Consider the following 41,517-nt stretch of genomic DNA (forward strand, 5'->3'; position numbering starts at 1 on the left):
AGGGCGTGAGGCCCCCCTCCCAGCCCTCTCGAAAAATAGTTTCACATTCTTCGGAACGTCCGCTCCCGGAATCCGTGCATCCCCTCTGACGGGCTCTTTTCGCCCGTCTCCCCGTCTCCAAGTCTCCAAGTCTCCCCGTCTCCAAGTCTCCAAGTCTCCCAGTCTCCCAGTCTCCGCCGCCGCCTGCCATGAAAACCACACACCGCCTCCTCACCCTCGCCTGCCTGCTCCTCCCCGCTCTCACGGGGCAGGCGGCCAATCAAACCTGGATCGGCGGCTCTTTGATTGATGGGAACTGGTCCTCCGGGGGCAACTGGTCCGGCGGCGCGGCTCCGGGCAGCACTTCGGTCACCAACAGCCCGGACATCGCCACCTTCAATGCCGCCATCGCCAATGGCTGGGGCACCCTCGCGACGCCCATCGTCATTGACTCCACCACGCAGAACATCTTCGGCCTCACCTTCACCGGGGCGGCGGGCAGCTACGTCATCGGCACCACGGGCGGCAATGCGCTGCGGCTGAGCAGCACCGGCACCATCCAGATCGCCAGCGGGCTGACGGCCACGAACGTCATCCAGACCATCAACGCTCCACTGTCGCTCCGGGGCACGACCTACACCTTCCGCAACGACAGCGCCAGTGGCACCGGCGCGGGCAGCGGCACGCTGGTCATCGGCGGTGCCATCTTCGGTGCCACCGGGGCCACCACGCTCACCCTCACGGGGTCGAATACGAACGCGAACACCCTCAGCGGCAGCATCTCCAATGGCACCGCCACCAGCGTGGGGGTGACGAAGACCGAGGCGGGCACCTGGGTGCTCACCGGGGCCAGCACCTACACCGGGGCCACCTCGATCAGCGGCGGCACCCTCACCCTCGCCTTTGGCACCGTCAGCAGCGGCATCATCTCCAGCAGTTCCGCCCTCACGATGAGCGGTGGCACGCTCCAGCTCACCGGCACCGGCACCCAGACCTTCAACGGCCTGACCACCAATACCAACACCGGCAGCCGCATCCTGCTGGGCAGCGCTCAAACCCTCACCCTGGGGGCCTTGACCAGCGCCGGGACCAATTCCGCGCTGAACTTCCACACCGCCGCCGGTGGGGCCAGCGGGGCCACCGTGGGCACGGGCCTCGTCGTGCTCACCGGCCAGACGGCGGGGAATGTCATCAATTCCGGGTTCACCGTCACGGACAGCACCGGCTACGGCCTGGCCACGGTGAATGCCTCGAATCAGGTGATCCGCAAGACGGATACCGCTCTGCTGCCCGCCAGCGGGGCGGTGCTGGGCACGCACTACCAGATCGGCAACAATGCAGGCGGCACCGGTGCGGCTGGCAGCTCCACCCTGGCCATCACCGCCAGCCAGACGGCAGGCAGCATCACCGTGGACACCACCGCCGCCGCAGGCGCTGTTACCCTGGGCAGCGGCGTGCTGCTGGACACCAGCACCTGGAACTTCGGCGGCAGCACCAGCAGCACGAACCCCTGGAGCATCAGTGGCAACACCAGCGGCGCGGGCCTCCGCGCGGCGGGGAACAATGGCGCGATCCAGATCAACAACTTCGCCACCGGCACCATCACCTTCACTGCGCCTATCCTGGCCTTCGGCACGAACCCGGTGACCCTCAAAGGCAGCGGCACCACCGTCTTCGCCGGGGTGAACACCTACACGGGTGCGACCACCATCAACGGAGGCACCCTGCGCTTGACCGACGCGGGGGCGCTAGCGGACACCACAGCGGTGAATGTCTCGGGCGCGGCCGCCATCTTCGACATCTCCGCGATCAGCGCGGCCGGTGAGACGGTTGGCTCTCTGGCGGGCGCGGCAGGCTCCTCGGTGCTGCTGGGGGGCAAGACCCTCACCGCAGGAGGAGACAACACGGACACGACCTTTGCCGGTGTGCTCAGCGGCACAGGCGGCAGCCTGACGAAGGCGGGCACCGGCACGCTGACGCTCACCAGCGCGAGCACCTACACCGGCACCACCACCATCAGCGCGGGCACGCTGCAGCTTGGCTTCCAAGGCACCACGGGTTCGCTGGCCACCACCAGCGCGATCACCAACAACGGCACCCTGGCCTTCAGCCGCATCGACACCGTCACCCAGGGCACCGACTTCGCCACGGTCATCAGCGGCACCGGAGCCGTGACAAAGCTCTTCACCAACACCCTCGTGCTCAATGGCGCGAACACCTACGCCGGCCTCACCACCGTCAGCCAGGGCGTGCTGAACATCCGCCATGCCGAGGCGCTCGGCAGCACCGACGCTGGCACCACCGTCAGCGCCGGCGCGGCCTTGCAGCTCCAGGGCGGCATCTCCGTCGGTGCGGAGGCGCTCTCGCTCAACGGCAACGGCATCAGCACCACCGGGGCACTGCGGAACATCAGCGGGGACAACTCCTACGGCGGGGCTATCACCCTGGCAGGCAACACGCGGATCAACTCCGACGCTGGCCTGCTCACCCTCAGCACCATCACCGGGACCAATCGCGCGCTCACCGTCGGCGGCGCGGGGAACACGACCGTCCAGGGCATCATCAGCACCGGCACCGGCGCGTTGACCAAGGACGGCACCGGCACGCTCACCCTCACCGCAGCCAACACCTACACCGGCAGCACCACCATCAGCGCGGGCACCCTGAGCTTGAGCGGCGCGGGAGCACTGGCGGACACGACAGCGGTGAACGTGTCGGGCGCGGCCGCCATCTTCGACATCTCCGCGATCAGCGCGGCCGGTGAGACGGTTGGCTCTCTGGCTGGCAATGCAGGTTCCTCGGTGGTGCTGGGGGGCAAGAACCTCACCCTCGGAGCCGACACGACCACGACCTTTGTCGGCGTGCTCAGCGGCACAGGCGGCAGCCTGACGAAGGCGGGCACCGGCATCCTCATCCTCACCGGAGCGAACACCTACACCGGCACCACCACCATCAGCGCGGGCACGCTGGGGATTGGCAATGGCACCACCACGGGATCACTTTCCGTCCTCAGCCCGATCACCAACAACGGCACACTGACCTTCGACCGCAGCAACACCGTCACCCAGGGCACGGACTTTGGCCCCGTCATCAGCGGCACGGGAGCCGTGACGAAGAACGGCACCGGCACCCTCGTGCTCAATGGCGCGAACACCTACGCCGGCCTCACCACCGTCAGCGTGGGCGTGCTGAACATCCGCCATGCCGAGGCGCTCGGCACCACCGCAGGCGGCACCACCGTCAGCAGCAGCGGGGCCTTGCAGCTCCAGGGCGGCATTGCCGTCGGTGCGGAGGCGCTCACACTCACTGGCAACGGCATCAGCAGCACCGGAGCGCTGCGGAACCTCAGCGGGGACAACACCTTCGCCGGAGCCATCACCCTGACAGGCAACACGCGGATCAACTCCGACGCCGGCCTGCTCACCCTCAGCAGCATCACCGGGACCAATCGCTTCCTCACCGTCGGCGGCACGGGGAACACGACGATCCAAGGCATCATTGGCACTGGCACCGGCACGCTGACGAAGGACGGCACCGGCACGCTGACCCTCACCGCAGCCAACACCTACACCGGCCTCACCACCATCAGCGCCGGGGCGCTGAACATCCGTCATGCCGATGCACTCGGCACCACCGCAGCAGGCACCAGCATCACCAGCGGCGCGGCCTTGCAGCTCCAGGGTGGCATCACCACTGCGGCGGAGGCGCTCACACTCAATGGCACCGGCGTCAGCAGCACCGGAGCGCTGCGGAACATCAGCGGGGACAACACCTTCGCCGGAGCCATCACCCTGGGCAACGCTACACGGATCAATTCCGACGCCGGCCTGCTCACCCTCAGCAGCAACTTAGCGTCCAGCCAAGCCCTCACCGTCGGCGGTGCGGGGAACACGACGATCCAGGGCATCATCAGCACCGGCACCCCGTTGACGAAGGACGGCAGCGGCACGCTCACCCTCACCGCAGCCAACACCTACACCGGCGGCACGACCATCAGCGCGGGCACCCTGATCTTGAGCGGCGCAGGGGCGCTAGCGGACACGACGGCGGTGAACGTTGCTGGCACGACCGCCATCTTCGACCTCTCGGCGATCAGTGCAGCCGGTGAGACGATTGCCTCTCTGGCGGGCGCGGCAGGTTCCTCGGTGGTGCTGGGGGGCAAGACCCTCACCGCAGGAGGAGCCAATACGAGCACGACCTTCGCCGGTGTGCTCAGCGGCACAGGCGGCAGCCTGACGAAGGCGGGCACCGGCATCCTCAGGCTCAACGGCGCGAGCACCTACACCGGCGCCACCACGATCAGCGCGGGCACGCTGCAGATTGGCAATGGCAGCACCACGGGATCACTTTCCGTCCTCAGCTCGATCACCAACAACGGCACGCTGACCTTCAACCGCAGCGACACCGTCACCCAGGGCAGCGACTTCGCCCCCTTCATCAGCGGCACGGGAGCCGTGACGCAGAACGGCACCGGCACCCTCGTGCTCAATGGCGCGAACACCTACACCGGCCGCACCACGGTCAATGGCGGCACGCTCACGCTCGCCTTTGGCACCGTCAGCAGCGACATCATCTCCAGCAGCTCCGCCCTCACCCTGGGCGGTGGCACGCTCCAGCTCACCGGCAGCGGCAGCCAGACCTTTGCCGGCCTGATCACCACGGCCAGCACCGGCAGCCGCATCCTGCTGGGTAGCGCTCAAACCCTCACCCTGGGAGCCTTGGACGACATCGGGTCCAATTCCGCGCTGAACTTCCACACCGCCGCCGGTGGGGCCAGCGGGGCTACCGTGGGCACCGGCCTCGTCGTGCTCACCGGCCAGACGGCGGGGAATGTCATCAATGGCGGCTTCACCGTCACGGACAGCACCGGCTACGGCCTGGCCACGGTGAATGGCTCCGACCAGGTCATCCGCCTGACCGGTGCCAACCTGCTGCCCGCCAGCGGGGCGGTGGTGGGCACGCCCTACCAGATCGACAACAACAACGGCGGCACCGGTGCGGCTGGCAGCTCCACGCTGGCCATCACCACCAGCCAGGCGGCGGCCAGCATCACCGTGGACACCACCGCCGCCGCAGGCGCGGTCACGCTGGACAGCGGCGCGGTGCTGGACACCAGCACCTGGAACTTCGGCGGCAGCGCCAGCAGCACCAACCCCTGGAGCATCAGCGGCAGCGCGGGGGGGCGGGCCTCCGCGCGGCGGCCACCGGTGAGACGATCCTGATCAACAACTTCGCCGCAGTCACCATCACCTTCACCGCGCCCATCCTGCAAAATGGCGCGACGGCGAACGCGGTGAACCTCGGCGGCACCGGCACCACCGTCTTCGCCGGGGTGAACACCTACAACGGCGCCACCACCGTGCGCGGCGGCACGCTGGAGGTGGCCAGCACCGGTGTCATCAATCATGCAGGCAGCCTGACCGTCGCCTCTGCTCCCGGAGACAGCGCCACCCTGCGGCTGCACACGGGCGGCAGCGTGAGCAACTTCACCGCCACCCTGGCCGACGGCGTAGGCAGCCACGGCACGGCGACTGTCAGCGGCGGCACCTGGACCAGCAGCAGCGGTCTCACCATCGGCTCCAGAGGTACCGGGGTGCTCAACCTCAGCGGCACGGGAGCCATCAGCAACACCAGCGCTAGTCTGGGCGCCAACGCAGGCAGCCTCGGCACGGCGAATGTCAGCGGCGGCACCTGGACCAGCAGCGGCAGTTTCGCCATCGCCGTCGCCGGCACCGGGGTGCTCAATCTCAGCGGCACGGGAGCCGTCAGCAACACCTTGGCCATCGTGGGCAGCGTCGCAGGCAGCCACGGCACGGCGAATGTCAGCGGCGGCACCTGGACCAGCAGCGACAATCTCACGTTCGGTGAAAACGGCACCGGGGTGCTCAACCTCACGGGCGGCACGGTGCATGTCGGGGGCCTAGCAGGCACCGGCACGGTGACGCTGGGCCTCAACGCAGGCAGCGTCGGCACGCTGAACCTCGGCACCGGCGGCACGGTGGGCACGCTCAATGCCGCCACGGTCACGGGCGGCAGCGGCACGGGGGTGGTGAACTTCAACCACAGCGGCAGCTACAGCTTTGCCCCGACCCTCACCGGCACCCTGAGCGTGAACAAGCTCGGCTCCGGCACCACCACGCTCACCGGCACGAACACCTACTCGGGTGCCACGCTGATCAGCGCGGGCACCCTGCAACTCGGCAACGGCGGCACCACCGGAACTCTGGGTGCCACCAGTGCGATCACCAACAACGCCACGCTGATCTTCAACCGCAGCGACACCATCACCCAGGGCTCGGTCATCACCGGCAGTGGTGAGGTGAGGCAGAACGGCACCGGCACGCTCACACTCAGCGGCGCGAACACCTACACCGGCGGCACAGCCATCAGCGCGGGCACGCTCAACCTCACCAACGCCACCGACAGCGCCACCGGCACCGGCGGCCTCCTCCTCGATGCCGGCGCAGTCCTCTCCGGCACCGGCAGCCTCAACGCCGGAACCAACGCCATCACCCTCAATGGCACCCTCACCATCGGCGACACCACGCTCGGCTCCGCCGTGCGCACGGATCTCGAACTCCGCACCACCGGCGGCCCCGGCATCACGCTCGGCAGCACGGGGATTATGCAGTTTGACCTCTTCAGCGGCGCTGGGGCCGGCGACAACACCGCCATCCCCACCGCCAGCGATCTCCTCATCCTCTACGGCGACATCTCGGTGCTCAGCGGTGCCAGCCTGCTCATCAACAACCCCAACAACCTGTCCGCCTGGGCCATCGGCGACCAATGGCGGCTCTGGGACGTGACCAATGCTGGCACCCGCACCGGCAATTTCGCCCTCGCCAACATCCTCGCCCCCGCCCTCAGCGGCAAGGTGTGGAACTTCGACAGTCAGACCGGCGTCCTCAGCATCGTCAGCAACATCCCCGAACCCAGTCGTGCCATGCTGCTCATGCTGGGCCTGTGCGGCATGATGATACGGCGGCGCCGCGCATAAATCGTCCTCGTCCTCGTCCTCCTACTCGAACTCGTCCTCGATTCTGACGCACCGCCCCGAACCAGAAGCTCCGCACCACACGCCCTTTCGCCGCCGCAGATCATAGCAAATCGTCCTCCTACTCGAACTCGTCCTCGTCCTCGATTCTGACGCCATCGCATCGTCCCAGAACTCCCAATCACACCCAAACCTTCATCGTGACTTATCCCGTCATTCCAACTGCCATGACCGAGGACGAGTAGGAGGACGAGTTCGAGGACGATTGTTCACCCCGAGCCATGCTTCAAGTCCAGCACCGCCCCCTCAAACTGCCCGGGCTGATCATCGCACGCCTGCTCGCCTTCATGCCGCGCTGGGGGCGCTGGAGCATCGCCGCCGTGGCGCTGGTGATGCCCGTGCTGGCCTTCACTCATGGTCATGCGTTTAAGCAGGCGGTGAAAGCCGCGTGGTCACGCTGGGACGTGCGCCGTGCCGTGCCGCTGCTGCAAAACGAGCTCACCGCCCAGGAGGGGGTGCATCTCCTGCTCCGTGCCTTGATGCGCTCACCCAACGAACCCGAGGTCATCCGCACCATGGCCCAGCTCACCGATCAGGCCGGCATGCCCTTCCACTCCCGCTTCTTCTACGAGCACCTCGCCCGCCGCAACGCCGCGACGGCGGAGGACAAACTGCGCCACGCCGCTACTCTTGCCCGTTTGCACGATCAGACCGGCGCGCAGATCGCCCTGAGGAAGTTCGCGCAGGACGAGGGCGAATCCCCCGCGCTCTGGCGCACGCAGGCCGAGATCGCCGCTAGCAGCGGTGATTTTGCCAGCGCGCGTGCCGCCTTGAGCAAAGTCCTCGCCCAAGTGCCGCAGGATGCTGCCGCCACGCTCGATCACGCCAAATCCACGGCCTTTTCTCCCGAGGCTGATCAACAGCGGGCCGGGATCGAACAACTGCTCGACCTCTTCGAAAAATCCATGCGCGACTACGACTCCACGCAGCGCACGCACTGCTTCTGGACGCTCTCCGGCATGACCCTCCACGACACGGCGCAGCGCGACCGCTTCGCCGCGCTGATCGACCGCATGCCATGGAAAAAACTCGAGCGCCGCGTCATGCAGCGCCTGCTGCAGGCGTCGCTCAACCCTTCGGAGTCCGAAAAGGACCGCCTCCGCGACTGGTTGCGTGAGATGTTTGTCCGCGAAGCCGACACCGAGGCCGAGGAGCGGCTCTCCATCGCCAAAATGCTCCAGCGGCACGGTCTGCACCTGCTCGTGCTCGAATGGATCACCTTCGATCTCGGTTTGAAGGATACCGCGCTCTGCACCACGCGGCTGGACAGCCTCATCGCCACCCAACTTTGGACTGAGGCTGTGGCCATGGTCAATCATCCCGGCACACCGCTGCCACGCCCGCTCCAGGCCATCATGCAAGCCCACCTCGAACTGCTGACCACGGGTGGCAAGACGCTCAAAAGCGGCGAACTGCTGCAGGAGGCGCTCACAGCCGCCCGCGAGCGCGGCAACCAGGGTGCCTTCGTCGCCATCGCCCACATGGCGGCGCAGTTTGGTCATCATGACATCGCACTGATGGCTTACACCGAGGCCATGGACCCGCGTTTCCCGGTGGCCCTGTTTTTGGCCGGCCCCTTCATCCAGGAGGCGCGCCGCGCCGGAGGCTCTGCCAACATCGTGCTGCAGCAGCTCACCCGGCGCATGCAGGACGAGGCATGGAACCAGGATCTCCTGCGCCAGGTGCGCTACTACCAAGTCCTGTGCGGGGAGCGCCTTGAAGTCGTCGAAGCCGAGGCCGCGCAAAGGTGCAGGGAACAACCGCAGGACGTGTACAGCGCCTTTCTGGTCGCCTTTGCCAGGCTGCGCCTCGGGCAGACGGCGGACCTCAAATCCTGCCTTCCGCTACTCTCCCAGCCGCACGCCTGGACCGAGGGAGAGCGTGCCGCGCTGCATGCCATCTTCCACGCTGCTGCCGACGATGACGCCGCCGATTCCTTCAAGCAAGGCATCGCGCCTGATGCCGCGCTCTATCCTGAAGAACGCCGCTTGCTGGCGGCGGAAAAGGAAGGTGACAGGACTTTCAAAGCCGCCCAAAAGGAGCATTGACCTTCCCCGGCCAAACCGGGAGACTCGGGTTAATTCCAACCAGGGAGGTTAATCATGAACGAACCGCAATCCCGTCGTGAGTTCCTTGCCGATGTCGGCAAAGGCACTCTTCTCGCCACCATCGGCCCCGCGCTGGCCGCCGAATTCGGCATCTCATCTGCTGTCGCTGAAGAAGCGCCGGCGGCGCTCAACTTTGGCGGCATGGAGTCGCTCGTCTGCTTCATGCAGGAGACGCCCGTGTCGAAATTGCAGCCCGCGCTCGCTGCGAAGCTCAAGGACGGCGTGCCGTTGAAGAAACTCGTGGCCGCAGGCGTGCTCGCCAACGCACGCACCTTTGGCGGCGAGGACTACATCGGCTTCCACACGCTGATGGCGCTGCATCCGGCGCTGAAAATGGCTGCGTCGATGCCGGACAAACAGGCCGCGTTGCCGGTGTTCAAGGTTTTGTATCGCAACACCAACCGCATGCAGGAAAATGGCGGTCGTGGCGACGAGGTGCTGCATCCTGTGGCCGCTGGCACGGACAAACCGACTGCGCAGCAGCTTCACGACACGGTGAAACGCAAGGACACCGCCGGCGCGGAGAAAATCTTTGCCACCATGATGCAAAACAGCGCGGACGATGGCTTCAACGCGCTGCTCGAATGCGTGCAGGACAATCCCGAGGTGCATCGCACCGTGCTGCCGTATCGCGCCTGGGATCTGCTCGATCTCGTGGGCCGCGAGCATGCCACCACCATGCTGCGCATGTCGCTGCGCTATTGCCTGAACGCGGAAAAATACCGCCGCCCCGAATGGGACGAGCACAGCAGGGCGCTGACGAAGCTGATCGACGAGAACAAGCTCATGGGACGCGATCCCGGCACGCGCTCGATGGAGGACGGCGTCATGGAGAAGCTCAGCATCACCATCTTCAGCGGCACGCCCGAAACGGCTGCTGGCGCGGTGGCCGCCGCGCTTGCTGAAGGATTCGATCCACATGAAATCGGCGAGGCCATCTCGCTGGCCGCGAATCAACTCGTGCTGCGCGATCATGGTCGTCCGCCGGAATGGGAATCGCCCGGCAAACCGGCTGGCAGCACGCATGGCGACTCTGTCGGCGTGCATGCGAGCGATTCGGTGCATGCGTGGCGTAATCTCTCGCAGGTCAGCAAGGGAAGAAACGTCTTTGCCTGTCTCATCCTCGGCGCGTGGCAGGTCGCGCGGGATCGCACCAGCAGCGGGCAGCGTTTTCTCGAATGGGAGCCGCTGCCCGCGAAGCGCCAGATCAGTGCGTTCACGGATCAGGTGAAACTGCTCGCTGAACTCGACGATAACATCCGTCTGAATCTTCAAGGGCATGCTGCTGGCGTCGTGCATCGCTGCGGCATGCAGGGCATCGCGCCGGAGACCGTGTTTCAGAGCTTGCTGCGCTACGCCGTCAGCGAGGATGGCGCGTTGCATGCGGAGAAATACTTCCAGACCACCTGGGACGAGTTCCATCGCACCCGTCCCGCCTTCCGCTGGCGTCATCTCACCGCGCTCGCCCGCGTCACCGCCAGCGAGTTTGGCCGCCCGGCACCCGGACAGGCCGAGGCGCGGGAACTGCTCAGCGTTGCGTGAAGCGGCAAGAGCGCGAACATGACGAAGAAAAGCAGAAGCCCGAATGACGCATTCGTCATTCGGGCTTCGCTCATTCATTCGTCATTTTTTACCGCGTCTCCTTCGCGTAGGCGGCAAACGCTTCGGCGATCTTCCCGGCTTTCTCGTCGCCTTTGTGGAAGATGAAGCGGTGGCGGAGCTTGATGCGTTCGTCCTGCTTCAATTCCACGGCACCGCTCTCAGTCTGCAGTTTCAACTGCGACAGGCCGAAGGGATTCGCGGTGAACAGGCCATAGGTGCGGGCGTGCCAGGGCGTGGGATGGCGGAAGCTGCTCGGGTGGTTGAGCATCGCGATACCGAGCTGCTCGCCTTCGACCGGGCCGTTGAAGTCACACCATGTCGCACGCTTGCCCCAGGCATCGGCGTCTTTGTTGCCTTCGCTGTTGATGATCTTGCCGCCCTCCTTGGCATCGACGGACATGCTGTGCGGCACACGGATGCTCAGACCGGCGTCTTTGCGGTCGTCCACTTTCACTGTGCCATTGCTCGCGATCAAATCGACATCCACGTCGATCAGGCGCGACTCGCCTTCGACCTTGAACGTCATGCAGCGCTCCTCGGTGATGATGACTTTGCCCTCCTGATCAACATAATCAGAGAGCGCATAGATCACGCCCGTTTTGCCGCCGGTCAGCTCCTTGAATTCGCGATGCTTGATGCGGCCCAGCAGCTTGCGCTGCTCGCTGCCTTTGCCGGTGGTGCCGTACGAGGCCTCTTCCGCCCAGGTGTTGAAGCCGCCGATGTTTTCGTGGCCGAAATTGAGTCCGCGATGGTGCGGGTGGTCCTGCTTTTCGCCTTCGACGTTCTTCATCGGGTAGGAGCGTGTCATCGACTTGCCCGTGGGGCCGTAGATCGGCCAGAGGTAAGGCTTGTTCGCCTGATCGACGACGTATTCGGCGAACACCTGCCCGTCCACCTTCACCAGGGCGCCACCGGTGGCGGTTTTTTCGACGGTGAAGTCAGCGGCGCTGACAAACGCGGTGAGCAAGAGCGTGGCGAGGAGTACGAGTGATTTCATGGTGGTGGCAGAGAACGTGGTGAGATTGAAATGCTTTCGCAGGAGATCAATCGCAGCCGCGGAAGAAGGCCAGCGCATTGCGGGCGGTGTCCGCAGCGACCTGATCGACCGTTTCACCGCGCAGTGTGGCGATGGCGCGTGCGGTGTCGGCCACATAGGCCGGTTCGCAGCGTTTGCCGCGATGCGGCACCGGCGCGAGGTAGGGCGCGTCGGTTTCGATCATGTAACCGTTCGCCGACACCAGACGTGCCGTCTCGGCAATGACACCGGCGTTTTTGAAGCTGACGATGCCGGTGAAGGAGATGAGGTGGCCGCGCTCCAGCAGCGGCCGCGCCTGCTCCAGCGTGCCGGTGTAGCAATGAAACACGCCGCGCAGCCGGTCGCTGAACGGCAGCACGAGCGCGGTCAGATCGTCCCAGCTCTCGCGGTTGTGCAAGATCACGTTCAATTTCGCTTCCGCTGCGAGTTCGAGCTGCGCGGTGAGCACTTGGGCCTGATGCGCCTTCCAATCGTCGAGCGTGAAGCCCGCCGGCGGCGCGTGGAAGTAATCGAGGCCGATCTCGCCGATGGCGCAGACCTTGGGATGCTTGGCCAGTTCGCGCAATTCATCGAGCCAGGCGGTGCCGGAGACTGTGTCCGCATCACAAGGATGAATGCCGACTGCCACGCGCACATCCGGCTCGTGTTCGGCCAGGGAGAGCAGCTTGCGAGCGTTTTCGAGATCGGTGGCCGGTGCGACCATGCGCGTGATGCCCGCTGCGCGTGCGCGCTCCAGCACGGCGGGCAGGTCGTGGTCAAACTGCTTGTTGGCGAGGTGGGTATGCGTGTCAAAAAACATGCCCTGCGCCTTCGCATCTGCGATTCGAGTGTCAAGCGGCACGAAATTGTCCTTTCCACGCGCATGGGATTGGTGATACACCAGCAGCATGATTTTTCGTCTGTTTTTGATTTTACTTGGCCTGCCGCAACTTCTCAACGCTGCGCCGGAGGACTGTTTTGCCATCCATGTGGTTGATGAGACCACCGGGCGCGGTGTGCCGCTGATCACGCTGAAAACGACCAATCACATCGCGCTGACCACCGACAGCGCGGGCTGGATCGCTTTCAACGAGCCAGGTTTGATGAACCGCGTCGTGTATTTCGGAGTGGAGGGACCGGGTTACGCGTTGCCGAAGGATGGTTTCGGTTTTGCCGGAGTGAGACTCACGCCGGTGGCCGGGAAAACAGCGGAGGTGAAGGTGCTGCGCACGACCATCGCCGAGCGACTGTGTCGGCTGACGGGGCAGGGGATTTACCGCGACAGCACGTTGCTGGGCCATGAGGCACCATTGCCGCGGCCGAACTTGTTTGCCGATGTGATGGGGCAGGACTCCGTGCAGGTGGTGCCGTGGAAGGGACGCTATTTTTGGATCTTCGGCGATACGCAGCGCCCAAACTACCCGCTGGGAAATTTTCACTCCACCGCTGCCTGGAGCGATCCGCCGGACAAAGGCGGCCTTGATCCTGAGCACGGCATCCACTTTGAATACATCACCGATGACAATGATGCCGTGGCGAAGATGCTGCCCGTCGATGAACCCGGCGTCGTGTGGTTGTTCGGCATGTGTACGGTGATGGACGCGGCGGATAAGGAGCACCTCCTCGCGCATTACTCGCGCTGGCGTGACCTCGGCAAGCGGCTGGAGCATGGCCTCGCGGAGCTGGATGAAACCACCGAGCGATTCCGCCGTATTGCCGTGCTGGGGGATGAATTCGAGTGGCAGCATCCGCAGCACAACGCTGTGCGCGCTAAAGGCGCGGATGGTGACTGGATCTATTTCGCTGCGCCATTCTGCCAGACGCGCGTGAAGGCGGACTACGAATCCGTGCAAAACACCTCCGCCTATGAGTCGCTGCTGTGGTCAGCGGAGCATGGCGACTACGTCTGGCAAAATTCGCAGAAGCCGACGTCACAGAAAGACGAGGAGAAACTCATCGCCGCCAAAACCATGCCAGCGAGCAAGGCGCGCATGCAGGTCGTCGATGCGCAGACGGGTAAGCCAGTGCATCTGCATGCCGGCAGCGTGCATTGGAACAAGCACCGCGAACGCTGGGTCATGATCGCCGTGCAGGAGGTCGGCGATGTGTCCTATCTCGGCGAAGTCTGGTATCTCGAGTCGAAACAGATCGAAGGCCCGTGGCGCAAGGCGGTGAAAATCGCCACGCATCCGAAGTACAGCTTCTACAATCCCAGCCATCACGCCTTTTTCGACCAGCTCGACGGTCGCGTTATTTTCTTCCAAGGCACCTATGCCGAAACGTTTTCCGGCAATCCCGTCGCCACGCCGCGCTATGACTACAATCAGCTCATGTATCGGCTCGATCTCGATGACGAGCGGCTGAAGGCGGCCAGAGCGGATTAGAATCTTGCCCTTTTTCACGTGGCTCGATAGCCTGCGCGGAAATTCAACCAACCAGCCAACGCCTATGTCCGCCAATCTCGCAGAACTTCTCGGCACGATGATCCTGATCCTCCTTGGCGACGGTGTCGTCGCGAACGTGGTGCTCAAACAGACCAAGGGACACAACGCGGGCTGGATTGTCATCACCGCAGGCTGGGCTTTCGCGGTGGCGGTGGGTGTTTACTGCACGAATGCCATCAGCGGTGCGCATTTGAATCCGGCAGTGACGCTGGGCCTCGCGGCGATTGGGAAATTCGACTGGGCGCTCGTGCCCGGCTACATCGCCGCACAGATGGCCGGCGCATTCCTTGGCGGCGTTCTCGTCTGGCTGGCCTATCTCCCGCATTGGAAAGTGACGGATGATCAAGGAGCCAAACTCGCCGTCTTCAGCACCGGTCCGGCGATCCGCCACACGGTGGGCAATCTGATCTGCGAGATCATCGGCACCGCCGTGCTCGTGCTCGGCGTGCTGGCCATCCTGTCACCCACGAACCTCGTGCCCAACTCCGGTTTCGACAAAGGCTTCGCTCCCGCGCTCGTCGGCCTGCTCGTGTGGTCGATTGGTCTCTCCCTCGGCGGCCCTACCGGCTACGCCATCAATCCCGCCCGTGACCTCGGTCCGCGTCTCGCACACTTCGTGTTGCCGATTCCCGGCAAAGGCAGCTCCGATTGGAGCTACGCCTGGATTCCCGTCGTTGGCCCGATCATCGGCGGCGTCATCGGTGCGCTGGTTTACAAGGCGCTGTGGCCGGTGGTGTGATGCTTGCATGAGAACTTGAACCGTCGCTTTGATCAACTAACCTCATATCAACCCGTTGGAGGATGCAGCATGAACCCGGAGAAATTTGCAGCTCAAATGCGTCAGGCACGCTTGAAGTCGCCCTTGAAAACACGCGCCGAGGCGCTGCGGCAATTCGCCGAGGTGGAGGTCTATTTGCAGCGACACGCCTTGCTGCCGAAATCGAAGCTCTCCGGCTTTAGGCAGAAAGTAGCGGAGGGTTTTGCACCTTCGAAGATCTGACCCGGCCGCCAGATGCCTTTGGTTTCGAGCACGAGGTCTGGTTTCCGAAATCTGGCGGTGAGAATCCGCGTGTGTTGAAGGCCACCTATGCCAATTCGTTCGGGGTGCTGCCGGATGGCTGCGAAGCAACTCCAGTCGGCTACCTTGAACGGCTCCAACTCCAGAATCGTGTCTTTGGTGATGCCATTGAACTGGAAGGCGTGATGGAACCCGGCTTTGCGTTGATTCGAGTCATCACATCACAGCAGGCGATCCAAGGCAGGCCCGCCGAGCTGGATGAAATTGAGATATTCTTCAGCCAGCACGGCTTCAAGCGCTGCTTCTGGCGTGGAAAAAGCGTCTGGTTTCGCCGCCTGGACCGGGTGATCTGCGCCGACACGCACGGCGGCAATGTGCTCGTGACAAAAGGCGGCGACATGGCCGCCATTGATGTTCCCGCCATGCTTGCGCCTGACGATTTTGAGCAACAAGCAACATGAGGCATGTGGCGGACTCCCCAAATCGACTCCGCCGTCGGTGCGCTTTGAGATGATGGGTGCGTGACGAAATCGGCACCACGCGTTGTCTTCACGCGACGCGAGCACTCGACATCCATCTGCGGATGGAATCGCTGCGACGCATGGAATGGCTGGCCTTGGTGGGCAGGGTTTTTCTTGGCGTGCTGTCCTCGCTCGGTCAGATCGCCGCCTTGATGCGCGAACTGGGGCTCGGCCTGCGCAGTGGCGTATGGCGGCTTAAACTCGTGGCGCAGCAGATCGTGGCGATTGGTTATGGCTCGCAGTTGGTCGTGGTGGTGACCGGTGCCTTCACCGGCGCAGTGTTTGCCTTCCAGTCGTATGCGAAGTTCAAGACGTTCGGCATCGAATCGAGCGTCGGGGCGATCGTTTCGGTGGCGCTGTGCCGCGAACTCGGGCCGGTGCTGGCAGGATTGATGGTGTCTGGGCGCGTGGGCGCGTCGATGGCGGCGGACATCGGCACCATGAAAGTCACGGAGCAGATCGACGCGCTGCGCGTCATGGGCGTGCATCCGGTGGACTACCTCGTGCTGCCGCGTTTTCTCGCGATGGTCATTTCCATGCCACTGCTCGTGGCGGAGAGCATTGCGTTTGGCCTGATGGCTTCTTGTGCGCTCATCGTGTACGGTTTTGATGTTCCGAGCGGCTGGTTCTGGCAGCACACCATCGACCACACCGACGTGCTGGACGTGGGCATTGGCATGTTCAAAGGCCTCGTATTCGGCATCATCATCACGCTGGTTAGTTGCCACCAGGGGCTCATCGCCGAGAACGGTGCCGTCGGTGTCGGCCTGGGCACGACTCGCGCCGTGGTGTTCTCATCACTGACGATTCTGATCTCGAACTTCTTCCTCACCATCGCCCTCGACTACGTTTCGCCGATGGGGAGTGGCGGGTGAGAGTGCCGCTTCATAGCTTGGTATTCCGCTGCCGAGTTTAGAGCTTCTTCGGCACCATCCAATCCGAGCCATGCCCTTCCGTTTGCCTTGGCGTATTCCCCAGCTCTTTTCTGCCAGCTATTTGAGCGGCTGTCCACAGTGAGGGCAGGTGGCTACCACGGTAAATGATTTCATCGGGACCATCTTCCCACAATGTCCGCAGGGCCGTCCCTTGCGCTGGGTCATCCAGTAAATTTCTTCGGCGACATAGGCCACGGCCAGGAGCAGTGCCATCACCAATCCGGCAACCCACTTCGGCGACAACTCCGGTGCCGTTTTCATCAAAAGCAGCGCCAGGAGCACCAGCGGAAAGCCGAGGAGGTGCTTCCAAAGTCGATAGTGCTTACTCATCGTCTGCTCAGTTGTGTCGCAATGCGTCGCGGCCCGAAGTTCAGCGGAGGTAGATGAACACGCCGAGCCCAAGTGCCGTTAAAACAGCGCCGGAGGCAGTGATCAGAATCTGGCGTCGCAGCGGGGGTGACGCCTTCCGATACAGGCCCACCGTCATGAAGATCGAATAGAGGCCGATGCCAAGATAGGCCAGCAGGGTAAAGTTGTTTTGGGGAAGCAGGCACGCCATGAGCGTGATGACGGCCAAAAGGAAGTAGTGAAGCATGGGGTCGGGATTCGGTTTTGAAGATCAATCAAGCACGACGGCGATTAGGAGGGTAGATCCAGCCCCGGCAGTCCGTCCACGATCTTCATCGTCTCCAGGGTCACAGGAAAGGGGCGTGCGGCGATTCGTGACAGCCGTGGCTCGGGCAGCATTGGCCGATGAGAGTGGGCGAGGTGCGCTCAGTTTCACTTCGGCGTATGCGGCACCAGCACATCCGGCGATTCATTCGCCTGACGGGCACGCTTGGTCATTTCGCGGGCAAACTGCTCCTGGGAGCGGTGGGCCTTAGCGGCGGTGACGTGGGCGAGGTGCCAGGTGCCGTCGGGTTTGAGGGTGCGGCCACGGGCGGTGTCGGCGAAGTGGGTTTCGAGGATGTGCTGGAGGCGTTTGCGGGCCTCTTTGTCTTCGACGGGCGTGAGGAGTTCGACGCGCTTCGAGAGATTGCGGTTCATGAAGTCGGCGCTGGCGATGAAGACGGCGGGCTTACCACCCTGGCGGAACCAGAAGACGCGGGCGTGCTCCAGATAGCGGTCGATGATGCTGACGACGCTGATGTTTTCGCTGATGCCTTTGATGCCGGGGCGCAGGCAGCAGATGCCGCGCACATTGAGGCGGATCTTCACACCGGCCTGCGAGGCGTCGTAGAGCGCCTCGATCATCTGGCGGTCTTCGAGGGCGTTCATCTTGAGCATGATCTCGGCGGCGTCGCCCTGGCGGGCGCGTTCGGTTTCGCTGCGGATCATGGAGAGCAGGCGCTCGCGCAGGCCGTAGGGGGCCATGCTGAGCTTGTTGAAATGCACGAAGCGTGAGCGGCCGGTGACGGTGTTGAAGAAGGTGGAGGCATCAGCGCCGAGTTCCGCACGGCAGGTGAGCAGGCTGATGTCGGTGTAGAGCTTGGCGGTGGCTTCGTTGTAGTTGCCGGTGCCAAAGTGCATGTAGCGCGTCATGTGGCCGGATTCGCGGCGCATGACGAGGCATACTTTGGCATGTGTCTTCAAACCGGCGACGCCATAGATGATTTGGGCACCCGCATTGATGAGATCGGCGGCACGTTCGAGATTGCGTGCTTCATCGAAGCGGGCTTTCAGCTCCACGAGCACGGTGACGTGCTTGCCAGCCTGTGCGGCACGAATCAACGCGGAGATGATGCGGCTGTTCTTCGCGGTGCGGTAGAGGATCTGTTTGATCGCGATGACGTTGGGATCGGCGGCGGCTTCTTCGACGAGGGCGAGAATGGGGTCGAAGCTCTCGAAGGGGTGATGCAGGAGGATGTCACCGCGTTTGATGGCGTCAAAGATGCTCTCGCCGGGCGTTATGGCGGTGCTGAGATGGCTGTCCCAAGATTCGACCTTCAACTCATCAAAACCGGAGATGCTGGCGAGCTGGAAAAAGGCGCGGAGATCGAGTTCTCCCGGAACTTCATACAACTGCGCGGTGCGTGCGCCGCACAGGTCGCGAATGATGCGCGTATGCTCGCGTGAGGCGCCGGCTTCGATCTCGATGCGGATGGCAGGGCTTTTGAGGCGCGCTTCGAGCACTTCAGCCATTTCGCTGGCAAGGTCGAATGCGCTCTCGTCATCGACGGTGATGTCGGTGTTGCGGCTGACGCGAAATCGCGCTGGCGCGGAGACTTTTTCGGAAGGGAAGAATTCGCCAATGAAGAGTGTGACCACGTCTTCGAGGTTCACATAAAGGTGCTGGCCGCCCTCGGGGTCAGGAACCGCCACATGACGCGGCAGATTGGCCGGCAGCGGCAGCAGGACGTGGCGCTTGTCATCGCCGCTCACGGTGCAGAGCAGCACGATGTTTAGCGCCGGAATGGCCGCACGGGCACCCGCGTCATCGATCACCACGGGTGAAAGCACCGGGGAGATATGCTCGGCAAAGTACTCGCGCAGTTGCGTGCGCTGCACGGGGGTGAGGTTGTCGATGGGAAGACGACGGATGCCTTTTTCGTGCAACAACGGCACCAACTGCTGCTGCAGGATGTCATACTGCCGTGCGATGAATAGCGCGGCCTGCTGGTGAATCTGCTCCCACTGCTGGGTGGGCGTGAGGCCGGCGCTGTCACGCGCGCGCAGGCCCTGCTCACGCAACAACTGCAAACCGCCGACGCGGACCATGAAAAATTCATCCAGGTTCGAGGCGGTAATGGCGAGGAACTTCACGCGTTCGAGCACGGGCAGCGTGCTGCGCGCGGCTTCGTCGAGCACACGGGAGTTGAACGCGAGCCAGCTGAGTTCGCGGTTGATGAAATGCTCCTCGGTCAGGCGCAGCTTCGGCGGTTCGGGCGGTTGTTCAGGATTTGGCGAGGGTGATTTCATAACCGTAGATTTCACGGAAGAGGTCGCACTTCGAGTTGATGGCGATCTGCTCGACGGTGGTGTCATCCACGCCCTGGGTGAGGACGTTGAGGCGTGCGCCGTCGGGGCGGAGCTGGATGGATTTGATGCGTTGCGCGTGGCTGCGGTCGAGTGAATCGGCCAGACGCAGCAGGGCGGTGAGCTTGAGCACGATCATGCGCTCTTCACGCGTGAGGTCGGAGAAGCTCGGGTGATTGGGCTCGGGATTGTAGCGGCGATGGTAGCGTGCGAGCAGCGCGACCATGACGCGGTCCTGCGTGCTGAGGCCGAAGATTTCAGAGTTCAGCAGAATGTAGAGGCTGTGCTTGTGATGCTCACGCGGGCTGATGAACATGCCGACTTCATGCAGCGTGGCGGCGATGCGGAGGACGAGTTCGTATTTGGAGTCGAGATTGTGAAGATGCTGCAACTCACGAAAAAGCTGCTGGGAGAAATGGGCGACGTGATCGGCGTGCTTGCGGTCGGTTTTGTAGCGCACACCGATTTCGGACGCGGCCTGCATGACTTCCTCCTGGAAGATCGCGGTGCGTGAGCCGGAGGTCATCAAGTCGAGCATGAGTTCGAGCTGGAAGTCTCCTTCCGGAACCCAAATCGCGTCATCGCCGAAGCGGCGTGCGAGCGCGAGGTTCGTCTGCAATGCGGGAACGATGCCTTCGCCGCCGGTGTAGTGAACATGGAGCTCACGCACGAGTTCATCGGGCGTCAGGCGCGCGAGTTTGTCGGTGAAGGTGGAAAGATCGTCCTCGCGCACGAGGTGCGCGCCATGGCGTGCTTTGCCGAGACGTGGGGCGATGCTTTGAATCTCCGCGCCGATGGCGACGTGATGGTCGATCTTCACACCGGAGTAATCCTGCGCGAGATGATCGACGACGCCGCGAATGTGTTCTTCGAGATGCAGCATCTGCTGCTGCGTTTCATCATCGGGCGTGGCGACGGCTTCGCGTGCGCGGAAGATGCCGAGGCGATAATTGCTGTAGGCGGCAAGGCGGCCCTGCTGGAAGTAAATCGCGCGCGTGTTGCCGGGGCCGATGTGAGTGACGAAGGTGTTGCCTTTGGCGAGCGTGGGGTTCTTCAGCAGCATGCGCTGCGCGATTTGATAGACCAGACGCGTCATGTTGCCGTCGTCGATGAGGCTGGGTGTGACGCCGCTGTGAACCTGAAGGCGGTTGAGGAAAATCTCGTGGTTCGAGGCCTCGGCGAGAATGTTCGAGGTGAACAAGCGCAACTGCGAAGGCGGGATGCCGTACTCGCGCATCGTTTGAAGATAATCGCGCAGGATGGCGGCCGCTTGATCGACGGTGCTGCGGGTGATGCTGCCGGAGCGGAAGGTGTCGCGTGCGACGGGCAGCGGCTTGTCGAGGCTCTCGATGCGGATGAACTGGCCGCTGGCATCCTTGCGCCCGATGACGAGGGAAACGGACGCGGCACCGACGTAGATGACGGCGTGTTCCGGCGGTGGAGCCATCGCTGCTGCTGGAAGTGGGTCGCTCATGCGTGGTTACTTCTTCTCATTGCGCAACCATGCCACGGCGCCGGCGGCAACGGCCTGACCACCGAGCTTGGCGAGCGAGTAGCGAATGCCTTTGGCGAGTTCGGGGATGGCGTAACGTTCGACCTCTTCCTTGAGCAGGTTCAGGTAAAGACCGGGCAGTTCTTCCACCAAACCACCACCGAGTGTGATGCGGTCAGGAGCGAGCAGATTAACGACGGTGGCGACGCCCATGCCGAGATAGCGGATGGAATTGCGGAACATGATCATCGCCGCGTCATCGCCACTGCGGAAGGCATTGGCGAGCGCCTTGCTGCGGATGCTGCGGAGCGCACCTTCGGTCTTTTTATCGAGTTCCGGCATCTGACCGCGATAGCATGCCAAACCGGCCTGCGACGCGAGCGCAAGGCGGCTGGTGAGATCTTCGAGTGCAACAACACCGAACACCGGACTGCCGATGTGCGTGCCGGGAAGGAGCAGATTGCCAAGTTCCATGGCGGAAATGGCGCGGCCCATGACGAGCTGGCCGTTATAGACAAAACCGGAGCCAACGCCTGTGCCAGGGAACACTCCGAGCAGCGAACGTGCGCCTTTGCCAGCACCCAGCACATACTCGCCATACGTTCCTGCATCGACATCGTTCAAGACGGCCACGGGGGCCTTGAAAATGGTCTGCAGCAGCTTGCGCAGCGCCATGTTCGTCCAGCCGAGGTTCGGCGCGAAGATGAGGATGCCTTTCTCAGGATTTACGAGACCGGGGCAGCCGATGCCGATGCCTTGGATGCCCTTGGGATTCACTCCTGCCTCTTCAATGGCCTCATGGATGGCTTTGACGATCTTGTTGCGGCCTTTGGCGGCACCTTCGGAGCCGTTGGTCGATTTGCGTGAGGAGCCGAGGACGTTGTAGTTCGCATCAAGCACCGAGGCCATCATCTTCGTGCCGCCGAGATCGAAGCCGATCCAGAAGGGCACGTTGCGGAGTTTTTTCGATGCTTTGACAGGCTTGGCCGCCTTCTTGGATGCTTTTTTCGCGGGCATATGCCTGCAAGACACACGGGCTTGGCAGAATCGGCAAGCGACATTCTGCCGGGCGGTGAAATCACTGCCGCTCAATGTCCCTGAGCAGGAATGGTGATGTTCCCTGCAATCCCGAAAAGCCTGATTGCCTGAAATGATTTCGCGGATTAACTCATGACATGCTTGCCATCGCCAAACGCTGCCAGCCGACCTCCAGCGCGATTCTGCGCGATCTCGAAGCCCTGCCGTTTGAGACGCTGAACCATCTCATGCCGCAGATTGAGGCGTTACGGTTGCGCAAACACCCGCTGGTGCTGTCTGCACGCGAAACCTGGCTGATGAAACGCGTGCAGTCCGGCCTGCCTGCGGCGCTGCGTCAAGAGCATGAACTGTTGCTGAACCGCCGTGATGCGGGCGCGCTCACGGCCAGTGACCGTAAACGCCTCAATGCCCTGGTGGCTGAAATGGACGTCCATCAGGCCCGGCATCTGGAATGGCTGATAGAACTGGCCGCCTTGCGCAAGACCTCGGTTGCCACACTGGTGAAGCGGCTCGGTTTGCCAGGACGCTGACATGCCTGCACGGCCACGAGTTTCAGAAAAGCTGCGGCGCGTGGTCTTTGCGCGTGCGGGATTTCGTTGCGAATATTGCCAAAGCTCGGAGGCGTTGTCCGCGAGTCCGTTCGTCGCCGAGCATATCGTGCCGCTGGCGTGTGGCGGAAGAACCAGTGCTGAAAATCTCGCCTGTGCCTGTCATGGCTGCAATCTGCTGAAGGCCGACCACCAGACGGGCTGGGATGTGGTCACGCATCAGGAAGTGTCGCTGTTTGACCCGCGTGCTGACCGCTGGCCGGAACATTTTCACTGGAGTTCCAACGGTCAGGAGATCATTCCGTTCACATCGAAGGGCCGGGCGACGGTTCACCGACTCTCACTCAACCGGCCTGGCTTGCGGAACCTGCGGCGGCTCATGTGTCTGGCGGACAAAGCGTTCCCATTCAGTGGCGCTGAATGAGCCAGCGTGATGAGTGACTGCCAGTTTTGATCACACAGACTCACTTCGCCCAATGCCGTGTGGCGAAGTTCAGGTACTGCGTCCAGTCGTAGTCGGTGACGTCGTGTTTGCCGGTGCGGACGTGATAGCCGATGAAATCGCCGACGGGGGTGTCGATGGCGGGTGGTTCATCGGCAACGATGCCTTTTTTGCCGAACAGCGCACAGACGGGACTGGCGAACTTACCGGAGAGGAACTCGCCTTTGGGGTCTGCCCACGTGTCTTCCACCGCACTGGCGATGTAGATGGGGCGCGGGGCAGCAAGGGCGATGAGCATGTGCATGTCGATGGGACAGGCGGCGGCGTTGTTGGCGTAGCTGGTGTATTTCGGCGTGAACCAGTGCGGGAAGGCCTTGGTGATGATGGCGGTGGTTTCACCGAAGTCGCGACGCATGAGGGCAGCGCCGCCTTCACCGGAGTTGTTGGAGATGACGAAGCCAAAGCGTTCGTCCTGTGCTCCGGCCCACAGCGAAGTTTTGCCGAGACGTGAATGACCGATGACGGCGAGATGCTTGGCATCGACCTGTTTATCTGTTTCGAGGTAGTCTGCGATGCGGCTGAGGCCCCAGGACCAGGCACCGATGGCACCCCACTCACCGTCTTTCCAATCAGTGTTCGCGCCATCCTTGCTGACGGCGGCGCGGAGACCTTCCTTCCAGCCGTCGGCGTGGTCGGGTTCGATGTCGCCGTAGTAGGCGGTGGCGACGGCGAAACCGCGTTTGAGGATCAGTTCGAGCGGCCAGCGGCTGCTTTCAGTGCCGCGTGAGGCTTCGGTGGCACGATTGCTGACGATGTTCTTCTCCTTGTTGTCGCGCTGCCAGCGGGTGTTGAGCGGAACGTCAGTTTCCTGGCTGACGGCATGGTTGCCGCCGAAGCTGAGGCCGACGAAGCAGGGCGCGGACTTGGTGGCGTTTGGCGTGTAGAGCATCACGTCCATGCCGGGCCATGCGGGGCGATTGGGCAACGAGATGTGGATGAATTTGCGGGTGGCGAGGCCGCCGAGGGCGTCAGGCTTCGTGGCGGTGACTTCAAACTTCGGTGTGCCGATGTCGGTGGGTGTTTTGCCGAAGACGTGGTCTTCAAAGAGCTTGAGGATTTCAGGGCGGCGAGTTTTGGTCCAATCCTCGGCGGTGGTGAGTTTCAAATCAGGCAGCGGATCGTTGCCGACTTTGGCTTCGTCGTAGTTCACGCCGGGGCGCGGGGTTTGGGCCTGAGCGACGGTGGCGAGGAGAAGAATGAGAAGAATGAGAAGAGGGCGCATGGTTGGTGAGATGGAACGTGATGGCGGAACAGAATTGTGCGTGCCTTGGCTGGCAAGGTGATGTTTCATGGCCGGATCTATGGAATCCGCCGCTTCACCACCACCGCTGCCCGTATCGAAGCCGTATCGTCATGCAAAGCTGGGACTGGTGCTGGCGGTGTGTGTGATCGCCGCGTGCGCGGTGTTTGTGGTGCGCATGCAGACGGTGCAGCGGGTTGAGGGATCGGCAGGAACGAAGCCGAACCGCATGCTGGAGCTGATCGCACGTTATGCGGTGGGCGTGAAGGGGTTGATGCAGGAAACTGGGCAATGGAATGCGGAAATGACCCAGGCCATGCTGCACGACACGAAGACGCTGGCACGCAACGATGAAGATGCGCTGCGTGTTTTGATCTTGAAGGGCTGGATGGATGACGCATGGCCTGCGGAGGCAGATCTGGCAGGGATTGGAGGGAAAAGCGCAGCGTTGAAAAAGGATGTGGAGGCGCTGGGGCAATTGAAGGCGGCGCAGATAAAACTGGATGACGATGCCTGGAAGCAACTGCATCAGCGGCATGGCTGGATCGCAGATCTCGCTCATGCGCAGACGCTTGCTGCGGATGATCCTACCCGGCAGGCGGTCGTGCAACAGGGCATGGGGACGGCGATGGTGTTGATCGGCGGTATGATGCTGGGAATGCTGGCCGCCGTAGGAGGGCTGGTGATGATGATTCTCGCGATCCTGCGCTGGCGGAGCGGCAAGCTATGTCTGACGCTTGGAAGGAGCAGTCGTGAGCATGGAGGTGTGCTGGTGGAGGGCTTCGCGATCTATCTGGCGCTCTTTCTGTTTCTGCCGTGGCTGCTGCATTTGCTGCCAGTGAAATTGCCACGCTGGGCTGGCTATGGGCCGGCGTTGGTGGCGTTGATCATCGGCATGACGTGGCCGCTGGTGCGTGGCATGCAGCGGCCGTTGTGGCGTGAGTCGCTGGGACTGCATCGGGGGCAGGGCATCCTTCGTGAAGTGGGTGCGGGGCTGCTGGGATGGCTGGCGGCGCTACCTTTGCTGGTGCTGGGCATGATCGCCGCGTCATGGATCATGAAGCTCACGGGTGAGTTTCCATCGCATCCGATTGTGGATGTGTTTGCGGGCGATGGATGGGCAAAACTTGGTGCCATCGTGCTTGCGGTGGTGTGGGCACCGATTTCGGAGGAGGTGATGTTTCGCGGCCTGCTGTTTCCCGGCTTGTCAGCGTGGCTACGCTGGCTGCTGGGCATGCTCACGGGTGCGTTTGTGTTTGCGGTGATTCATCCGCAGGGCTGGGCCGGTGTGCCGGCGATCATGGCGCTGGCGGCCACGTTTTCGCTGCTGCGGATGTGGCGGCGGAGCCTGATCGCCCCGATGATGGCACACGCGCTGAACAACGGCGTCATGTGTGCGATGATGCTGTTGCTCTGGTGAGACGGAGCGTGTTCCGCATTCTGGCGAATGCGGCTACATCACGAAGCTTCGGTGGGCAGTGAAGCCACATCGGGTGCTGTGGGACGTGAGACGAACCAGCCTTTGAGGTCTTCGACGGCGATGTAGCACAGCGGGACGAGAAACAGGGTGATGACGGTGGCAAACAAGCTGCCGTAACCCATGGCGACGGAAACCGGCGTGAGGAATTGCGCATGCGTGCTCTGTGCACCGTTGCTGAAAAAGAACGGGGCGATGTTGGCGAGCCAGGTGCCGTCGAAGATGAGCGGGACGAGGCCGAAGAAGGTGGTGATTTGCGTGAGGAAGATGGCGCGGAAACGCAGGAGGCCGCCGCGTTGCACGGCTTCGCGAATGGGGATGCCTTCTTCGCGGAGATGATTGATTTCATCGACGAGCACGAGCGTGTCATTCACGACGACGCCGCAGACGGCCAGCATGCCGAAGCTGCTCATGATGCTGAGCGGCAGATTGTGAAACAGGTGGCCGATGACAGCGCCGACGACGCCGAAAGGCACGACGAGCAGGACGATGAAGGGCTGCGTGTAACTGCGGAACGGGATGGCCATGAGCGCGTACATGGCGCCGAGCACGAGCAGCAGTGAGACGAGCATTTTCCACGAGCTTTCCTGCTGGGCACGGGCTTCGCCTTCAAAGGTCCAGCGGATGTGGCCGTGGCCGACGAGAAGCTGCTCCATGAAGGCGGTGAGGCTGTTGCGGAGCTGCTCCATGTCGGTGTTCTTCTTGTCCACGTCGGCGGTGATGTTGAGGGCGCGGCGACGGTCCACACGCTTGATGGCGGTGAAGCTTTTGACGACTTTCGCCTCGGCAACGCGGCCAAAGGGCATTTCGAGGCCGCTTGGAATGCGCACGCGCATGGATTCGAGCGTGGCGAGGTTTTTGCGGTCATCGCGTGGCAGGCGCAGCATGACTTTGACCTCGTTGCGGCCACGCTGGATGCGCTGCACTTCATCGCCATAGAAGGACTGGCGCACCTGCTTGGCGAGATCGTTGACGGTGACACCGAACTGGCGGGCTTCGGGTTTGAGGCGGAGCTGGATCTCGCTGCGGCCGGAATCAAGGGTGTCATTGACATCGAAGACGTTCGGGAGCTGCAGCAGGTGCTCTTTGATCTTTTCCGACAGGCCGAGCAGTTCGGTGGGATCGGTGCCGGTGAGCTGGATGTTCACGGGATCGCTGCCACGCATGATTTCAGCGCGGAAGGTGAGTTCCTCGGAGCCGACGATCTGGCCGATGCGTTTGCGCCATTCATTGGACATCTCGACAGTGTCAACCGCCATGGTGCGCTCCTCGGGGCCGTAGGTTTCCATGATGACGGTGCCGACATGGGTCTTGCCGACTTTGTCCATGCTGCTGCCGCGGGTGAAGCTGCCACCGCTGACGGCCATGATGTGCTTCACCACTGAGACGCCATCGGGGGAGCTGTATTCTTTCTGCATCTGCGTGGCGATGTCGTAGATGCGCGCGATGTGGCCGTCGGTGACTTCAAAGGGTGTGCCATCGAGCATGGTGAGGCGGCACTCGATGCGCTCGCTCTGCACGCGGGGAAAGAAGGCGGTGGGGATGCGGCCGCTTTGATAGAAGGCAAACACGAGCAGCAGGCTGCCAAACAGCAGCGCGAGCATGGTATAGCAGTGATTGACGGCGAAACGGATGCTGGGGCGATAGACGGTGTTGATGAACCATTGCAGCGCACGATCAGAGCGATGATGAATCGGAGCGAGGAGATCACCCGCCTTGCCAAGGAAGGGATGCGCGAGGTGACTGGGCAGGATGAGTTTCGTCTCCACCAACGCGATGAGCATGACGACGATGAAGACGATGCCGATGGGCTTGAACATCGCGCCCCAGTCGCTGTTATCCGTCGCCATGGGCAGGAAGGCGATGACGGTGGTGAGGACGCCGAAGGTGATGGGCACGGCCATGCGCTGCGTGCCGGTGATGGCGGCGTCGAGCGGCGACATGCCGCTCTTGCGCAACTGGTCGCAGTATTCGCTGATGACGATGGCGTCATCGACGACGATGCCGAGCACGAGGATGAAGCCCATCAGCGAGGAAAGATTGATCGTGACATCGAGATACGGCATGAGCGCGAAGGCGCCGAGAAAGCTCATCACCATGCCCACGGCGACCCAGATGACGGCCTCCAGGCGCAAAAACAGGCCGACGCAGATGAAGACGAGGATGAGGCAGCTCTGCGCGTTCTGCATCAGCAGGTCGATACGGCCCTTCACGATCTTGGAGCGGTCGTTCCAGTAGTCGAGATGCACGCCGTCGGGCATGCGCTTGTTCATGTCAGTGACGTAGGCTTTGACGCGTTCGCCGATGGTGATGGCGTTCTGGCTGCCTTCACGCATCACCGTGATGAGCACACAGCGCTTGCCGTTGAGGCGTGAGATGAGCTGGTTCTCGTTGAAGCCGTCAATGATCTTCGCGATTTCCCCAAGCGTGACTTTGGTGCCGTCAGGACGCGAGACGACCGGGATGCGCGCGTAGTCCGCGCCGGTGTAAGCACGGCCACGCGTGCGGATGGAAACGTCGCCCGCCTCGGTTTGCACGACACCGGCGGGCAGATCGACGGCACTGCCGCGAATGGCGGCGCTGAGAGATTCGAGACTGAGGCCGTATTTGCGCAGGTTGGCTTCTTCGACCTCGATGGCGATCTCATCGGGTCGCACGCCGCCGAGTTCGGCATGCGAAGTGCCGGGCAGCGCGGCCAAGTCATCGCGCACCTGCTCACCGAGGCGTTTGAGGTCACGCTCGGCCATGTCGGCGCTCAGGATGACGGTGATGACGGAATGGAAGGAGTCATCGACCTGAATGACGGGCTTTTCCGCGAGTGCGGGCAGGTTCGAGATGGCATCGACGCGGATCTTCACGTCATCGAGCACGGTGCGCGGGTCGATGCCCTCCTGCACCTCGATCATGACCATGCCACCGCTGGCGCTGGCGGTGGAGTTCACATGCTTGATGCCGCCGACCTGCTGGATGGCCTCCTCGATCTTCAGGACGATGGTTTCCTCGACCTCGTCCGGCGAAGACGCGGGGTAGGGGACGTTGATCGAGATGAAGCGCGATTTGATGTCCGTAAACACCTCCACGGGAATCTTGTCCTGCCACAGCGTCCACCCGCCCGCGACCATGACGGCGAGCATGAGGAGATTGGCGGCGACGGAGTTGCGGGCGAACCAGGCGATCATGGGGGAACGGTCAAAAAGGGGTCAAGCAGTCAGGAGGGTCAAAGGGGGCGGTCAAGGAAACGGCATTATACCGCACATCGTCAAGATGGGTGAAAATGCATGAATCCCACAGATTCAGATAACCCACAGATTGCATGAGTCTGAAAACAAATCTGCGGGTTTTCTGAATCTGTGGGAAATCACAAAACCCGATGATGCGAGGTATGCCCAACGTCACCATGATTTGTGAATCTTTACTGCGGAGTACTGGAGTCGTGGAGTGCTGGAATGCAGCACTCCAGAACTCCAGCACTCCAGCACTCCCGGGCGAATAGAAATGCCCAAATCCTGATGACGCGCGGTATATGACTGCCACGAATCGCATTGGCTGCGCGAAAAAACGGCTGTCAGCAACACCTCGCATCAGGATTCATGAATCCAGCGTGCTTGGGCGCTTCCCAAGCACCAGTAGATGTGGCAAACGTGGCCCACTTGCCGATGCCACCCGACTCCCGCCATCAAGCCTCCTTCCACACCACTCGCTGGACCCAGGTCCGGCAGGCGAAGGCCGACTCTGACGATGGCCGCAAGGCGCTGGCGGATTTGTGTGACGCGTATTATGAACCCGTCGTCGCTTACCTGCGCTGTGAGCTGCGGGATGCAGACGTGGCACGTGAGATGTCGCATGAGTTCTTTGCGCAATTGCTCGCCGGTGGCGGCATCACCCATGCGGAGCGCGAGCATGGGCGCTTCCGCTCCTACTTGCTCGGCGCGGTGAAGCATTTCCTCGCGCACCAGCGCGAGGCGGCACAGCGCTTGAAGCGCGGCGGCGGTGCCGTGCCGGTGTCGATGGATGAGGATGCTTCGGCGGCGCAGGCCATTCCCGATGCGCGGCAAATCTCGCCGGATGCCGCGTTTGATCGTCAGTGGGCGCTCACCCTGCTCTCACGCGCGCTGGAGGCGGTGCGGCACGAATGCACGGCGGAGGGGCGTGCAGTGTTTTTTGATCAGGTCAAACCCTGGCTCACCGGCGAGGCAGCGCATGGGGATCAGGCTGCGCTCGCAGCGGCATGCAGCATGACACCTGCCGCGTTGAAGATGGCGGTGCAGCGGCTGAAGCAGCGCTTCCGCCAGTGCGTGAAGGCGGAGATCTCCGGCACGCTGGATGACGCCGCCATGGTCGAGGTGGAGATGCAGGTTTTGTTCGCCGCGCTGGCTTCCTGAAAAAACTTCGTTACCTATTGCCGCCGCCGCGTCAGGCATCCTCATGAGCGATTCTTCTGCCCTCCCGAAGTCCTGTCCCAAATGCGGTGCCGAGCTGCCTTCTGAAGCCACCGAGGGGCTGTGCCCGCGCTGCCTGATGGCGGAGGCCATGCAGCCCACCGGTCCCAAGACGCCCGCAGGCCCCTGGCAGCCGCCCTCGGCGGAGGAGCTGCAGAAGCTGCTGCCGCAGTACGAGATCACCATGCTGCTCGGTCGTGGGGGCATGGGGGCGGTGTACAAAGGCACGCAAATCTCGCTGGATCGGCCCGTCGCCATCAAGATCCTTTCCAACGACCTCGAAACCGCCGATGCCAGCTTTGCGGAGCGTTTCAAGAACGAGGCGCGGGCGATGGCGAAGCTCTCCCACCCCGGCATCGTGGCGGTACATGATTTTGGCGAGACACCCGATCACCTGCTCTACATCGTCATGGAGTTCATCGAGGGTACGGACGTGTCACGCATGATTGCCAAGCAGAAGCGGCTGCACACCGAGCACGCGATGGCGATCACCGCGCATGTGTGCGATGCCCTGGCCTACGCGCACGAGCGGGGGATCATCCACCGCGACATCAAACCGGCGAACATCATGGTCGGCTACGACGGGGTGGTAAAAGTGGCCGACTTCGGCCTGGCGAAGATGAGCAACAAGGCTGGCGAGAGCCTGGGCCTGACGCAGAGCGGCATGGCGATGGGCACGCTGCATTACATGGCCCCCGAGGCGCTCATGCTCGGTGCGGGCGTCGATCATCGCGCCGATATTTATGCGGTGGGCGTCATGCTCTACCAGATGCTCACCGGCAAAGTGCCACACGGCATGTTTGAGCTGCCCTCGCTGCAAGTCTCCGGCCTCGATCCGCGCTACGACGGCATCATCGCCAAAGCGATGCGCGAGGATCGTGACATCCGTTATCAAAGGGCGAGCGAGATGCGCTTTGATCTCGATCACATCCTGACGCAGCCGGTGGTGAAGGTGGAATCGGATGCCACGCAGGCTCCGGCGGCACTGCCGACGGAAGCGAGGCCCCAACGCACCGCCGGCCAGCCGTATCGTCCGCCCCAGCCTCAGGTGATCGTGCGTGCGCAGAAATCTAACTCTGCGCGGTTGTGGGTGGCGTTGATTGCAGCATGCGGAGTGGCGGCATGGCTGTTTTTCAAAGGAGGCGACGATTTACAAACGCAGACAGCCGCGTCCGCCAGCCCCACGGGTACAGCCCCAGCGGTGGTCGCAAACACGCCGTCTCCTGCCTCACTAACCGGCGATCCTGCCACCGCCACCAAGGACAAGCCGTTCGTGAACTCGCTTGGAATGAAGTTTGTGCCAATTGCTGGCACCAAAGTGCTCATGTGCATTCATGAGACGAGAAAACAGGACTATGCGGCTTATGCGCTCGAGAACCCAGGCGTGAACGTCGCCTGGCGTAACCAGACTCTTGATGGCGCCAAAGTCATTACCACAGATGATCACCCCGTCTCAGGAGTGACTTGGAAAGATGCCAAAGCCTTCTGTGCCTGGTTGGGGAACAAGGACAAGCTCACCTATCGCCTCCCCACGGATCGTGAATGGAGCTTTGCGGTCGGCATTGCAGAGATGGAAGATGCGGGGAAGACTCCTTATGAACTGCGGGACGGCATCAATAATGTCTGGCCTTGGGGTACCACCTTTCCGCCGAAGCAGCCGTTGGACAACCTCTCGGATGAGACGCGGCGGGTGGTCACTGGCGTCCCTCATGGCATCACAGGATACACCGACGGTTTCCCATACACGTCTCCGGTCATGAGTTTCCCACCTAATTCCAATGGTCTTTACGACATGGGAGGCAATGTCGGCGAGTGGACCGAGGATCTTTTTCGTGGAGACCAACCACAATGGCATTCAATCCGGGGCGGCACTTTTCTGTACACTTCCGCCAACTGGTCGCTCTCCGGGCATCGCACGCATCGCGATTCAGAGAATGCCAGGCTGATCGACTTCGGCTTCCGCTGCGTCATCAATCTTGCCTCCAGTCCGGCATCTGTTGCGACGGTTTCCGCAACAACGGTGTCCCCTGCTCCAGCAAAGACCGCCATAGTAGGAGCCACGCAGGCTCCGCTGATGACGACAGCGAAGCTTGCAGAATTGGCGGCGCAGGAGACAGGACCATTGGCGCTGCCCGTTGGCCCCACGACTTGGACCGACACCAAGGGCCGCAGCATCACGGCGACATTCAAAGCCATCGCCAGCGGCAATGTGCTGCTGGAGATCGCAGGGAAGGTGACGCCGGTGGCGATGAACACGCTGTCTGTCGGGAGCCAGAAGCTGGCGCGGGACTATCAGGAGCAGGCCAAGCCCACCGTTCCCGCCTCCGCCTCAAGCACTTTCGCATTCGCAGAAAAGCCCACTAGCTTGTTTGATGGCAAGTCACTCGACGGCTGGCGCATCGTCGGCAGCCCATCGGCTTTCATCGTCGAAGACGGTGCAATCAAGGCCACAGGGGTTGCTGGCAATTTGTTTTATGTGGGCCAGGGTGCGCCGCCGCCTGCTTTGCTGGATTTCGACCTCAGCCTGAAGGTGAAAACCGGTCCACTGGCGAACTCTGGCATCTTTTTCCACTGTGCCACACTCAGTTCCGGGTATCAGTTTGCCCCACAGGCCCAGATCGCGAATGAGAACAAGGACAGCACCAAGACGGGCAGTCTGCGTGAAGTGGCCAATGTTGCCACCATGCATGCGCACGATGGTGTGTGGTTCGACTACCGCATCGTGATCCAGGGCCGCGAGGCTAGGCTCTACATCGACGGTCAGGAGGTGAACCGCTGGACTCAACCCGCCGATTGGCAACCAACGGGTGGTCGAACGAATTTCCGCCTCGGCTCAGGCACGTTTGGCCTGGAAAGCAGCAGTGGCGAAGCGTGGTTCAAGGACATCCAGTTGAAGATTTTAACACCGTCCTCCAGTGCAGCTACCTCAAGAGCGCCGCCAACTTCAACAATCACAGCCGCCACCAAGGACAAGCCCTTCACCAACACCCTCGGCATGCCATTTGTGCCGGTGCCGGGCACCAAGACACTGTTCTGCATTCATGAGACGCGGAAGAAGGACTACAGGGTCTTTGCGTTAGAACGTTCCGACCTGGACATCACTTGGCAAAACCAAGTCTGGCGCGGCCATCCGGTAGGCCCTTCCGACGATCATCCTGTCACAGGAGTTAGCTGGGACGATGCCAAAGCCTTCTGCGCCTGGCTCTCTACGAAAGCAGGAAACACCTATCGTCTGCCCACAGATCGCGAATGGAGCGCGGCTGTCGGCATAGCCGATCGAGAGCCGGAAGGGAAGACGCCTTTTGAACTGCGTGACGGGGTTCCGGACGTCTGGTCTTGGGGCAGTGTGTTCCCGCCGAAAACGCCCATGGAAAACCTTGCCGATCTGACGCTGCATGACGCGGTCAAAGATGCGAGCTACCTGCCGGGATACACGGACGGCTTCGTCACCACGGCTCCAGTCATGAGCTTTCCGCCAAACTCTCTGGGCATTCATGACCTGGGAGGCAATGTCACCGAGTGGGTCGAAGATTTGTTCGCAGAACCCGGACGGGCTCCCACGGACCGCACCCTGCGCATGGGCAGCTTCATTCTGGCATCGAGCCATTGGTCCCTGGCAAGTCATCGCACAGGTCGCGAACCGCGTGCAACCCACCTCCCCGAACTTGGCTTCCGCGTCGTCCTGGAATTGCCCGCGCCTTGAAGCGCTGACAGGTGAATTCGGCGATGCAGATGCTGTTCACCCCGCTCACATCTTGAAAAAACTTCGTTACCTATTGCCGCCGCCGCGTCAGGCATCCTCATGAGCGATTCTTCTGCCCTCCCGAAGTCCTGTCCCAAATGCGGTGCCGAGCTGCCTTCCGAAGCCACCGAGGGGCTGTGCCCGCGCTGCCTGATGGCGGAGGCGATGCAGCCCACCGGTCCCAAGACGCCCGCAGGCCCCTGGCAGCCGCCCTCGGCGGAGGAGCTGCAGAAGCTGCTGCCGCAGTACGAGATCACCATGCTGCTCGGTCGTGGGGGCATGGGCGCAGTGTACAAAGGGCGGCAGATCTCGCTGGATCGGCCCGTCGCCATCAAGATCCTCTCCAACGACCTCGAAACCGCCGATGCCAGCTTTGCGGAGCGTTTCAAGAACGAGGCGCGCGCGATGGCGAGGCTGGCGCATCCCGGCATTGTGGCGGTACACGATTTTGGCGAGACGCCCGACCATCTGCTCTACATCGTCATGGAGTTCATCGAGGGCACCGATGTGTCCCGCATGATCGCGAAGCAGAAACGGCTGCACACCGAGCACGCGATGGCGATCACCGCCCACGTTTGCGATGCGCTGGCCTATGCGCATGAGCGCGGCATCATCCACCGCGACATTAAGCCGGCGAACATCATGGTCAGCTACGATGGCGTGGTGAAGGTGGCAGATTTTGGTCTCGCGAAGATGAGCAAGGCTGGTGAGACTTTGGGCCTGACGCAGAGCGGCATGGCGATGGGCACGCTGCATTACATGGCACCCGAGGCGCTCATGCTCGGTGCGGGTGTTGATCATCGCGCCGACATCTATGCCGTGGGCGTCATGCTCTACCAGATGCTTACCGGCAAGCTACCGCAGGGCATGTTTGAGCTGCCCTCGCTGCAAGTGGCAGGCCTGGACCCGCGCTACGACGGCATCATTGCCAAAGCGCTGCGTGATGACCGCGAGTTGCGCTATCAAGGCGCGATCGAGATGCGCTACGATCTCGACCACATCCTGACGCAGCCGGTGGTGAAGGTGGAGCCGGAAGCCACGCAGGCACCCGCCGCGTTGCCAACGGAAGCGAGGCCTCAACGCACCGCCGCACAGCCGTATCGTCCGCCGCAGGTGTATGTACCGCCGCCAAAGCCGAAGTCAGCGATGGGTGGAACGCTGGCGTGGCTCACGCTGATTGCCGTGCTGATGGGCGGTGGGTATTATTGGATGAAATCGCAGCAGGCCAAGCCTGCGGGCACAGACCAGCCACAATCAGAGAAAACGGCAGCCGTGCAGACCGCGCCGGAACCGGAGCCGGCCACAGGAACCCAACCGGCGCAGACAACCGCTACTACCACCAAGGCAGTCGTCACCGACCAGGACGGCTGGCGCAGCCTGTTTGATGGCAAAACGCTGGCTGGCTGGAAAGACTCGGTGGGCAAGTGGCGCGTGGAAGACGGCCTCCTGGTCTGTGACGGTACCAGTTACCTGCAAACGAAGGAATCCTTCGGGGATTTTGAATTGGAGTTTGACTGGCGTGTCGGTGCCAATGCCGACAGCGGCGTCAAATACCGGATTGATGCACCCGGAGGTAGAAACGTCTTGGAGTTTCAGATCACCTCGCCGCCACGCACAGGCTCAGGCAGTTTGCAGGATTTGTACCCAGAGTCGCGTGATGCCAGCAACCCCGTGGGGCAGTGGAACACCGGCCGCATTCTTGCCGTGGGCACGCGCTGTGAACATTGGGTCAATGGGGAGAAGATGGGTTCCTACGATCTGGCGGGCGATGACTTTCGTGACAAGCTGAGCCGTCTGGGCTTCGGCGCAGACCATGCCTTCTACGGTCTGGCGCGGCCAGGACCCATCCTGCTGCAAGGATTGAAAGGCCAGGTTGCCTTCCGCAACCTGCGCCTGCGAGTTCCATCTTCCGCCGCACCAGCCTCCACCACAAAAACAACGGCGCCCACGCCACCACCCGCACCACTCACTGGCCTCGATCTCCAGCTCGCGCAGCTTGAGCAGAGCTTTCAAGCGGCGGTGGAACGGGATGCGGGCAGTGCGTTCAAGGCGGCAGTGACGAAGCTGAATGCGGGCTACAATCGGGCGCTGGATGCCGCCATCGCCACGGCCACGAAGTCAGCGTTGCTGGATGACGTGGTGCGGCTCAAGGAAGAACAGGCCGCGATGACGAAACTGCCTACCTCGGCCTTCCCGCCGCCGGATGACGCCCAGACACCCGCCGCGCTCAAGACCCTGCGCACGACCTACCGCAACGCCATCGCCCAATACACCGGCGACTACGCCAAGGCGCTCGTGCCGCTCTACGAGAAGTATGATCAGACCCTGACGACCCTCCAGGCGGAGCAGACCCGCGCCAGCAAGACTCCCGAGGCGCTGCGAATCAAGACGATGGTCGAGATCATGCGGCAGTGGCGTGGCAATGTGCTGGCGAAGGCTGTTACGCAGCCGGGATCTGTCGACATGCAATCACTTGCGAGTGGTCCCGTTATTTCGGTGCGGCCTGGCAAGACTTTCACCAATTCCATTGGCATGAAATTTGTCTCTGTGCCGGGCAGCAAAGTTCACATGTGCATTCATGAGACGCGGAAGCAGGACTATGCCGCTTATGCCGCCGAGAACTCTGGCGTTGACAGTTCTTGGAAAAATGTGGTGATCAGCGGCAAACCTGTCAGCACAGGAGACGATCATCCAGTAACCGCTGTCAGTTGGGAAGATGCCACGGCCTTCTGTGCCTGGCTCAGCAGAAAAGAGGGACGCACCTATCGCCTGCCAAACGAGTTCGAGTGGAATCTCGCGGTTGTGAACGACGTTCCTGACCGAACCAACCTTACTCCTGAGGCGCTCTATAAAATCGTGCGTGGGCAGAGCCCTTGGGGCATGGGAGCACCGCCAGAGAATGCGGGCAAATACCGTGAAACGGGAAAACAGTTTCCCACCACCGCTCCGGTGATGAGCTTCAAACCCAATACCCTGGGCATTTATGACCTCGGTGGCAATGTTTGGGAGTGGTGCCATGATTGGTTTAGCGCTGAACAACGCGAGCGCGTAGCCCGTGGTGCAGCGTACGAGAACTTTGGAGGGGTTCTGAACTCTGGCTGGCGGGAGCCCGCTCAGCCAGCAAGTCGTGATACGGTCAATGATAGAGCACCCTACATCGGCTTCCCTCGCCCCATCGGCTTCCGCTGCGTGGTGGAAGATGATAGCACCCCGAGCACGAGTGCTACGTCAGCCGCCGCAAGCCAAGTGCCCCTGACTCCACCGCCAGCCTTCGTTCCGAGAGTCCCGGCAGCAACAGAACCAGTGATCGCGACCAATGTACAACCCTTCACCAACACCCTCGGCATGAAGTTCGTGCCGGTGCCGGGAACCAACGTGCTGTTCTGCATACACGAGACGCGGCGGCAGGATTACGCGGCCTTTGCGGGTCAGATGCCTGCGGTGGATGGCCGGTGGAAGAACACCACTGAGGAGGGTATCCCCGTTAGCGACAAGGATGACCATCCGGTCGTGAGCGTGAACTGGGACGATGTGCAGGCCTTCTGCGAGTGGTTGAGCAAGAAGGAGGGGAAGGTGTATCGCCTGCCGACTGATCAGGAGTGGTCTTTTGCTGTGGGGATCGGCAATGATGAGATCAGGAATGCGGCAACGACCCCGGAAATGCTCCATGGCAAAGTGGCGGTGTTTCCTTGGGGAACCGGTCTGCCGCCGCCCAAAGGCGCGGGAAATTATGCCGACATCACTTTGAATCAAACCACGGGAAACCATCGCTTCATCCAGGGCTACACCGATGGCTTTGCCACCACCGCCCCGGTGATGAGTTTTACGCCCAACAAGCTGGGCCTCTATGATTTGGGCGGCAACGTCTGGGAATGGGTGAGCGACTGGTGGAACGTTGCCCAAAAAGAACGTGTGCTGCGGGGAGTCTCCTTTGTTCCGCTTGGAGGGCCGGTGTATTCCTCCGCCCGCTGGGCTTCAGCGCCAAACTTGCGCCGCAGCATGTTTGGATTCCGATTGGTGGCGGAGCTTCCCGGCGCGGATTCAACGAGCGTTGTTCCTGAGAAGCAGCAGCTCTTGAGTCCTTCCGCTTCGCAGACGGCCTCTGCCACCAAGGATAAAACCTTCGTCAACACCTTGGGCATGAAGTTTATGCCGGTGCCGATCATCGGTGGGCCGACGAATGGGCAGCGAGTTCTATTCTCCACCTGGGAGACCCGCGTGCAGGACTATGAGGCCTTTACCAAGAAGGCCAACCACCCGTGGCGGCGTGATCTGGATGGCTTTGAATCAGGGCCAACGCAGCCTGCCGTGCATGTGCCCTGGGCGGATGCGGTCGAGTTCTGCAAGTGGCTGACCAAGAGCGAGCAGCAGTCCGGGAAGCTCGCCATTGGCGATGTGTATCGGCTGCCGACGGATCACGAGTGGAGCTGTGCCGTGGGGATCGGCACCACCGAGGACGCGGCGCTCTGGCCCAGTCAGAAGGACCGCCGGCTTAATGATGTGTTCCCTTGGGGCAATGCCTGGCCGCCACCCGCCCAGGCGGGCAATCTCGCGGGTGAAGAGTTGCTCCCTGAGTTTGCCGCAGGCAAATATGGCTACGTGGGAAAGGCGCTGTCAGGTTACCGGGACGGCTTCCCCGTGACGGCTCCAGTGGGTTCCTTTCTTCCTGATCAGAACGGCCTGCACGACCTCTGTGGCAACGTGTCGGAGTGGGTTGATAGCTGGTGGGATGGGGACCAGAAGGAGAAGACGTTTCGGGGTTCCAGTTGGTTGAGTTCTGATCGTGTCCATCTGGGGTCATCGTTTCGTCGGCATTTCAGCAGCCCCGCATCCTTTAACAACATAGGCTTCCGCTGCGTGCTGGTGTCTGCGCGAACGAGTGCCACCTCGACAGCGCCAGCACCCGCTGTTGCACTGTCTATTCCCGCAGCGGCACCAGCCGTCGTGGCCGCCACCAAGGACAAGCCGTTCGTCAACACGCTGGGCATGCAGTTTGTGCCGGTGCCGGGCACGAAGGTGCTGTTCTGCATCCACGAGACTCGCGTTGGCGACTTTGCGGCCTTTGTCGCTGACAGTGGTTATCTCTATGAAGAGGGCGAGATGCCCTTCACGCTGGCAAGTGACGGCTGGAAGCAACGGAACGGCAGCTCCTGGAAGATGCCCGGTTTTCCACAGACAGATACCCATCCCGTGGGCTGCATGAGCTGGGAGGATGCGGTGGCGTTTGCCACCTGGCTCAGCAAGAAGGAACACCGAGCCTACCGCCTACCGACGGACTACGAGTGGAGCGCGGCGGTGGGCATTTCGGATCGAGAAGACGAAGCCGCCAGCCCCGAGGAAAAGGGGGAGAAGCTTGCGGGCATCTATCCGTGGGGCGGCGACTATCCACCGAGGAACATAGTTGGGAACTATGCGGGGGAAGAAGCCAAGGATGCCATGTGGCCCAGTGCCTTTCCGGTGATCAGCGGCTACCAGGATGGCTTCTCGCGCACCTCACCAGTTCAGAGCTTCGCGCCGAACAACCTGGGCATTTACGATCTCGGGGGCAACGTGGTTGAGTGGTGCCAGGATTGGTTGAGCCGCAGGCAGGACCGCAAGGTATTGCGTGGAACTTCTGGGCATGATAGCGCCCCTTATTACTTGCGCTCCTCCTGGCGTGGCGGCGATGCACCCCGACATCGAAATGGATTCAACGGATTCCGACTGGTGGTCGAAGAGCGCAGTTTCACAGGCAGCGACGCGCAGCCGACGACCGTGCCCACCATCGAAGTGGAAGCCGCCACCAAGGACAAGCCCTTCACCAACACTCTCGGCATGAAATTCGTGCCGGTGCCAAACACCAAGGTGCTGTTCTGCATGCATGAGACCCGCAAGAAAGATTATGCCGCGTATGCGGCCGAGGTTCCCGGTGTGGAGCGCACCTGGACGCGGGACATTACACTGGGCGAACGTGGTGACGGGCATCCCGTCGGTGCTCTGGATTGGAGACTCGCCGAGGCGTTCTGTGCCTGGCTGAGTAAGAGAGACGGCATCAAGCATCGGCTGCCCACCGATCGGGAATGGAGCTTTGCGGTGGGGATCGGTAATCGCGAAACATGGTCGAAAGACACAACTCTGGAGTCGCTGAACCTTAAGGTGCGCAACGAATACCCTTGGGGTGCCCAGTGGCCGATGCCGTCAGGAGCTGGGAACTACGGCGACCTCAGCTACCAGGTGAAGTATCCTTCCCAGCACGGCATCGAAGGCTATGACGATGGTTTTGCTACGGCTGCTCCGGTGATGAGCTTCCAGCCCAATCGCTTGGGCATTTACGATCTTGGAGGCAACGTTAAAGAGATGTGTGCGGGCTGGTCCGACCCGCATCAGGACGTGCATGTCTTGCTCGGTTCCGCCTGGGACAACGGCGTCGGCCGCCTCGAATCCTCCTGGCGTGAAGCCGACACGCTCGGCAATGGAACCTTCGACAAGGGGTTCCGAGTTGTCGTCGAACTGCCCGCGCCCTGAAGCGCCGCCCCGTGTTTGATTCTCAATCTGTGGACCGCCATGCCTGCGACTCCTGACAACCACGATGCCCACGACTACGCCGAGCGCTTGCGTGAGCGGCTGCCGCGCAAGCTGCAGGAACTGCGGGAGGCGGCGGGGCTGAGCAAGTATGGGCTGGCGGGGGCTTGTGGCATCTCGCGTGAGTACATCGGTCGCGTGGAGCGCGGGGACGCGAATCCGGCGCTGATTGTGATGGCGCAGATGAGCTATGGCGTCGGGCTGACGCTGAGGGAGTTTGTGGAGCGGCTGGAGGAGGGGTGAGGAGGGGGACTTGGAGACTGGGAGACTGGGAGACGGGGAGACTTGGAGACTGGGAGACTGGGAGACTTGGAGAAGAGGAGACTTGGAGACTGGGAGACGGGGAGACTGGGAGACTGGGAGACGGGGAGACGGGAAGACGGGAAGACGGGAAGACGGGGAGACGGGGAGACGGGGAGACGGGGAGACGGGGAGACGGGGAGGGTGGGCGGCGGTCAAGGGATGTGCGTTAAGAGGTCAAGCGTCGGGATGAGCGGAGCGCGGGGGCATGCTGATGGTGACGGGATCAGGAGGAGCTGAGATGGCGGCGGATGAACTCCGCAGGGGTGATCGGCTGTGGCTTGTAGCCTGCTCCGGCCAGTGGATCAAAGTGGCGGTCCTCGGTGATGACGTCGTCCGCGTCCACGGTGATGGCACAGTCGGTGAATTTGTTGTCATCGGCATCTGCGGTGACGACTTGGAACTGGAACGAGGGACTGGCCCATAGGATCAGACATCCTTACCTCAGAGGAAACTCAGTGAGCCAGTTCTTCTCTGCGACCGTCCATCCTCTGCGGTTACCTGGTTTTAACCGCAGAGGATGGAC

The 41,517-nt window shown here is 62.2% G+C and carries 24 protein-coding genes; 16 read left to right on the plus strand and 8 right to left on the minus strand.

What is annotated here, in order from left to right; translation table 11 throughout:
- Nucleotides 1–188: 188 nt before the first annotated feature.
- The 4 genes from ACKVY0_RS27005 (at nucleotide 189) to ACKVY0_RS27020 (ending at nucleotide 10,683) form a co-directional block, all read left to right on the plus strand.
- Nucleotides 189–5,201 carry a beta strand repeat-containing protein gene (locus ACKVY0_RS27005; protein WP_409217981.1) on the plus strand — a complete coding sequence of 1,671 codons (5,013 nt, stop codon included), beginning with the start codon at nucleotides 189–191 and terminating at the stop codon, nucleotides 5,199–5,201.
- Nucleotides 5,202–5,272: 71 nt separating this feature from the next.
- Nucleotides 5,273–6,976, plus strand: coding sequence for a beta strand repeat-containing protein (locus ACKVY0_RS27010; RefSeq protein WP_409217982.1), 1,704 nt, complete (start codon nucleotides 5,273–5,275; stop codon nucleotides 6,974–6,976).
- 278 nt (nucleotides 6,977–7,254) lie between these two features.
- Nucleotides 7,255–9,081 (plus strand): hypothetical protein, encoded by a 1,827-nt coding sequence (locus ACKVY0_RS27015; RefSeq protein WP_409217983.1) that lies wholly within the window; start codon nucleotides 7,255–7,257, stop codon nucleotides 9,079–9,081.
- 54 nt (nucleotides 9,082–9,135) lie between these two features.
- Nucleotides 9,136–10,683: a hypothetical protein gene (locus tag ACKVY0_RS27020; protein ID WP_409217984.1), complete on the plus strand. Its 1,548-nt coding sequence runs from the start codon at nucleotides 9,136–9,138 to the stop codon at nucleotides 10,681–10,683.
- An 88-nt stretch (nucleotides 10,684–10,771) separates the two neighbouring features.
- Here the strand turns inward: ACKVY0_RS27020 and ACKVY0_RS27025 are convergent, their stop codons facing one another.
- Together ACKVY0_RS27025 and ACKVY0_RS27030 are read right to left on the minus strand one after the other, a co-directional pair.
- Nucleotides 10,772–11,740 carry a PmoA family protein gene (locus tag ACKVY0_RS27025; protein WP_409217985.1) on the minus strand — a complete coding sequence of 323 codons (969 nt, stop codon included), beginning with the start codon at nucleotides 11,738–11,740 and terminating at the stop codon, nucleotides 10,772–10,774.
- 46 nt (nucleotides 11,741–11,786) lie between these two features.
- Nucleotides 11,787–12,620 (minus strand): TatD family hydrolase, encoded by an 834-nt coding sequence (locus ACKVY0_RS27030; RefSeq protein WP_409217986.1) that lies wholly within the window; start codon nucleotides 12,618–12,620, stop codon nucleotides 11,787–11,789.
- A 46-nt stretch (nucleotides 12,621–12,666) separates the two neighbouring features.
- Between ACKVY0_RS27030 and ACKVY0_RS27035 the strand changes: the two genes are divergently transcribed.
- From ACKVY0_RS27035 to ACKVY0_RS27055, 5 genes are all read left to right on the plus strand, one after another.
- The gene (locus tag ACKVY0_RS27035) at nucleotides 12,667–14,142 is read left to right on the plus strand and encodes a hypothetical protein (protein ID WP_409217987.1); all 1,476 of its coding nucleotides are present in this window, start codon (nucleotides 12,667–12,669) and stop codon (nucleotides 14,140–14,142) included.
- Nucleotides 14,143–14,206: 64 nt separating this feature from the next.
- Complete coding sequence (locus tag ACKVY0_RS27040) at nucleotides 14,207–14,941, plus strand: MIP/aquaporin family protein (RefSeq protein ID WP_409217988.1); 735 nt, start codon at nucleotides 14,207–14,209, stop codon at nucleotides 14,939–14,941.
- A gap of 69 nt (nucleotides 14,942–15,010) precedes the next feature.
- Entirely contained in the window at nucleotides 15,011–15,202 is a 192-nt protein-coding gene (locus ACKVY0_RS27045) for a hypothetical protein (RefSeq protein ID WP_409217989.1), read from the plus strand.
- Between the two features lie 74 nt (nucleotides 15,203–15,276).
- Nucleotides 15,277–15,681, plus strand: coding sequence for a hypothetical protein (locus ACKVY0_RS27050; RefSeq protein ID WP_409217990.1), 405 nt, complete (start codon nucleotides 15,277–15,279; stop codon nucleotides 15,679–15,681).
- A gap of 56 nt (nucleotides 15,682–15,737) precedes the next feature.
- A complete protein-coding gene (locus ACKVY0_RS27055; RefSeq protein ID WP_409217991.1) occupies nucleotides 15,738–16,616 on the plus strand; it encodes an MlaE family ABC transporter permease in 879 nt (292 codons plus the stop codon).
- Between the two features lie 430 nt (nucleotides 16,617–17,046).
- On the opposite strand, the gene ACKVY0_RS27060 is transcribed toward ACKVY0_RS27055, so the two are convergent.
- The 4 genes from ACKVY0_RS27060 to ACKVY0_RS27075 all read right to left on the minus strand — a co-directional run bounded on the left by ACKVY0_RS27060 (nucleotide 17,047) and on the right by ACKVY0_RS27075 (nucleotide 22,161).
- The gene (locus tag ACKVY0_RS27060; RefSeq protein WP_409217992.1) at nucleotides 17,047–17,271 is read right to left on the minus strand and encodes a hypothetical protein; all 225 of its coding nucleotides are present in this window, start codon (nucleotides 17,269–17,271) and stop codon (nucleotides 17,047–17,049) included.
- Between the two features lie 185 nt (nucleotides 17,272–17,456).
- Entirely contained in the window at nucleotides 17,457–19,595 is a 2,139-nt protein-coding gene (gene ppk1, locus ACKVY0_RS27065) for a polyphosphate kinase 1 (protein WP_409217993.1), read from the minus strand.
- Nucleotides 19,570–21,126, minus strand: a complete 1,557-nt coding sequence (locus tag ACKVY0_RS27070; RefSeq protein ID WP_409217994.1) for a hypothetical protein — start codon at nucleotides 21,124–21,126, stop codon at nucleotides 19,570–19,572. Before ACKVY0_RS27070 ends, ppk1 begins: the two co-directional genes overlap by 26 nt.
- 6 nt (nucleotides 21,127–21,132) lie before the next feature.
- On the minus strand, nucleotides 21,133–22,161 hold the full coding sequence (locus tag ACKVY0_RS27075; protein WP_409217995.1) for an ROK family protein: 1,029 nt from the start codon (nucleotides 22,159–22,161) through the stop codon (nucleotides 21,133–21,135).
- Nucleotides 22,162–22,319: 158 nt separating this feature from the next.
- Here ACKVY0_RS27075 and ACKVY0_RS27080 point away from each other — a divergent pair, with 158 nt between their 5' ends.
- Nucleotides 22,320–22,712 carry a hypothetical protein gene (locus ACKVY0_RS27080; RefSeq protein ID WP_409217996.1) on the plus strand — a complete coding sequence of 131 codons (393 nt, stop codon included), beginning with the start codon at nucleotides 22,320–22,322 and terminating at the stop codon, nucleotides 22,710–22,712.
- Between the two features lies 1 nt (nucleotide 22,713).
- Nucleotides 22,714–23,154: an HNH endonuclease gene (locus ACKVY0_RS27085; protein WP_409217997.1), complete on the plus strand. Its 441-nt coding sequence runs from the start codon at nucleotides 22,714–22,716 to the stop codon at nucleotides 23,152–23,154.
- A 40-nt stretch (nucleotides 23,155–23,194) separates the two neighbouring features.
- On the opposite strand, the gene ACKVY0_RS27090 is transcribed toward ACKVY0_RS27085, so the two are convergent.
- Nucleotides 23,195–24,454: an acetylxylan esterase gene (locus tag ACKVY0_RS27090; protein WP_409217998.1), complete on the minus strand. Its 1,260-nt coding sequence runs from the start codon at nucleotides 24,452–24,454 to the stop codon at nucleotides 23,195–23,197.
- Between the two features lie 79 nt (nucleotides 24,455–24,533).
- Here ACKVY0_RS27090 and ACKVY0_RS27095 point away from each other — a divergent pair, with 79 nt between their 5' ends.
- Nucleotides 24,534–25,892: a lysostaphin resistance A-like protein gene (locus ACKVY0_RS27095; protein WP_409217999.1), complete on the plus strand. Its 1,359-nt coding sequence runs from the start codon at nucleotides 24,534–24,536 to the stop codon at nucleotides 25,890–25,892.
- Nucleotides 25,893–25,930: 38 nt separating this feature from the next.
- Here the strand turns inward: ACKVY0_RS27095 and ACKVY0_RS27100 are convergent, their stop codons facing one another.
- Nucleotides 25,931–29,128, minus strand: a complete 3,198-nt coding sequence (locus ACKVY0_RS27100) for an efflux RND transporter permease subunit (RefSeq protein ID WP_409218000.1) — start codon at nucleotides 29,126–29,128, stop codon at nucleotides 25,931–25,933.
- A gap of 477 nt (nucleotides 29,129–29,605) precedes the next feature.
- Here ACKVY0_RS27100 and ACKVY0_RS27105 point away from each other — a divergent pair, with 477 nt between their 5' ends.
- From ACKVY0_RS27105 to ACKVY0_RS27120, 4 genes are all read left to right on the plus strand, one after another.
- Nucleotides 29,606–30,331 carry an RNA polymerase sigma factor gene (locus ACKVY0_RS27105; protein ID WP_409218001.1) on the plus strand — a complete coding sequence of 242 codons (726 nt, stop codon included), beginning with the start codon at nucleotides 29,606–29,608 and terminating at the stop codon, nucleotides 30,329–30,331.
- Nucleotides 30,332–30,374: 43 nt separating this feature from the next.
- Nucleotides 30,375–34,091, plus strand: coding sequence for an SUMF1/EgtB/PvdO family nonheme iron enzyme (locus ACKVY0_RS27110; protein ID WP_409218002.1), 3,717 nt, complete (start codon nucleotides 30,375–30,377; stop codon nucleotides 34,089–34,091).
- 99 nt (nucleotides 34,092–34,190) lie between these two features.
- Nucleotides 34,191–40,634: an SUMF1/EgtB/PvdO family nonheme iron enzyme gene (locus ACKVY0_RS27115; RefSeq protein WP_409218003.1), complete on the plus strand. Its 6,444-nt coding sequence runs from the start codon at nucleotides 34,191–34,193 to the stop codon at nucleotides 40,632–40,634.
- A 39-nt stretch (nucleotides 40,635–40,673) separates the two neighbouring features.
- Nucleotides 40,674–40,934, plus strand: coding sequence for a helix-turn-helix domain-containing protein (locus ACKVY0_RS27120; RefSeq protein WP_409218004.1), 261 nt, complete (start codon nucleotides 40,674–40,676; stop codon nucleotides 40,932–40,934).
- Nucleotides 40,935–41,517: the final 583 nt, after the last annotated feature.

It is taken from the genome of Prosthecobacter sp., assembly GCF_046154365.1.
Lineage (GTDB): Bacteria > Verrucomicrobiota > Verrucomicrobiia > Verrucomicrobiales > Verrucomicrobiaceae > Prosthecobacter.

Excerpts from the sequence above, each read along its gene's own strand:
- ACKVY0_RS27005 (WP_409217981.1), top strand. The coding sequence starts at position 189 with ATGAAAACCACACACCGCCTCCTCACCCTCGCCTGCCTGCTCCTCCCC.
- ACKVY0_RS27015 (WP_409217983.1), top strand. The coding sequence starts at position 7,255 with ATGCTTCAAGTCCAGCACCGCCCCCTCAAACTGCCCGGGCTGATCATC.
- ACKVY0_RS27020 (WP_409217984.1), top strand. The coding sequence starts at position 9,136 with ATGAACGAACCGCAATCCCGTCGTGAGTTCCTTGCCGATGTCGGCAAA.
- ACKVY0_RS27025 (WP_409217985.1), bottom strand. The coding sequence starts at position 11,740 with ATGAAATCACTCGTACTCCTCGCCACGCTCTTGCTCACCGCGTTTGTC.
- ACKVY0_RS27035 (WP_409217987.1), top strand. The coding sequence starts at position 12,667 with ATGATTTTTCGTCTGTTTTTGATTTTACTTGGCCTGCCGCAACTTCTC.
- ACKVY0_RS27040 (WP_409217988.1), top strand. The coding sequence starts at position 14,207 with ATGTCCGCCAATCTCGCAGAACTTCTCGGCACGATGATCCTGATCCTC.
- ACKVY0_RS27045 (WP_409217989.1), top strand. The coding sequence starts at position 15,011 with ATGAACCCGGAGAAATTTGCAGCTCAAATGCGTCAGGCACGCTTGAAG.
- ACKVY0_RS27060 (WP_409217992.1), bottom strand. The coding sequence starts at position 17,271 with ATGCTTCACTACTTCCTTTTGGCCGTCATCACGCTCATGGCGTGCCTG.
- ppk1 (WP_409217993.1), bottom strand. The coding sequence starts at position 19,595 with ATGAAATCACCCTCGCCAAATCCTGAACAACCGCCCGAACCGCCGAAG.
- ACKVY0_RS27070 (WP_409217994.1), bottom strand. The coding sequence starts at position 21,126 with ATGAGCGACCCACTTCCAGCAGCAGCGATGGCTCCACCGCCGGAACAC.
- ACKVY0_RS27075 (WP_409217995.1), bottom strand. The coding sequence starts at position 22,161 with ATGCCCGCGAAAAAAGCATCCAAGAAGGCGGCCAAGCCTGTCAAAGCA.
- ACKVY0_RS27080 (WP_409217996.1), top strand. The coding sequence starts at position 22,320 with ATGCTTGCCATCGCCAAACGCTGCCAGCCGACCTCCAGCGCGATTCTG.
- ACKVY0_RS27085 (WP_409217997.1), top strand. The coding sequence starts at position 22,714 with ATGCCTGCACGGCCACGAGTTTCAGAAAAGCTGCGGCGCGTGGTCTTT.
- ACKVY0_RS27090 (WP_409217998.1), bottom strand. The coding sequence starts at position 24,454 with ATGCGCCCTCTTCTCATTCTTCTCATTCTTCTCCTCGCCACCGTCGCT.
- ACKVY0_RS27095 (WP_409217999.1), top strand. The coding sequence starts at position 24,534 with ATGGAATCCGCCGCTTCACCACCACCGCTGCCCGTATCGAAGCCGTAT.
- ACKVY0_RS27100 (WP_409218000.1), bottom strand. The coding sequence starts at position 29,128 with ATGATCGCCTGGTTCGCCCGCAACTCCGTCGCCGCCAATCTCCTCATG.
- ACKVY0_RS27105 (WP_409218001.1), top strand. The coding sequence starts at position 29,606 with ATGCCACCCGACTCCCGCCATCAAGCCTCCTTCCACACCACTCGCTGG.
- ACKVY0_RS27110 (WP_409218002.1), top strand. The coding sequence starts at position 30,375 with ATGAGCGATTCTTCTGCCCTCCCGAAGTCCTGTCCCAAATGCGGTGCC.
- ACKVY0_RS27115 (WP_409218003.1), top strand. The coding sequence starts at position 34,191 with ATGAGCGATTCTTCTGCCCTCCCGAAGTCCTGTCCCAAATGCGGTGCC.
- ACKVY0_RS27120 (WP_409218004.1), top strand. The coding sequence starts at position 40,674 with ATGCCTGCGACTCCTGACAACCACGATGCCCACGACTACGCCGAGCGC.